The following is a 57,671-nucleotide window of genomic DNA, read 5'->3' as shown; positions in this document are numbered from 1 at the left end:
GGCTGCCCGCCGCATTTCGCAGAGTACGACCAAGACCATTCCCGTAGAAAATGTTGTCGCCCAGAACCAAAGCGCAGGGTTCGCCGCCGATGAAATCCTCGCCCAGGATGAATGCCTGGGCAAGACCATCCGGGCTGGGCTGGATCTTGTAGGAGAGACTGATGCCAAACCGGCTCCCATCACCCAGTAGGCGCTGGAAATTGCCGATATCCATGGGCGTTGAGATGATCAGTATCTCATTGATACCTGCCATCATGAGCACGCTCAGGGGGTAATAGATCATAGGCTTGTCGTACACCGGAAGCAGCTGCTTGGAAGTGACGGTGGTCAGCGGGTACAGACGCGTGCCCGAACCGCCGGCAAGAATGATGCCTCTCATCGCGTGACGCCTCTCTTATGATTCATACATCCGTGTCAAACTCAAGATAGCTTACTGCCGACCGCCAACAGGAATCGATGAGTGGCAAAATCTCTGCGGTTCCCACGCATAGCGGACGGGCCGGAAGCGAGCCGCTCAGCGGGAGTCGATGATGGACTGGACGTAATCCTCCAGGGCACCCTCCCAATCACCGGGATGGAAGCCGACGGCCCTGATTTTATCCAGGGAGAGGGCACTGTTGGTCGGACGCGGGGAAATAGGGCCGGTGGCTCCCGCGTAGTAGTCCTCGGTCGACACCGGTTTCACCTTGTCGCCGTTGCCATTGGTCTGCTCGAAGACGCGACTCGCAATCTCAGCCCAGGAGGTGATGGACCCCGAACCGGTCAGGTTGTAGGTACCGTATGGTGCCTGCGAATCCAGAAGGTGGAAGATGGCTGCGGCCATGTCTTCGGTGAAGGTCAGCCTGCCAACCTGGTCGTCCACGACGGTAACCGAGTCGAGACCGTCATCCGGGTCAGCCACTCGGTCGGAAAGCCCCATCATGGTCTTGACGAAATTATGCCCCTGACCAATCACCCAGCTGGACCGGAGAATGTAATGGCGGGGTATATTCGAGACCGCGATGTCGCCGGCGGCCTTGGTCTGACCGTACACTCCGAGGGGTGCGAAGGGCTCGGACTCAGCGTGCTCCTTCTGCTGCCCATCGAAAACGTAATCACTGGAGACATGCACCAAGGTCATGTTGTGTTCTTCCGCGACCCTGGCCAGCATTGCCGGCCCCACGGCGTTGGACTTCCATGCATCCTGCCGCCCCTGGTCCGTCTCGGCCATATCGACCGCGGTATAGGCACCGGCATTGATGATGGTCCCGTACAGACTCCAGTCGAACTGGTCGTAGGCCTCAGGATCGGAGAAATCGAAGTCCTCGATGTTCGTGAATTCGAACCCTTGGAGATCGTGGTCCTGCACGTACTGGCGGATGGCCTGCCCAAGCTGTCCGCTGGCACCGGTCACCATGGTCCGGCGCGGGGCCATAGGCTTGGCCTGGGCCAGCATGGGATGGTTCGTATCCGCTTCACTCAGTTCGCACTGATCAAGCGGTATGGGCCACTCGATGCCAAGCTGGGGGTCGGCGAGGTTGACGAAGGTATAGGTCTTCTTCTGCTCCAGGGACCAGTGGGCATTGACCAGATAGGTGTAGACCGTGTTGTCGGCCAGAGCCTGGAAGCTGTTGCCCACTCCCCTGGGCACATAGATTGCCTTGGAGGGGTCCAGCCGGGTGGTGAACACCTGTCCGAATCCTTCGCCTGGGCGGAGGTCAACCCAGGCACCGAAAATCTCACCGCTCCCGATGGAAATGAACTTGTCCCAGGGCTCGGCATGGATACCACGGGTAACGCCACGGCTGGCATTGAAGCTGATGTTGTTTTGCACCGGGTGGAAATCAGGCAGGCCGAGTTCCGTCATCTTGGCCCGTTGCCAGTTCTCCTTGAACCAGCCTCGGTTGTCACCGTGCACCGGCAGGTCAAAGACCAAGAGCCCGGGAATGTTGGTCTTGCTGACTTTCAGCTCTTTTTCAAAATCGAAAGACATGGTTACTACTCAGTCACTTTCTAGCGGAATCGGGAATCGCTCCTCAGAGAGGAATCAGTCACACACCGATCGACGCAGAAGGCAACCCCCACCCCCGACCGGTAGCGGACCTCGTCACTGTCCGTTACGTCGATACTTCTCTTCGGTGGCGGCTTTGGCGGGCTCCCACCAAGCCCGGTTGTTCCTGTACCAGTCTATGGTCTGCTCCAGGCCGCTTTCGAAATCGGTATGCGCAGGCTCCCATCCAAGCTCGGTACGGAGTTTGGTGGCATCGATTGCATAGCGACGGTCGTGACCGGGGCGATCCTTGACCTTGTCGAAGGCATCCTCAGGTTGACCCATGACTTTGAGGATGTCGCGCAGGACGTTGATGTTGTTGCGTTCCCCGTCCGCCCCAATCAGGTAGGTCTCACCCAGGCGCCCCTTGGTCAGGATGGTCCAGACCGCACTGGAGTGGTCTTCGGTGTGAATCCAGTCCCTGACATTGAGACCGTCGCCGTAGAGCTTGGGACGAATTCCATCCAGGATGTTGGTGATCTGGCGGGGAATGAACTTCTCCACGTGCTGGTAAGGACCGTAGTTGTTGCTGCAGTTGGAGATGGTCATGCGGACCCCGAAGGTCCGGTACCAGGCGCGGACCAGAAGGTCCGACGAGGCCTTGGTGGACGAATAGGGGCTTGAGGGATGGTATGGCGTTTCTTCGGTGAACCTTGCAGGATCATCAAGCGCCAGGTCGCCGTATACCTCATCAGTGCTCACGTGATGGTAACGGACATCGTACTTCCTGGCGACTTCAAGGAGTCTGAAAGTGCCCACCACGTTGGTCTCGACAAATGGCGCTGGGTCCTTGATTGAGTTGTCGTTGTGGGACTCGGCGGCATAATGCACGATGGCATCGTGACCTGGCACGATTTTATCAAGCAGATCCGCATCGCAGATGTTGCCGTGGACGAACTCGACCCTGTCCTCCGGCAGCCCCTCGATATTCTTCCGGTTGCCGGCATAGGTGAGCGCGTCCAACACGGTGACGTGCACATCAGGGTGATGGTCAACCACATAGTGCACGAAGTTGGAGCCGATGAAGCCACATCCGCCGGTCACAAGAATGTTCCTGGGTGAAAAGAAATCTGCCATGCGGACCATTATACGATACCGGTGCCTCCATTTTTATGTGTGCTAATGTACCCCTGTTGTATTCAGCTACGAGCCTCTATGACCACTAAGCAAAGGGGGCCTGCGTGAAATTGCAAGCCAAACGATTGAACAGTCACAGCACCTATGCAGTACTGCTCTTCCTTGTCATCTCCATTCTCGAAGGCACGGTCTTCCTGACCAACGTCGGAGCCCTGACTCTGCCGGATGGCGATATGCACGCAAACGCCTCATATGCCATGGCAACCGGACAGATCTTGAACCTGCCTGAGCGCAGTACGGACAAATTCGGGAACCCGGTAAAGAGCCAGCATATTTCCGGAGACTCCCGATACCTGCATAACAAGGCCATGCACAACGCCCTGGTGATGGACATCATCGGCGACCCCATGGCCACCGACCCCCATATGGCGAATCAGCGTCTTGCCGACCATCTGCCATCAACACGGGTAACCCTCCCGGACAAGTCATTCCCCTCGCGAACGAACCAGTACTTCCCCCTGGTCTATCTGCCCCAGGGGATAGGCGTTTGGGTTGGCCTGCACACCGGACTCGGACCCTACAACGTCTGGCAATGCGGAAGAATAGCGAATTTCATCTTCTACCTGTTCCTATTCGGCCTATCCATCGTGATGATTCCCAGGGGCAAGTACCTCATGGCTGTACTGGGGTCCCTGTATCCGACCATATTCATGGCGACCAGCCTTATGTCGGATGCCATGTTCATCAGTGTCTGCGCGTGCTTCATCGCTTACTTCTTCTCCCTTTCAACCCGCGATAGACCAGTAACCCGTGTTCAGATGGGTATCCTGATAGGGCTCACCGTCTGCCTCTTCCTCTTCAAGACGGTGTACGTGGCATTGGCTCTCCTGGTATGGGCCCTGCCGGGGTCGCTGCTGACGACGAAACGCAAGGCTACATTCACGGGATTGTCCGCTCTCATCACTCTCCCGATTTACGGCCTGTGGAGTTCGATCTATCAGAATGTACCGGCAATCGTCAGTATCTCCGACAACACCCACTTCATGTTCAGGCACCCTCTGAAGGTCATATTCACCATTTCCTGGAACCTCATGGAGTTCCCGAAGACCCTGATGAGAATCGGTTCTGCCGTCCTCGTCCCGACACTCTTCGTACTGGCGGCCTGGCTCATCCTGTTTATGTCCAGCAGGCCTGCACCGGTTGACCAGAGTTCCCCGACCGCCTCCGTGCGCCGGTACCGGTACATCTGGGTCTCTATGGTCGCTTTCTTCTGTGTGGCCTTCCTGGCATATCTCTTCCCCTATCTCACCTGGAACGATATGACGGTCATGAAGAACGCCCAAGCGATACAAGGATTCCAGGGCAGGTATCTCACCCCGATCCTGCCCCTCCTGACCTGCATATGCTTCTTCCCGCCCGAGAGGACGGCGGATGCCTTGCCCCCTCACAACGCGGCCGATACCATTGTTGGAGCTTCCGAAGCAGAGAGTTCTTCTCCAACGCGATAGCTATAATCCTTGACGTTGCTGATGCCCGTCTCTGTTGTCCAGCACCGGCAGGTACCGATTAACCACTGACTTACCGATCGGCAGGTATTCAAACATGGGAAAGCAGACAATGCAGGCTTTGAAGAAAAGCAGGGGGGCCATGCTCTTCTTCCTTGCGTTTGCCCTGTTACAAGGCAGTTTCTTCATCACTACGGTTGGGGCGCTGTCGTTCCCCGATCCGAACATCCATGCCTACGCCTCGTACTCAGCCGCCACTGGACAGATTCTCAACAAACCCGATCGTCAGATTGATGCGTACGGGAATTCAGTCAAAATCCAGCAGCTTCATGGCGACCCCCGCTTTCTGAGCCTTCAAGGATGCCAGAACGCGCTGGTAGTGACCCTTCTCAATCAGACCTCGGACTATGACCCAAAGCTCGAGGAGCAAAAAGCCGTTGACGGCCTGGCCCCGGGCGAAGAAGTCACCGTAGCCTCCCTTAAGGGCACAAACCGGGCTAACCAGTATTTCCCTGCAGTGTTCCTCCCCCAGGCAATAGGTATCTGGATAGGTCTTCACACCCATCAATCCCCCTACCAGACCTGGCAACTGGGACGAATAAGCAATCTGGTGGTTTACATCCTCCTGTTCTGTCTGGCCATCGCCATCATCCCCAGGGGGAAGATGTTCCTGGCTGTCATAGGTGCATTGCCGCATGGCATGTTCATCGCATCAAGCCTTATGGCGGATGCTCTTTTCATCAGCCTCTGCGCGGTGTTCATCGCCCTTTTCATGGCTATCACCACCCGCAACAAACCGGCATCGAGAGGGGAGATGGTGGCCTTATCAGTACTGACAGTGCTCTTGTTCATGTGCAAAACCGTCTATGCCAGTCTTGCGGTCCTCATTCTCGTCCTGCCCAGACGGATTCTCTCAACGAAGCGTAAGACCCTGTGTCTAGGTTCCTCCGCCCTTGCAATCCTGGCGATCTACGGCACCTGGTCTTCCTTGTACTCAACGGTTTGGGCAGAGGCATCCGTCTCCGAAAACCTGAGATTCGTGCTTCGCCACCCCCTCAAAATGTGCATGGCAGTTGCATGGAACTTCTTCATAAGGGGACCGCTGCATCTACTTAAACTTGGGGCTCCTTCAGTCCTCCTGGTAATCATACTGGGACTGGCATGGGGTGTACTCTTCCACAACTCTCACCCGACCCGACGGAAGGTCACATCGGCACGTGGGTTCATCAGCCTGTACCGTTACCAGATCGCCTCGGCTCTGGCCTTCCTGCTCCTCATCTACCTGGCCTATGCGTCCATGATGCTCACCTGGAACAACCTGCCGCAGATGAGAATCGGCGACCCCATCCAAGGAATCCAGGCAAGGTATTTTGAGCCTTTCCTGCCTCTCCTGGTCTGCACTGTCTTCCACCCTTCCGATGAAGACATAACGGATACGGAAGACCGTTCGACGGAATCGCACAAGGTTGGTTCAGCAACAAGGGGAATCGAAGAGCACGGGCCCGAAGAGAAAGCCCTCAAGCGCGAAACGGTCTGAATTCCCGATCGCTACGGCCTAATTGACTTCGCCATGGTCGGTAATCACCGACCATGTGGAGCATCGGAAGTCGTATTCCTTGCGCCTCAGTCGGCGGGTTGAATACCCTTGCGCTGAATGAAGCGGTTCTTGAAAATCCACTTCAGGTGACCAAAACCGGTCTTCAGATAGGACTGCTTCGTCTCTCCGAACCTGATACCCTGCCGTATCCTGACTTCACCGAAACGGGGACCCAGGTACTTATGGGCATTGAGCTTGATCTGAGGGGACAGGTTCCAATCGCCCTCCGTCAGATGAAGGGAGGGAACCACGTCACGCTCGAACACCCACATCCCTGATAGGGAATCGTGGATGACCTTGGCGTAGAGAAGGAACATTTCGAAGTTGAGAATCTTCACCCCGAGCTGGAGTTTCAAAGGAATGTTCTTGTCGGGATACCTGGAGCAGGAGGCGAAGCTGAGGCCACGCTCCTTCATGACACCCATGATGCGAGGGAGGTCCTCAATCGGGTACGTGCCATCGGAGTCCGCACACACGATGATCGAACTCTTGGCCTTGTTGATTCCAGTCATGTGGGCGAACCCATAACCGATTCCCGAGGCGACCCTGTCATCGACAAGCATCTCGAAGCGAGGGTTCGACCGCTCAATCTCACGGCCGACCTCTACGGTGTCATCACTCGACTTGTTGCTGACGCAGATTATCTCATCATAGAAATCCGGAATGTCGGCGACCATCTGAGCCAGATGCTTTGCCTCATTGCGGCACGGCATGACCAGAGAAACAGTCGAACCGCTCAACATGACTTGGTACTCCTTCGAATCGTATCTTCGTCTCATCGGGCAACCAGCCAACAGCAGTGCAGGAACGAAGGCGTGGCCAGGTCCCTCACATCATAGCCCACTCCCCTCACGGGAGAGGGTTCATCCCGGCCTCCTATGTGCCGCAAAGCCAACGGGTCAGCGTGTCAGCCGATGTTCCATTTCTGGTTGGCCTGCTCTCGGAATGTATAGGTGATGACAGGGGTACCCGGGTTGAGACCGCCACTGTGGATGTCGATAGCCTTATTGTTGAACATGCTGCGGATGGCATACCCGCCCTGGTACTTCTGCAGGTACCACACCTGATTGTACCCGCTCGTTTGGGTGTACTGAACGATATTGCCGCCGTCTCCCGGGAAACCGTACTGGAGGTCTAGATACATCTTGGAGTGCACAACCCTGATTTTGTATCTTCCATTGCCGGCATCGATGAACTCGAAACCCTGATTGGGGCCTCCGTTGTACGGCCATGTCTGCAGACGGGTATCACGAACCATGCTGCCGGCAGGCACATCAAGGCTGCTCCCATTCGCGTATGAACTGGTGATGGTTCTTTTACCACCGGGGATGGCTGCTGCCTGCATCAGTCTGAAGGCCTGGTTCTGACCACCGTTATACTGCCAAATCTCCATCTTGGTACCCAGTGCCATATTGCCGCTGGTCACGTCGAGGGCCACACTTCTACCGTCCCCGAGTGCGGAGATGATGAAGACATATCCCTCTGGTGACCGATAGAAGTACCAGCGCTGATTGGGTCCCCTATTGGTCGAGTACTGAATGACTGGGTTCCCATTACGGGTAGAGCCTGTACTGACGTCCAGGGCCTTGCCGGAGTTCTTCGACGTGATGATATATGACCCGTCGCCGTGCGGCTTTAGGTGGTACAGCTGGTTCCAAGCGTTGGTAGGTGACCATGTTACCAACTGAGTCTCGTCCTGGTGGCTGCCGGCCGGTACGTCCAGATACCGGTCGGGAAGGGCCGAGCCGATGAAATAGTCACCTTCGGTTATGTCCGTGATTCTGTCGGCTGGGGAGAGCTTGGCCACGTCTCCCCCTACGCTCACCGGATTCCTGTTCCCGCAAGCGTTCAGATCCACGCTGTTGCCGATACCGTTGATTCTGCCGTTATCCGCATACTGCCAGCAACGCTGATTGGCAGAGAAGTTGAAGCCTGTGCGAGCACCATAACTGGCCACCCAGTGGGTCCTGGAGCGGATGGTGCCGCTGTTCAGAGCCGTGTTCAGGTAGTAGGTATAGGAGTAGATCGAGAGATTGTTATACCCCGCGGACTGCAAGCGGTTGTACCAGGAGTTGACGATGCTGTCGTACACGGCGGGTGACGTCGGAGGGGCATGGCCGGTCCAGGCCCACTTCTCCAGGTCATAGTAGACAGGGTAGGTCAAATCTCCGGGCTGCACACCCGCACGACGAAGAAGATCCACCGTGCCGTCTCCCTCGGCCCAGCCGGTATTGCCGTCATAAGCGTAGGAGTAGAGGTAAAGACCGAAGGGGATACCAAGACGTTTGCACTCATTGATGTTGTATAAGGCCGTACTGTCGAAGCCGTTTCCCCATCCGTATCCGATACGGATGATGGCGCCTTCCACACCAGCGGCACGGGCCGTCGCCCAGTCGATTCGCCCCTGCCATTGAGAGACGTCGATGACGCCCTTCGCCTGCTGAGCGAACAGGGTGCCATCTGCCTCGAAGAAGGCCTGGGAGCCGTTGTGTGTTCCCCAGTGGGCCCCATATGCGTTGTTGCCCAGCGAGGCGGTTTTCGCAACAGCTTCCGACCTCCCCTGCGGGCGGTAAACACCACTTCTCGCTACGGAGGAGTACCTATCGCCGACCTGCCGTTGAGCGGCCGGATTTACCGACCCTGCCCGGTCGGACTCGTCCAGCTGCTCCTTGACTTCACTGACGGGAACCGGAATGAAGCTCTTTCCTCCGGTCTTGGCCAGGGGATCTGCCGGATGGTCCGGAGTACCAACGACCGAGGTATCGGTCACCGGCTGGCCGGTAGTGATATCCCTGGCCTCGCCCTGGTCGGTGACGGCCACACTCTTGGATACCATCGTGGCCTCTTCGGGAATGGAATCATGGATGGTGTCAGGAAGCATATCGCGCGGTACGGCACCCGTCTCCCCTGTCGCCGTGGAGTAAGTCTGGTTGCCCGGCTGGCTCGTCAGCCCGGCCGCATGGGCCCGATTCACACCCGCGAACGGCATCAGGGCCAGGAGAGCTGTAACGGTTCCCGCCGCACAGGCTCTGCCCAGGTGCCTTTTCCACTGCAATCCCATATCCGACACCAGTCACACGCTCCTTGCATGGCGACCACTCGAACCCCAAGAAGGAAGGTACCTCCTGCCTCCTGTTGCTGGGAGTCCTTGTCAATCACAACTCGTAGGATAATCAGATTACCTGTATCTTTCTGACGGACACGCACACCCCAGGGAAGAGAACAGAAGATTCGCAAACAGCAAGGTCATACCGGCTTCCGAGTTCTGACGAGCCTGCCCACATCATGCGGGAATAGGGCAGCACGGCCAAAGACGGCGGTGCGAACATGCACAGGCAGAAGCAGGAGACGACTTGGGTCACCGGCAGGCGAACCGGTAGAGCGCCCAGTGCTCCCCGTCGCCGGCAGGAGCGCCAAAGTCCTCCACCTTCTGCAAGGCACCCGAACTTGACATACCCGTCAATGAGGTTCTGATCATGGAAGGGGTCATACTGGGCCCTGTAGGTGAACATGTGCAGGTCGGGTGCCTGAGGCCCCATGGTCAGGAAGTACTTCGGAGCCGCGACGGCGCCACCGGGGCCATGCTGGGTGAAGCTGGGATCCACCGGACAGACCGTGGTCAGGAGCCTATCGGCATCACCTGAGGCAAAGGCATGTTCAACCTCCCCGAATACCTTGCCGTTTTTGGTGTCCATAGGATTGTAGACAGGGTAAAGCATGTTGAGCCCATACAGGGTCATCCCATACATGGAGCCGTTCAGGGGGTCGGAGACAATCACCGCATCATCCTGACCGGCCCGGTTCCTGACAGTGGTCAGCGCCTCGAACTTGGCCCTCGTCAGCTGCGAGTGCGGATCCTCCCTGTCCAGGACTGTGTTGGCCTCAGCCAGCAGAGCCAGATCATCGCGTCGAGGATTGTATATATTCCCCGCCACGACCAGGACCAGAGAGAGTGCAGTAACCGTCAGGACCCGGAAGGCACCATTCACGGCCGGCGCAGACAGCCAGTCCGTGGTCACATCCGTCGAACCTGTCAGGACCTTCTTGCCGCACTTCCACACCGCCGGCTGGGGATTCAAGAGGCAGCGCGCCCCGAAAACAAGGAGGGGGATTATCGCCAGGGGCAGCATGGCCAGGGGTCTGGTTTCACCTCGGTACCAGGCTGCGGTCAGGATATTGGCAAGGGGGCCGGAAACCGCCGCACTGCAGACGTAAATCAACCCGATCAGCAGGAAGGAGAGGACCAGGGACAGCCCTTCGCGGAAACGCCTGCCACTCAGCAGGAGTGAGGCGGCCAGGGCCAGCACGATGCATACCGCCATGAGCAGACCAGCGAACCCGGACAGGTTCCCGGTAAAGAGGACGCCTATGGCATCGGGCAGACTTCTGGTCGGCTGGAAGGTATGGAACCACGTGGACGGATGCAGGTAGTCCTTTCCATGGTCCCGACGCATCACGTAGACGGCAAAGAGGGCTGCTGCCAGGCAGCCGAATCCGGCCGCCCCTGCAATCAGCTTCCAGGAAAGGCGGAAGAGGATGAAAAAGACCATGAGCACCAGGTAGGTGAAGGCAATCCGCGGATGGGCAAGGAGTACAAGGACCGCCAGAGCCAGGTTGACCGGCACCCAGAAGACCAGCCCCCTGCCTGGGGTATCCGGCTTCCTCCGGTCAGCAATTGCATCCATCAACCTCAGCCCGGAGTATAGGGAGAACGGCAATAGGGCCGTTGCCAACCCGTAGGCGAAGAGAGGGCCCGCGTCGAACAACCAGAAGGGGAAGGCAGCCGACGTTACCGAAAGCACCGGCACCAGGAGGCACATCCCCGCAACCTGCAACCTCGGCATATCACCGAAGAAGTAGGAGCACCAAAGCAGCATTCCCGCAGGGAAGAGCAGGCCCGAGGCAAAAATCCAGACCAGGTTGAGCCCGGTGAAGATGTTGACCGTGCAACCGAAGAAACCGGCCACCTTGATCAGGCAGTAAACCATAAGATGGAAGAGCGGCGGGTAGAAGGAGTCATTGGGATTCAGCTCGAAAGCGACTGGGAGCCCATTTCGAAGAAGTTTGCGAATGAAGTAATAGTGGGATGGGGCGTCAATGGCCTGGATGGGCATATTCCACATCTCCCAGGTCTTGGGGAACCAGGCGACGACCAGTCCGAACGCCATGGCCACCCCGGCCACCGAGGCAAGAGGAACCAGCCAGGCAGACTTCAAGAAGCGCGGCCCGGCCGCATGGGGATGGGCAGTACCCGATGGGACATCCGGCTCTACAGGTCCGACCATGTCCACCGAGTCGACTGTCTGAGACGTCATATCCATCCTCCCGTAGGGCAGCAACTGCATATGAGACTACACGTAGGGCGGTCCCGTCCATCCCCATCCGGATAAGATCACGTCTGCGATTACCGGAGATACGATTACCTGAGAACACCAATTACGTCCGAAAGGTGCATGAGCATGTCGAAGTCCATTGCCGTGATCTCCCTGATTGGCGACTGGCTCCTCTTTTCCTTCCCGCTCTATCAGGGACTTATGGAACTCAAGGAGTTCAAGGCACTCTTGGAGGAATTCAAGCAGGTCAGCAAACGATGGAGCCCAATCTCACCATGGTGGTGGCTGATTCCGCCCCTCAAGGTCCACAAGGAACGAACACGTGGCAACAACATCCTCCGAGAGGCGGCTGATACCAAGCGCGAGCGCCGCCAGGTCGTCAACTTCCTGGACAAGGCCACGGCCTGGTACTTCGTGGCTCTGGCCGGCTGGCTGAAGATGATTGCCTCCTTATACGAGCTCCTGGAGCAGTATGAGGTCGAGAGCGTCTGGATCCTGGTCGGACTGGTGTCCATCCTGACGGCTGGCGGCATCTTCAATGCCCATTACCGAATCGACTCCAGGCGCGTGGTCAAGAAAGAAACGGAGCTCGACTCCGGCATCGAGCGGGTTGAGGAATAAGGGCCGCTCGGCGCTCCTGACACACGTAAACGGACGTAAAACCCTACGCGAGGACCGGACTGACCTGAATCAGAGCAGCCTGAGCGAAGTTCAGCTGCAAATCTTCGCCCTGCTTTCCGACGGCCTGGTCCGGCTGATCCGCAGGATCGGTCACCACCCGCAGCGTGACCGGCTCTTCCTCTTGTTTGCGGACCACCTGAAGCAGGGTCCCATGGCCGATTCCGTGCTTGCTCAGGTACCTCAGCATCGTCGAGTCCTCATCGCTGACACGGTGCACACGGATGGTGTTCCCCTCCTCCACTTGCGAGAGGGGCTGCGTCTCGGGGATGACCGGGATGGTCCCGGTTTCAGAAGGTATGGCATCACCATGCGGGTCCAGCGTGGGGTGGTCGAGATACTGATCGATTTTCTCTATCATCTTGTCGGAAACGGCATGTTCCAGGGCATCCGCTTCCTCATGCACCTCGTCCCAGCTGTAATCCAGCACCTCAACCAGGAAGGTCTCCAAGAGTCGGTGGCGGCGGACCATCGTAACGGCAGAGCGTACCCCGGCAGGGGTGAGCCCCACCTTCCCATACGGCTTGTGCTCCACCAGACCGGCATCAACCAGCCTGCTCAGGGCACCGGAAACGGTGGACAGCTTCATCCCCGTCCGTTCGGCCACCGCCGAAGGTTGGACCGGACCCTCGTCCCACTCCTGCAGGTCCCAGATGACCTTCAGGTAGTCCTGGGCATTGGCCGAAAGCTGCGTGACATCCATGTTGCACAGTTTATAGCATGGCGATTCACACCCTCTTCGCCCCGGCGGCAGGATATGGCCGCTCCATCTATGCAGATGGCATGACCGGCCGGGCGAGATGTTGGCAGGGTCACAGGACAATCTTCCATAGGGGATGGAAATATCGGCAGGGCATCATTAGACTTCGAAGGGTCGAAGTTTTACCGAGGGCCGTCAGGCAGACCAGATTCCCAGGAAGGTGCCATGCTGAAATCAGAGGCAAGACAAGCAGTAGAGTCCGTACCCCGGGGCGGCGCCGACCAGGCCAATCCGGCCAGCAATGAACCGGGCCGGGGACACTCGATCATCGAGACCGCCAACGGTCGTTCCCTGGAGGAAATCAACGCCACGGTGGCAGTGCCCAAGTCCACCACCTCCTTCTGGAAGAACCTTGCGGCCTTCTCCGGTCCAGGTGCCCTGGTGGCCGTAGGCTACATGGACCCCGGCAACTGGATCACCTCCATCGGCGGCGGGGCCCAGTACGGCTACCTCCTCATGAGCGTCATCCTCATATCCAGCCTGATTGCCATGATGCTCCAGTACATGTCAGCCAAGCTGGGCATCGTGACCGGTCTGGATCTGGCCCAGGCCACCCGCCTGCATACCGGCCGCAAACTCAGCTTCGTCCTCTGGATCTGCACCGAGCTTGCCGTCATGGCCACCGACATCGCCGAAGTGATCGGCGGGGCCATTGCCCTCAAACTCCTCTTCGGTATCCCCCTGGTGCTGGGCGTGGCCCTGACCGTTCTGGATGTTCTGATACTGCTCCTCCTGACCAAGATCGGATTCCGCCGAATCGAGGCCATCGTGGCCACGCTGATCCTGGTCATCATGGTTGTCTTCGTCTACGAGGTAGTCCTGGCGCGACCCGACCTGCCTGCCATGTTCGAAGGATTCGTGCCCACCCCGGAGATTCTGGGCAAGGGGCAGCTCACCATGGCACTGGGCATCGTTGGTGCCACGGTCATGCCCCACAACCTCTACCTCCACTCCTCCATTGTCCAGACCCGCGACTTCGACAGGGAGGACGAGAACCAAGTCTCCAACGCGGTCCGATTCGCCACCTGGGACTCCAACATCCAGCTCACGGGCGCCTTCATCGTCAACTGCCTCCTCCTGGTACTGGGTGCCGCCATGTTCTTCGGCCACGGTGAGGGACTGGACACGTTCACCGCCCTGTACAACGCACTGGGCGACAAGACCATCGCCGGACCTGTGGCGTCAGGACTTCTCTCCACCCTCTTCGCCGTGGCCCTGCTGGCCTCCGGACAGAACTCGACCATCACCGGCACCCTGACCGGACAGATCGTCATGGAAGGCTTCATCCGCATGAGGATCCCACTCTGGTTGCGCCGCCTTGTGACCCGTGTCGTCTCCATTATCCCCGTCCTTATCTGTACCATCGCCTTCGGCGGCAAGGAATCCGCCCTGGACAGCCTCCTGGTTTACTCCCAGGTCTTCCTCTGCGTGGCCCTGCCCATATCCATGGTCCCCCTGGTCTGGTTCACCTCCTCCAGGAAAATCATGGGGAAGCATGCAAACCCCCGGTGGATGGCCTTCCTCGCCTGGATTATCGTGGCAATCCTGACCGGACTGAATCTCCAGCTGGTCATCCAGGATGTGGGCGAGCTGATTCAGATGCTCTGATTTGCGGGCCGGTGATTCCACACGCCAAGGCCTGCCAAATCCGGCACCTATGTTATAGTTTCTAGTTGTGTCGTTACGACAGGTTCATACGAACTGGTCGCAGCAGACATCTGGAGGATTCGCCTAGTGGTCTATGGCGCACGCTTGGAAAGCGTGTTGGGTTCACGCCCTCACGAGTTCGAATCTCGTATCCTCCGCCAACAAGGGTTTTGAACAATCGTTCAAAGCCCTTTTATCATATCTGATAACGACAATATTCCGTGCTTCTGTACGACCTCACCCGTTTTCGCCTGCCCCGCTTGGTTCCTTTGGAAGCTGTTGAATGTACCGAGTCGAATGGTGGGATAGGTGGCGCAATTTCGGCGGTAGCAAACTCACCACTAACGGGTCTGGCAGGACATGCCAGACAAGGATGCGCAGGTGGGCCAAGTGGCGAGGGCGGCGGCATTAAAAGGCGAGTATGGGGTTGCCCAGTGCCGTTCTCGAGCAGGCCAATCCGACGCCACCTCTTCCACTATTACGATCACCTTTGAATGATGTTTTGATTGATCAGTTTTAACAGTTCCTTTTCGCAGTTACGCATGTAACCCAAACTCTTCTTAAGACCGGAAAGCTCTTTCCTGGCTTCTTTCCTGTCGGCCTTATCTAAGTCCTTATCTTCAGAACGCATAGAGAGTACATCCTGCTGAATTTCCATCCGTTCAATCTGATCAAGCAAATCTTGTCGCATCCGATCAACCGTCTCTCGCTTCATATCAGCTCGAGCAAAATCGGATTGGCAAAATGTGAGGAGCTTCGAACACTCGTCGAGAGCAAACACACCTTTGGGATCAGTGAGAAGCGAAGCAACAGCAGTTACACCACTACCGCCAGCCAAACCCAACACTGCGCCACCACCAGCGATTAAGGCTGTGCCGCCTGCCATACCGAAACCTCCAGCAGCCAATGCACCACCGCCAACCGCAGCAAGGCTCGCACTGGTAAGAGCAGCACCAGATAGGCCCGCGACAGCCGATCCGGCGATAACCGGCGCTATGACTGGCGCTAATGTAAACGCCGCACCTCCCGTAGCAACCGCAACCGCAGCAGTTCCCGCAACACCAACGATTTTCCTGGTTCGGCTACCATCCAATAAGCCAGCATTCTTGTTTAGCGCCTTAGCGGTCTGCTGCACAGGGGATTTATCCAAATCGCCGCTTACATCACTCCATAGTTCTTCAAGAATCCTTGAATCAAATTTGAGGCGCCTGGTCCTCTTGTCCGAGGAGTCTGACGTTCCATCAGAATTCCCTGATTCCGTTTCAGCGCGATATGAGGCATACGGGACAAACCGTGCAAGTTCGATCAGAACCAGCGCTTTCCACGTGGTTCCGTCTCGCGCAACAAGTTCTTCGATTCTCTGCTTCACTTGCCCTCGATTTAGAAAATCGCAGTCCGCGGGCAGGTTTTCAGACCATCTGCCAAGCCATTCTTCTTTTTTACCTCGGTCTGTTGCCTTACTTCGATCTATGTCCTCATAAAGAGCCAGCCGTTCTATCGAAAACAGAACAGACAGGTGCTCCGGCTTCAATGAGAGCATTTCCATCGTTATCCGATCGGTCAGGTCATCGTCTTGCCGCCGCATCCCGTGATTCGCTCTTCGCTCCCGCACCACTTTGACATCCACACCTATAACAAAAACCAGACGAGTCACACCTACGTAGTTGACTCTCAGCAAGAACTCCTTGCCGGCAAGTACCTTGCCTCCCTTAAACCCAACCAAAGCAGCCCGAATAGCGGCATCCGCTAGATCCACCGCGGTAAAGGTAGCTGAGGCAATGGATACCATGCGAACGACTCTGGAGTTATTGAATGGGAGAATCCTACCCATGTCCAGCTGCGTCAAGTCGGTCAAAGAACGGACCTCATTGTTTTTCATCTCCAGATAAAGATGACGAAGAAAATAGCAGCATCGCGTCAGGCATTCATTCAGTAGCACTGGGAGCGTTTGGTTCCCCAGTTCATGCACAACACCGATTTCAGTTCGGAGGTTGAATCTACGAGGCACTTTACGACCTTCACCATCAACCTGCGCAAATAAGGTCCCATTGAACATCTTGGAAATGAATTTGCGTGTCCCCATGCCAGAATCCATGGCATTTTTAAACACGGGCAAGGCAGACAATTCCTTGATAATAGAGAGCAAAGGGCCAGGTATCCCCGTGCCCTGACCGGAATTCGAACTTGATCCCGCCATGTCTGACGCCATGTGCAGGAACCATTGCGCCGTGCCTAAGAACAGCTTTTCGCCGAGACTATCACCGATCAGCCCCTCCTCAAACCATTGCTCTTCCACCGGGACCGCTATGAAATCTCCGTACTGATCGGTGCCATATACCTTTCCGGTAACTTGCGTAAGTATCGAAAATACCAATCCCCCAAGGGAGAAGTGGTGAGAAAAGTCCCTGAGATGATGTTGCAAACCACCCCCAAATTCGGCCGTGTACTTATCCCCAACAAACGGATATTTCTCTTCTAGGAAATGAATCGCATCGCGCAGGGACTCTCCTCTAAAACCAGAATGCTGCCCTGCCACCCAAACCACGAATTCATTGACTTTCTTCAAACCCCACTTGTTCGCCCCGTCCAAAGAGAACTTGCCAACAAAAATCGAATCACATAAACCAGCAACCACTCCACAAGCTGCAGCTATCTTGTAATCAAGCTGCGCATCATCTTGTACATGGTCACTTGCAGCATCTTCTTCAATGGATTCCACATGGATTCCATCACCGAAATCTTCGGTCGCCTTGGCGGTGCTGATTCCAGCCTCTATACCTTTGTCCTTGGCAAGCTCCAGTGAATACTCAGCAGAGACCAAATCGCTACCGTGCCGTGGCGAAAGTTCCAACTCTCTTGTCATCCGCCCCTCCCCCTCCACAATATGCTCAGAAACAAAGCACTGTATCCAGAATAAAACAGCAACTGGAACGCATGCAAATAGCCGACCAGCGCCCCAGATGCGGCAGAACTCGATGGATGGAGGCGAACAAGGGCAATCAGCTAAAGACCGCCGTATGAGAGAGCTCACAGAAACCACCAGAGTCGAAAAGCACAGGCAGTAGCTACTCCGTTAAGCCCGCAAGCAATATGAACCTACAAGGAAGGTATTCAGTTACTATGACAGGCTCACCAACTTCGTGGCTTGCCGCTTCACATCGCCGAGCCACGATACGGGCGAGATCCCTATCTGGCCTCCGAAGTACGCGACTTGAGGAAGAACGAGGCACCTAGGCCGACTACTGCCACGATCGCCAGGAAGACGAAGGCCCACCGGTAGCCCTGCTCGAAAGCCTGAGCTGACATGGCCCCGCCGTGGCGTCCCCGCTCTACACCGATGGTAACAATCATCATGGCGGCGGCCGTGCCCAGCGATCCGCCGACCTGTCGGACAGTTGAGGCGGCAGCATTACCATGGGCTGCGAGGTCCGGAGGCAGAGCGTTGATGCCCTCAGTAAAAGTAGTCATCATGACCAGCGCGACACCTGCCAGGCGCAGAGCATAGCAACAGGCAATCACGATGAGGCTGGTAGCGGTTCCGAACCATATCATCGGTAGGGTGCCAACCAGCAACACCATGTACCCCAAAAGAGAGATTCTCCTCGCCCCAATCCTTTGATAAATCATCCCCGAAAGGGGGTTGAATATGCCCATGACGATGGCCCCCGGCAGCATGACCAGGCCCGAGGTAAGCGCGCTGGACCCACGCGTGTTCTGCAAATAAAGGGGAAGAACCAGCTCCACCCCGACCATGGCAATGTTGCTCAGAGTGCTCAGCAAGCTGGTCAGGTTGAAAGTGGCGTTCGTGAAGACCCGCAAATTCACCAGCGGGTACTCCAGATGCAGCTGGCGCCAGCAGAACACGACCACGACCAAGAGGCCGATCAAGAACAGTCCCAGATCAGGCACCGATGCTCCGCCCTTGTCTCCAATGGAGGAGAGGGCATAAAGAAGAAGCCCGAAACCCAGGCAGGAATATATTACGGAAGCCACGTCCAAGCGGGTTTTCACCCTGTCGTTGACCGTGTAGACCAGGAAGAACGACACCACCAGGATAGCGGCACTCATAATGGCAAGCAGGACGAACAGAGCCTTCCAGGACCAGTGCTCCAAAACAAACCCAGAAAGCGTGGGGCCCACCGTAGGTCCCAAAGCCACAACCAGCCCCACCACACCCAGGGCCACACCACGTTTCTCTGGCGGGAAAAGCAGCAAGACCACGTTCTGGATGAAAGGCATCAGTGATCCAGCGGCAACGGCCTGAATGATCCTACCCGTCAATAGCAGAGCAAAATGTCCACCGGAAAAGGTGCAGACCAAAGAGCCCATTAGAAAAGTCGCCATCATCACAATGAAGGCATGCTTAGACTGAAAGTTCGAGAAAACCCAGGCTGATACGGGGATCATTAGTCCCACTACAAGGAGATAAGAGGTGCTCAGCCACTGAGCGGTGGATTGGGAAACACGGAAATCCGCCATAATGGTCGGAAGCGCGTTGTTGAGGAAGGTCTCCGCCATCAAGGCAATGAAGGCCCCAGCCAGGAGCGTGCCCATCATCACGGAGCGATTACCCTCAGATCCGCCTTTGCTACCAACCTTGCCCATATCACATCCTCCATCCCCAACGGGACTCAATCCGAATACCTCTCCAGCCTGATTCAGTGAGGCAGTTCAGGATTCCATGTTTCCGATGATTCGTTCCAGGTAGTTGATTAACTGTCTGCTTTCCTGATCGCTGAATCCGTTCAAGGCCAACTCTCCCGTAGCCTGCAGCGCATGACAGACCTCAGTTCGACGGGCATTCAAATCCGCCCGCGCTCGGTCCGTGAGGTCCAGAACCATCTGACGCCTGTCATCAATCTGCGGCTCTGCAGTTAGCCATCCTGCTTTGACCAGCCGCTTGACGATTCCCCGGACCGTGGGATGGCTCAATCGGAATCTGTCAGACACGGCCTTCTGAGTCACTTCCAGGCCATCATGCTCATACAGGTAATAGACAATGACGAACTGAGGGCCTGTCAACTCGGGGAAGATGCCCCGCACAGATTCATTCATTTGCTTTTCCAGCAAGGTATTGGCTATCTTGACCAGCCCCTCCGGCCGTTGCTCAGACAATTCCGGCTTCATCTTCCCGCCCTTCAAAAGTATAGCTTGCTACATTATTAGAGAAACCGATCTCGTTGTCAAGGCAAGGGCCTCCGCCAGGATAAACACTCACAAGCGCCTGCATATGCAGCCAACCGGTCGGAACCCTTCAGGAAAGAGACCGCGCCAATGCCGTCCAAGCAGCGGCGTTTCACCAACACCCAAGATATGCGAAGGGCTCGGAAGGAATCACGCCAGCGGAAAGAGGGTCTACTTGACTGAGGAAACTGCCCGACGTCACCGAGAAGACAGATGAACCAGTGAATATGCTCTCGAGGGTATGCACCACAGAATCTATCAAGGAATCAACATCCGGAATAATCACCGAACAGCAGGATACGGCAGGCCATCTTTTGTTTGTATTAACGGACCACTGCAGACATGCCGGAGTGGGGGAGAATAACCTTTTAAAAGAGCAAAGCAGGTCCATCAGCTAACACTTCGACAGCCTTTCCCAGTGCGATGAGAGACCAGCTACTTTAGGCGAATCGGACCGCGATACAACCCAACATTTATCTCTAAAATCAATGACCTCGGCAACAAGAGCCTGAGCCGCCACAAGGACCACTGACAACTCTGACCCGCTATCCGGAAAGGTGGAACCACCTGATTGCCTTGTACGGAAGCAGTATTTGTTCGGCACAATATCGCAACAAACGCTCTTTTCCACAGCCACAACCGTCCACATGCTCGGATTTCGAGACTTACGTGACCACCGTTCTACGCTAAGCAAACGCCGAGTTTGATCTTCATAGACAGCGCCTCGACCCGGTCACAGAACTTCAACCAGATAACTGCTCGGCGTTAGATGGAGCTCCGCTACTTCAGTTCCCGTGACTTTGTAATACCCAGGCTTCTTACTGTTGAGGCCGAATAGTCGTAAGAGCATAAACTGCTCTCCATCCGCTTTAGCCTGCTCAATTTCGTTAGAAGATATGAAAAACTGGGCGTGTTTGCTTATCTCTGCAGTAGCTTTCACTTCCACGTGAAGCTCGGCCTCGAGTGTACCGCCTGTCACTCGTATGTCGTAGCCAAGCGAATCGTCCTCCTCCGAGACCCGCTCCACCTTGCTTGAGGGATACCACTGCTGAAGCAGCTCAACCGCTGCAGCTTCTCCCCTGTTCCCTATTGCTATATTGCGCTTCTGGTTAAGCACATAGTCAGGTTTAAAAGGTCTATGATTGCCGCTTTGAACTTTCCGCGCGTGCTCTCGCGAACCAGGAAACTCAACCTCTTTGAAATCGCTTACAGAAGCCTTGGCCGGCAAGCTGTGCAATATAGTCGTCAGACTTTTGTCGGTTGTGCGCACTTCCTCAATTGCATCTTCATAAGCCCCGAGAGGGTCAGCTTCGGCACTTCCCTTAAAGATATCCACCATGCCGGCATAAAGCTTCAGCATGTTCTCCAGATCCGCCACCAGGTGGGCTTCATCAGGTAGCGAATCAGCCGGATAGTACATCCCAAAGATATGGCCTTGCTCGTACCCTCTTGGACGATCGCTATTACGCCCCGAAAGGGCTAAATCAATTGAAGCGCGAATATCGGCTGAAACAATCCCCTTACGCTCGAGCGCAGACCGAACCCGCTCGGACATTTTCTGAATATTCTCTCTGCCTATCGCGGCACCGCCTTGACGACTAAAGGGTTCCCACGCTTGGTTCAAAGATAAATAAACACCAGTCATATCAGTTTTAAATAGATATACAAGGTAGTACCCCCTCCCGGCTCTATTTGTGATTCGAGGATCGAATATGCCGAACCACGGAACTTGGGCCTTGCGCCCGATACCCGCTGATCCTTTAACCAGATAGTCGGCATATGACGAAGGAAGACCAGCAAGAATCATCTTGGGGAAGGTACCTCGTATTTCATCAGCAATATCACTTGTCAGACTCCCGGAGAGATACCGACTCAGCACCTCAGAAAGGGCATGCCTTATCCCCATCTCCATCTAATGCTCCTTCGCTCTCGCAGACCAATCGATGTGCGGCCCAGTGCACTTATCGTACAACTAGAGCAATATCCGATAAGCCCTAAGACAGGCTGAGCCGATAACCTTAGAAAGAACAGTGCCGCTAAAGCACAGCAATTCTGCAGGATTACGCTTCCCGCAGCTGGCGTATAGACGCAAACAAATGAGGTTCGCTTCCCATAAAGGTCAGAACGTCAATCGCACTTCCAAGCCTTTAAAGCAAAAGCGTTGCAATTAGTGCCAAAACTAGTCACACGCTGTCTGTGCACTCCCAGCGGAGAACCATGACGACCACCCTGAGATACATCATATAGATTCCACGACAAGGACAATGACTTTAGTCAATCCGGGCAGATTTACCATGGAAGACCAATGCCTGGTTCAATGCATCAAGGCGCACAAGCCCCAACCATCCCCACTGACGACACCCAAGTGGACAAGCCGAGTCATACTCGTTATACTCACACCATAACGTTATATAACGTTATGTGATGAACAAGGAGGTTATCATGCAGGATATTACCGATGTGTCCAAGCGTCTGGTCCAGCACAACAAGGGCAAAATCACCGAGGTCTATTTCGTGGCCTGCGGCGGTTCACTGGTCGATATGTATGTGTCGGACTATTTCATCCGCAGCGAGTCCACAACCATTACCAGCGGGTGGTACACAGCCAACGAATTCGTCCACGCCACCCCCAAGCGCCTCGGCAAGAACTCCGTCGTGATCGCTTGCTCCCACGGCGGCAATACACCCGAGACGGTCGAGGCCGCCAGGATTGCGAAAGCAGCCGGGGCGCAGACGGTCGGACTCACATACAACGACAAGGCCGACCTGCTCGCCGTTTCGGACTATAGCTTCCTCTACGAGTGGGGCGATGAAACCCGCGTCCACAACAACCCCATGGCAATCATGCTGGAACTGACTGTCGGCATGGTAAACGAATTGGAAGGTTACGATCACTACAACACCTTTATGGAAGGCATGAAGCTGATCGATACCATCGTGGCATCCGCGGAAAAGCAGGTCGAGCCCAGGGCCAAGGCCTTCGCCGACGCCTACAAGGACGAGGAGATGTTCTACGTGATGGCCTCCGGAGCATCCTACGGCCACGCATACGGGTTCTCGATTTGCTCCTTGATGGAGATGCAGTGGCTGGATGCAACGGCCGTGCACACCGGCGAGTTCTTCCACGGCCCACTGGAGATCACCGACGAAAACACCCCCTTCATCCTAGCGATGGGTCTTGGACGTACCCGCGAGCTGGACGAGCGAGTGCTGAAGTTCCTCAAGCGGTATGCCAAGAAGATCGAGGTCGTCGACGCAAAGGAACTCGGACTGGACATGATTGACGACTCGGTCAGCGAGTACTTCAATCCCGTGCTCTTCTACAGCGTGCTCAGCAAGTACCGCTATGCCCTGTCCAAGGTCCACAACCATGACCTGGACGTGCGGAGGTATATGGGCAAGGTGGAGTACTGATATGCCGGGCCATATTCCTCACGAGGACACAAAGGTCATCGGCCTGGGAGACCAGGTTGTTGACCAGTACGTCAACAAGAACGTCATGTATCCCGGTGGCAACGCCCTGAATTTCGCGGCATTCGCCAAGAAGCTGGGGTACGAGGCGGCATTCATGGGGGTATTCGGCGATGATCGTCAGGCCCGGCTGGTCGAATCCAGTATTGACGACCTGGGGATAGACCGCAGTCACAGCGTGGTACGCCACGGTGAGAACGGCTGTGCCAAGGTCAACATCATCGATGGCGACCGCGTTTTCATTGGAAGCAATGAAGGCGGCATCGCGGGACAGGAGCCCCTGCAACTGGACGAGGGCGATCTGGATTACCTGCGGGGGTTCGGCCTCATCCACATGGGAGTATGGGGAAACGCCAATCATCTGCTGCCCCAGGTCAGCAGACTGGGCATTCCGATCTCCTATGACTTCTCCGACGAGTTCGACAACGCCATGGTTGATGCCGCAATCGGGTACGTGCAGTATGGCTTCTTCTCGGTCAGTGGGATGGAAACCAATCAGGTGGAGGTGTTGCTCAAGCACCTCTTCACGGAGCCCAACAGGGCCCTGATCGCCACACGAGGTTCCCAGTCCACGGTGGTCTATGACGGCCAGAACTTCCATGAACTGGCACCCCATGTCGTGGAAGCCGTTGACACCATGGCGGCCGGAGACTCGTTCCTGACCGCCTTCCTGCTGAATCACGTTGTGCAAGGGCGCGGTTTGGACGAGAGCCTGGTCGCAGGCCAGGACTTTGCAGCAGAGGCGGTGCAGTTGAATGGCTCTTTCGGATATGGCGCACCCATCAGGTAGCCATATCACCATCCAGGTCCAGGCAGTTCGGATCGGGATGTAATCGGATATAGATATGAACCCGGGCAGCAAGGATCAACCGAACCTTGTAAGAGCGGTATGTCAGCCTCGATGAGGTAGCATACTGTGTTACATGACCGATAGGGAGAACCTGATGCTCAAGGGCGATACGCAGATACCGAAGTACGCTCAGATCAAGGCGCTCCTGCTCTCCGAAATTCGGTCCGGCCAATTGGCCCCCGGTGAGAAGATCCCTACTGAGCCCCAGTTGTGCGAACAATTCGGCGTATCCCGTATCACCGTTCGTCGTGCCATTGAGGAACTGGTGGACGATGGTTATCTTCTCAAGAAGCAGGGGAAGGGCACCTTCGTCAGAACCCACAAAATCGACCGGAGAGTCGAATACGTCATGGGATTTACAGAGAGCCTGACCAAGGCCGGCTACAAGCCATCAAGCAAGGTGCTCGAATGCCGTCTGATCCATGCCGAACAGTGGATTACCGAGCAACTTGGCGACCAGCCGTCCGAGGATGTGGTCTATCTGAAGCGGTTGCGGATGGCCGACAACCAACCGGTCATGGAAGAGAACAACTACTTCCCTGCCGATAGGTTCGCCTTCCTCATGCACGAGGATCTGTCAGGGTCCCTCTATGACCTGCTTGAGAGGAAGCACGGAATCCGGCCCATCAATCCCAAGACGACAAGGCTTGGTATGACCTTGGCCGATGCCCGGCTGGCCAAGGAGATGAAGGTGGTCATAGGCACTCCCTGCTTTGAGGTTCATACACTTATCTGCGATCAGGATGACCGACCGGTTCATGTTGGTCATCAGTTTTATCTTGGGGAGTTCTATACCTTCAGCCTCTAACAAGGTGGTCGGCTGAACCCGGAACGCGCATCCTCTTGCCATCTCATAAGGGCAAGTGCGCCCAAAGGACTCCCCAAGTCCTGACGATAAGGACAGACAATGAGGACTGTTGTAAGGTCCCGTCATATCTTTGACGGGATTTCCCCGCACCTCTTCAAGGGGTTTGTGGAGTTTGAAGGATCGACCATCACCAAGGTTGGTCGCGACTGGAATCACGAAGATCCTGGACCCGATTGCCAGGTGCTCGAATATGACGAGTGCCTGGTCATGCCGGGCCTTCACGACAACCATGTTTTCTTCTCCGGATGGATGGCGGCAAACGCCGGCCTGGATCTGTCATCCGCGGATTCCGAAGAGGAGGCCGCACTTCTCTTGGCCAAGGAGCACAGGGAGAATCCGACAAGACCCATATACGCCCATGGATGGAATCGGCAGCTATGGGGCCAAGACCCCGAGCGGGACAGTCTGGATGACATCAGCGACCAGACCCCGATAGTGGCCATCGACTCACTACGCAGCCGTTACTGGATGAATACAGCGGCGGTTCGGCGGTATGGATTCTTCGAGGACCAGCTTGGGGCAGAGGACCGGGCCCTGCTGATCAAAGAGATGACCGGTGACCGAGAGCTGGTTCGGGCTTCATGGAGACGATTCGAGCAATTGCTCCTCGAAAGAGGAGTGGTTTCCTGCAAGGACATCGTTTTCGACGACACAGGCGTACATGGCTGGCTGGCCGATAAGCGCCTGAAGGCCGATCTCTACATAGAGCCCGTAAGGGAGCAGGTAACCGGAGCAAGGCTGAAGCAGATCGCCACACAACCGCTGGGTTCCAAGACCAGGCTACGCGGAGTCAAGCTCATGGTCGACGGAGTCGTCGCTGACAGAACCGCGGATATTCACGGTCGCTATGCCTCCGGTGAGCCCACCCCACAAGTTGATTACCGAGAACTGGAACATCGCGTCGAAGACATCGCAGGCAGCGGGTTTTCCTGTTGCATGACCGCCGAGGGCGACAGGGCCATAGAGGAATCCGCTCGGATACTGTCCTCTGCGGCCGCGCCGGGATTGCACCACTCCATCAGCGACTTGGAGATGATCAATGATCGGGCAGCCGGCGTAATGGCCCAGGCAGGCATCACAGCCGAGTTATATCCGCAGATATTGGGCTTGAACCCATCCGCCCAGGATGCCTACATGCCAAACACCATTGCCGACGATGACGGCAGTGATTTCTTCCATTACAGCAGTCTGACGACGCCTGGGCTGAATCTGACATGCGGCACGGACTGCCCCCTCTTCCTGCCGAGCCTTCCCGAATCCATCCTGCGGGCCAGTCTGCGGGAATTCGACAAGGGAGGCGAGCAGTGGTTCCCCCAGTACGCCCTCCCGGCAATGGCTGTATTGTCCGCCTGGACCAATGATGGTCACTCCAACCGGAATGACCCTGATCCGGATTCACCCGATGCATCCCCGAGTCTGCGACCCGGACAGAGAGCCACCATGGCCATCTTCGACAGGGATCTGGTCCATGCCGACGCGCAGGGCCTGCGCGAGGCCCGGGTGGCAGCCACCTACGTCGATGGACAACCCGCCTACGAGGCCTGACCCGCATTACCCGTATACCCCAAGAAATGAGACAATCATGTCCACAACCAAGAAACGCAAGTCATTTACATTCCCCCATAGCTACGCCCTGCTGTTCTTCATGGTCATTCTGGCCGCAGCATCGACCTGGTTGATTCCGAGCGGCCAGTTCGATTCCAAAAAACAGATGGTGGACGGCACGGAGAGGACCGTCATCCTTCCCGGGACCTTCCATGAAATCGGCAAGATCAGCGACGGCCTGGACCACCGTCAGGGTCTGGCCGCCATCCTGGAAGCACCCGGCAACGGAATCATCCAGGCCGTGGAGGTCATCTCCTTCGTGCTCATCCTGGGAGGAGCCTTCGGCATCATCCTCAAAACCGGTGCCATCGACCGGGGTCTCAGGGCACTGGCCGACTCTTTGGGGGCCAAGGGCATCCTGGTCATCCCGATGATGATGCTCCTTGTCAGCCTCGGCGGCTCAACCTACGGCATGAGCGAGGAACTGATTCCCCTGTTCATCATCTTCATCACGTTCATGCTGACAATGGGGTTTGACTCCATGACGGCCATACTGACTCTTTTCCTGGCCAGCCAGGTCGGGTATATCGGTTCAACCATCAACCCCTTCAACGTGCTGATAGCCCAAGGCATCGGCGAAGTGCACGGGAATCCCCTGCTGATGTGGCGTATCGTCTGCTGGGCCATCTTCACCCTGATAGCCGTTGCCTTCACCATGCGGTACGCCTACCGGGTTCGCAAGACTCCCGAATCCTCAATCGTCTATGACAGCGACCAGCGTCTGCGCGCCCGACTGCTTTCCGGAAATGAGGGCGCGAACGGCAAGGACGAAACCGGCAAGACCGACACCTTCACCACTCGCGACAAGATCATCATCGGCATTTTTGTCCTCGGATTGGCCGTGATGGTATACGGCATCCTGGCCCTGGGCTGGTATATGACCGAAATCGGCGCCCTCTTCCTCGCCGTGGGCCTCATTATCGGGATTGTGGCGCGTTTCTCGCTCAATCAGATATGCGAGAGCTTCGTAAGCGGATGCGGGGACTTTGTCTATGCAGCGGTAATCATCGGTCTGGCCCGCAGCATCCTGGTCATTCTCCAGGACGGCATGATCATCGATACCATCCTGAACTGGCTGGTGGGACTGCTGGGCAATCTGCCCAAGGGTCTCTTCACCACCATTCTGCTTGCCGTCCAGTCGATACTGACCCTGTTCGTCCCCTCATCCTCCGGCTCCGCAGCCTTGACCATGCCTGTCATGGGTCCCCTGGCCGATCTGGTCCATATCAACCGTGACGTGATTGTGCTGAGCAACCAGTTCGGCAACGGCCTGATGAACATCATCAACCCGACCGGCGGCGTGCTTCTGGCCGGGCTGTCCGTGGCCGGGATCAGCTTCGGTAAGTGGCTGAAGGTCGGCGGGAAGATATTCGCCATTCTGTTCGTTGCGGCAGCCATCCTGCTTTGGGTGGCCACGCTCCTCTGACACCGGAGCCGGCCGCGCAGTACAGACCGGAAAACACCGGGCCGCACTCCTGCCTTTCGGGTGAATCGAATTGCAGGAGTGCGGCCCCGTTGTCATTCATGACGCTATCGGTCTATGCGCCAGGCTTTTCACCGGCTGTCCGTAACGGGCCTGTTCAATCCCCCCTGGCAGAGCAGGCCCGATTCGGGCTTTCCGCACGACGATTACTTGGCGTAAACGGAAATACGCTCACCGACATGCTTGCCGGATTCGGCCTCGTCCACCATGGCGATTGCATAGTCGGCATAGCTGATGAAGCTCTGACCCTCCGCATTGGTGGTCAGCTCCTCCCCGGCCAGCCCGTAGGAGCCGGTACGCTCACCCTCGGCTTGGAAGTCGGCGGCCGGGCTGACATAGGTCCAGCGCACATCGGAACGGGTGCGCAGGTGGGCCAAGGCCTTGCCATGGGCACTGGAGACCGGCTTGTGCGCATCGAGGAAGTCCGGGGTATCCTCAAGGGCCAAGGTGTGGTCCTTGTTGACGAAGAGGCTCCCGGCGCCACCGACCACAAGCAACCGGGTATCCGTTCCCGACAACAGGTCAGCCAGATGCTTGGCCGCATCGGCGATGTAATGCAGGGTATCCGGGGTCCAGGCTCCCGCCGCATCCACCACCACATCGAATCCGGCAAGGTCGGCCGCCGTCAGGTCGAACAGATCCTTGATGATGGCGTGCTGAGCATCGGTCTTGTTGTCGCTGCGCACCACCGCCGTCACTTCATGGCCGCGCTTCACTGCCTCTTCGACAATGAGCCGGCCCGCCTTACCATTTGCCGCAACTACTGCAATCTTCATCATGTGTCCTTTCGTTCAACTTTTTGGAGGTCACTCCGTTTTCCTTGTCGTGATGTACCCTATTACCATACGGATGAAGAAGATAGTAGGCATAAAGAAGTTCCATAGTTACCAAAAGGGAACGTTTGTGGAATTTCATGGTGTTCTGGAATGGAGATTCCTCTGATGCAGGATGAACTACCGGCGTGTCCCGTCGAAACGACACTGTTGCTGATTTCCGATAAGTGGAAGGTCCTGATATTGCGGGATCTGCTGGGCGGGACACTACGTTTTGGAGAGCTGCGCCGCTCCCTGGGCAGCGTCTCGCAGAAGGTGCTCACCGCAAATCTGCGCCAGATGGAGCGCGATGGCCTGGTACATCGCAAGGTATACCCGGAAGTTCCTCCGCGCGTGGAGTACTCCCTGACGGAAACAGGAAAAAGTCTCAGGCCGGTCATCGAAGCCATGCGCGATTGGGGTAGCAACTACCAGGCCGAACGCGCTGCCTGACACTCCCTCTCGACGGCATATAGGCTCAGCCAACCCCACTCCAACGGTTTCCCCTTACCGCGCACGTTACCCCCCCCCCCCCCCGCCCCTGCCGGAACTCCTGTATTCAGGCTCCCTGGTATTCTGCCTATCGGGAGTCCCCAATAGGATTCATGCCGGGAAGACTGGTCGGCGAAACAGACAACATACATCTCTCAGAAGGACCAACGACCGTATGTTTGCGCGCCAGACCAACCCACTCAAGCCTATTCGACACCTCGTCACCAAAACCTGGCTGCACCTATGCAACACCGCCCAGAACGACCGCAGCACCGCCTTGCTCATGGTATCGGCTGCCATCCTGGGACTTGTTGGGGCCAACTTACCGGCCACTCTCGATACCTATCAGGCGATTTCCACATGGGTTCCCCTGCATGCCCTGGACCACCTCATACCGGGTCTGGACCTGACCGTCAAAGAATGGGTGCAGGACGGCATGTTGACCCTGTTCTTTCTGGTCATCGGCCTGGACCTCCGGCAGGAGATGTCGACGGGAACACTGCGCAACCCACGCCAGGCCCTGACCCCGATGCTTGCGGCAATCGGAGGGGTGATCGCCCCCATTGGCATATACTGGGCCATCAACCACTCCGACCCCACAGGACTACGGGGCTGGGCCATACCGACTGCAACAGATGTGGCCTTCTCCCTGACGGCCCTGCGGATACTCGCCCCCGGCACCGGTGCAGGACGCCAGTCATTCCTCATGACCCTGGCCGTATTCGACGACATCATCGGCGTACTGCTGATTGCCGTAGGCTATTCACACCTTTCTCAGCCCTGGATGCTGCTTCCCGCCATGCTCTGTCTGGGCGGCTGGTATCTGCTTATGCGGATGAGGCGAGCCCTCCGCCCAATCGCCCTACTCGCCGCCCTGGGCGCCTGGTACGGGTTTCTTCGTGCAGGGATTCATCCGGTCCTGTCAGGCGTGGCTCTCGGGCTGCTCACCCCGGGCAGGCCTTCGCTTCAGGGCAAGGAATCGAGAGCGGAGAGCCTGAGCAGGAATCTCACCCCCCTATCCGCGCTGCTGGCACTGCCCTTGTTCGCCTTCTTATCCATGGGAATACCTCTGCGCGACTTCAGCCCCACCTGGTTGACGAGTCCCATTTTCCTGGGGATTACCATCGGGTTGGCATTAGGCAAACCATTGGGGATCATGTCCGTGGTTCTGGTCTGCTCGCGGCTGGGACTGAGGCTCCCCTCCGGAATCCGTACGGTTGACCTGGGCGCAGTGGCCCAGTTGTGCGGGATTGGGTTCACAATGTCCTTCCTGATCGCCGACCTTGCTTACTCCGGCACAAGTCACATCAGCATGGCCCTTGTGGCGGTCCTGGCCGGATCCGCACTCTCCTTCCTTCTGGCTGCCGTCACCATCGCCTTCACGAAAAGAGAGACCACCAGCCGCGGTTGAAGACTATGCTTGGGAAACCACGAGGAGTGACGGTCCAGGATCGGGGGCAGGTATGCGGCTGTGGCATCAGGACCTGATTGGGGCACTGCCTCGGCAACAGCTCCTGGGGCAGCATAGGGAAATCACCGCCCTCAGGGGGCTCGGCTGGGGCCGCAGGCATGCCACCGTGGATTACGTCTTCTCCCACTCGCCATACAAGCTCTATCAATTCCACATCCTGGTCATGGATGAGATGGCGACCAGGGGGCATCATCCGGATCCGGACTGGCGCGATCCCCTCTATCGCGGCAGGCACTGCGACCCCTATGAACATCTGGAGGCCATCCGACTCACCTCGCCAATCTATCCGGAGCACGATGAGGCCTATCTGGAGGAGTGCCTGGAAAACCTCATAGGCAAGGGCATCATCATCAGCCCGGACAACCTTCACGCAGCATAAGGCCGTCTCGACAACAGGCGGTCAGCCTTTTCTGCTGACCGGCCTGACCAGCAGGGTGACCAGAACCAGGACCAGCGCCAGGGGCAGGAGGGCGGGCCGGACACCGGTATGGTCGGCCAGGAAGCCGATGGCGGGCGGGATGATCCAGGAAACCCCGTAATAGGCGGTCGAGATGACCGAGGCCCGTTGGGCCGCCATGGACGGGTCCCGTGTAGCCAGGGTGGTGACGATGGGGACGCCCAGGGCCGCACCGATGCCCCAGATGCAGGTCCCCACGAGGGAGACCACCAGGACCGGCGAAAGGGAGTAGACCAGGATGCCCAGAGCCGAAACCACAAGGGTCAGATAGAGACTGACCGTGTTGCCCAGACGCTCGACAACCCAGGGACCCAGCATCCTGGAGACGATCATCGCGGCCGCAAAGACCGTTGGAGCCAGGTTGGCCATGGATTCCGGCGCGCTGAAGGAATCGACCAATCCGATGCTGCTCCAGTCATTGACGGCACCTTCGCTGGCCTCCAGGGCCACATTGATCAGTGCCAGCATCAGCACCAGGGAGTCCCCCCAGGCCGCCATCTGCTTGCGCATGGGGCTGCGGTCGTCGCCGGCGCAATCAGCACCTGAACCTTCGACGGGGCCGGTGTCATCGCCCTGGGGATCGGCCGGGCAAATAAAAAGACAGCAGGCCATCAGACCCAGGGTCACCAGAGCATTAGCCGCCAGGTGGACCTCGACCGGTATGCCCAGGTGGGAAATCAGAGAACCCAACCCCAAGGCCAGGAACATGCCGAGGCTGTAGGAGGCATGGAACCTGGCCATGACCGAGTGCTCGGCGTTGCGCTCAACGGCTCCGGCCTCGACGGTGTTGACCGTTCCCCAGAGACTGATTCCCGCCGAATTGAAGAGAAGTCCCAAGACCACGCCAGGCAGCGAGAGCCGCCAAATGGCAAACGAGGCCACCAGCATGCCCAGGCACCAGGTAGAAGCACCCAGAAGCATGGCACGACGCACACCCAGGCGGTTGGTCAGAACGCCGGAAACCACCATGCCCACCAGGGCGCCGCACCCGCCAAGGATGGTCATCAAAGCCAGGGAGGAGGGCTGCAACCCCAGTATCTCCTTGACCGAAGGCAGACGGGAGAACCAGGCAGAGGTTCCCGTCCCCATGAAGATGAAGAACCCGAAGGTGGCCAGACGTTCGCGCACATTGCGCCGACCGGTATTGACAGCCATCGAATCCTCTCTTTCCTCTTCTCCCCAGCGAGCCGTTTCCATCCTCACACCCTATGGGGACCACGGCGGGACCCGCACGAATCTATCCGTGCAGGCCCGACCATCTTTCTGTACACTTAGGACCGTCAGTTCGTTCTATCAAAGGAGAGTAGTATGACTGATCGTCTCAATGGCAAGGTTGCCATCATCACCGGCGGAACCGGCGGAATCGGACTGGGTGTGGCTGAGTGCTTCGTACGGGAGGGAGCCAAGGTGGCCCTGACCGACATCAAGGAGAGCGACGCATCCAGGGAATTCATGGACAAGTACCATGACCAGGTCATGTTCACCCCCCTGGACGTGACCGACGAAGACCAGTGGATCGAGGCCATCGACAAGGTCCAGGCCGAACTCGGCGAGCTGACCACCGTGGTCAACAATGCAGGCATCGGCGGCAGCGGTGCCACTCTGGATCAGGAGAAGTACGAGGACTGGAAGAAGGTCATCGACATCAATCTGAACGGCACCTTCCTAGGCACCAAGCACGGCATGCGGGTGATGAAGGGCCGCGGCGGCTCCATCATCAACATCTCCTCCATCGAGGGATTCGTGGGCCTGAGCGGGGCCGGTGCCTACAACGCCAGCAAGGGCGGCACCAGGATCCTGACCAAGTCGGCGGCCCTGGACTCGGCCAACAACGACTATAAGGTCCGAATCAACTCGGTCCACCCCGGCTTCATCAAGACACCGTTGATCAGCCAGGACCTTGAGGATCGTATGAGCAAGCTGACCCCCCTGGGGCACATCGGCGAACCCCGCGACATCGGCGAGATCTGCGTCTACCTGGCCGCGGATGAGTCCAAGTTCGCCCTGGGCTCCGAGTTCGTGGTCGACGGCGGATTCATCGCCCAGTGATTCGACCGCCCGGGGGCCGGATCGGCTCCCGGGCACCTAACCCGACCAGAGACGCCATCCTTGCAGAGGAGAGATGGCGTCTCTCTATCACAAGGTTCAAGTATGGCTGAAGGCGCAGGCACCTCGGACACCCGGGGGCACAAACTCCGACGATCGAAGAAGGTTGCCCTGTCTGTGGTCCTGCTGGTCCCGCTTGCCCTGGTCTCCGGGCTGGCCGCCTACAGACCCGTTTACAACCGCTACAGATCGAGCATCTCCAGGTGCATGGAATGGGGTAACGCCTGGAGAATCAGTGATGCCCACCTGAACAGGCTCCTGGATGCCATGGAAGCAGGTCAGGGCGGGGCCCAGCCACCGGCATCCACACAGAAGATCCTGGACAGGATACGGCTTCAGGAAGGCAGGGACCGCAAACAGGCCATGCAGACGGGCGCGTTCGGCCAGGACGGATGCACGGCCCGGCAGATGCCCAGCCACCGGCACAGGATGGCCGATACCCTGAGCGGTCTGACAGCTAAATCCGAGCGGGCCATCGTCGACCTGCACAAGCTGGATACCCGCCTGCCTCCCCGGGCGGACGACCTGGACCGGCTCAGGGCAATCATGCCCGGCATGGCCGAGTTCGCCGAGGACTCCAAGGCCCTGGTCGGCCGGAACAATGCCGACCGATTGACCCTGGTGGAGGACCTGAAGGTCGCGGAGAATCAGACGGACCCATACAGCGCCAGGACCTTGGAAGAGACCCTCTACAGAGATGCCGACCGCCTGGTTCAGGCCGGGAACAACCGCAAGGGCATCGACTGCGCCCGGCAGTCCTGCCTTGCCCTGACCTTCGACGATGGACCCGACACGAAGCTCACCAACCAGATACTTGATGACCTGATCGACAGCCAGTCACCCGCGACCTTCTTCCCCATAGCGCAAAAGGTCGGCCCTCGGACCACCAGGATCCTGGAGCGGATGACCCAAAAAGGGTACCCGGTCGGCAACCACACCTGGAGCCACCAGGACCTCCCCGACATCATGGCCAGGCATCAGGAAGAACTGCAGATTGCACAGTCCGGTCAGGTAATCCAGAATGCGGCCAAGCGGGCCGTCACGATGGTCAGACCTCCCCATGGCAGGGTGGACGAGGCCAGCAGGTCATACATCGGCAATCATCTCGGGGCGGCCATCGCCTCGTACAACGCGGACTCCTACGACTGGGCCCGTGGCGCCTCCCCCGGCTCGATCACAGGAAAGATCAAGGCCGAACTCCAGCCTGGCTCCATCGTCCTCATGCACGACATCCAGCCCCACACCGCACAGGCCCTGCCCGGTCTGCTGGATGACCTGCGCAGGAAGGGATACCGCCCGGTCACCATACCCGAGCTGACAGGGGAATACCCTCGCGCCGGGGCGGTCTATATCTCCCGCACCAACATCCTCAGACCCTGACAGACAGAACCTGCGACCACTTCGTATGTCAACCTGAGGCAATCCCAATTGTCGCGTGGTTTTCGACCGCGACATTTCCTCGCCCACCATCCCACTTTCCGCCCCGGAATTTGATAACGTAAGAAATGGAAGCACTGTTGCATCCAGGCGGGTCGTCAGAAATTGATGGCCAGCCACTTGTCATGGCACTGCACGGCCATGACATCTGCTTGACCCCGTGCAGGCGGACCAATCAGAAAGGTCAGTCATGGCAGAAGATACACTCATCGTCGTCGATACGTCCATGTTTGCAAAGGACGCTGCATCAAAGACGGCCAAGGCCAACGAGGTGGCCAAAAAGTTCGGGATCAGCGATGAGGCCTTGAAGCAAGTCGAGGACTACAAGGACCAGCTGAGCTATCACCAGGCATGGGACCTCCCCTTCCTGGGATATGTGGACGAGGATGGTTATGGTTACGCCTACGTGCCGGACGAAGCGGTGGCGGCCGACGGGTGGGATGCCCACAAGGCCTTCCTGGATCTGCCTGACGACGTGCAGACGGCCTTCGCCATCCGCATGCTCTTCACCCACCGCGACCTGGACCGCCACGGCGCCGAGATGTTCCTCCACCATGGCCGCGGCCTGACAGTGCGTTTCGAAGGCCCCACCTCAACCAGCTACTGATTCGCTGCCTCATACCGATGCCCCGGAAGACCAAACCTTCCGGGGCATCGCCGGTTCCCGGAAACTCAGCCCCGCCCCACGCTCCGGATAATCCCCGGGAACTCGGCAGGGTCGGAGGGTCAGGAGGCCAATCCGAAGAGGCCGGGAAGAACCACACCAATCACTGCACCGATGCAGGGGCCTACAAAGGGAACCCAGGCGTACCCCCAGTCCGCGTCCCGCTTGTCGGCCATGGGCAGGAGCGCATACGCCACCCGGGCGGAGAAGTCACGGGCGGGATTCAAGGCGGCACCGGAGATGCCACCTAGGGCCAGAACCAGAACCGTAATGACCAGGGCGACCCCGAGCGGGCCGACCTGGGTGGGCGTTCCGCCATTGACAAAGACCCAGGTGACCAGGACGGCCGTACCGACAATCTCGGATACGACATTCCAGAAATTCGACCTGATGCCCGGCTTGGTGCAGAAGACCGTGAGTTTCACATCAGGGTCGGTGTGCAGGTCGAAGTGCTTGCGGGTGGCCAGGTATCCGATACAGCATCCCACAAAGGCACCCAGGAACTGGGCCAGGATGAAGATACCGACATTGGCGGCCGTGACAGGTATGCCGCCCTTCCCCATGGGCATCCCGTTCAGGGTGGCGCCCGGATTGAACCAATGGTTGACCACCCTTGCCAGGGTGATCGAAGGGTTGAGGTGGCCTCCGGTCCGCCAGCCCACATAGACACCGACATAGACGGCAAGCCCCCAGCCCAGGGCCGCGTTGATCCAGTCGCTCCTGAAGGCGGCGCTCTTGGGCAGTGACCTGCTGGCCGAGACCATGCAGGCGATGGCCATCATGACGGCCGTTCCCAGAAACTCCGAACCGAACATCTCAATGCCGCTCATCATGCCTGACCTCATCGTTTCTCGTAATCGAACGCGCGGAGTGCAGCCACCCCCGTAACCCGGGCGGTCAACAACGACCAGCCCGGCAGGTACCGGTAAGGCACCCGTCAACCCTATGCGGCGCAACCGCCGGATAGCATCAGACCATTAAGCGTAGCCGGAACAGGGTACTCCTGCACAACCGGGGAGATACCGCCACCTTCCCGGCAGACCTACAGTCCGGGTCAGCCCAGGAGGGCAAGGAGGTCCTTGCGACTCAGACGGCCGATATCGGAGGCGCCGGTGACCGCTGCGGAATCGACGAACCGGGAGGCCAGATCGCTCTTGGTGTGTTGGAGACCAAGAATCCGCTCCTCAATCGTGTCCTTGGCCACAATCTGATACACATTGACGTCCTGAACCTGTCCAATCCGGTGGGCACGGTCGTTGGCCTGCTCCTGGGCGGCGGCGTTCCACCAGGGGTCGGCGTGAACCACCACACAGGCCCCGGTCAGATTGAGGCCCGTGTTGCCGGCCTTCAGGGAAATCAGGAAGACGGGGGTCTGATCCTGATTGAACCGATCGACCAATTCCAGGCGCTGCTTCTTGGAAGTGGCGCCGGTTATCATGTCGTACCCCACGCCCAGACCACGCAGGCGTTGGGCGATCAGGTCCAAATACGAGGTGAACTGGGAGAAGATCAGCATCTTCCGGCCAGCGTCCTGGCAGGAGAGGACCAGGTCCTCGATGGCATCGAGCTTGGCCGACTGACCATGCCGGTCGGTTTCGGACTGGGTCCCGCCCTCCGGCAGGGCTTCATAGACCAGTCTCGGATCACAACAGACCTGTCTCAACCTGGTCAGCTGGGCCAGAACCTGAATCTTCCCGGTCTCGTACTCCCGGTCCTTCTCGCGGTTCAGGGTGGAGCGGAGTTCCTGTTCGAGAGCGGCATAGAGCTTGCGTTGGCGCCCCTCCAAGGGGACGGTGATGACATTCTCGATCTTCTCCGGCAGGTCGGTCAGGACCTGGGACTTGAGCCGGCGAAGAATGAAAGGACCGACCAGGGCCTGGAGTCTGGCCTGGGCGTCCTGGTCACCACTCAGGATGGGCATCTCGAACCTGTCGCGGAAGTGGCTGTATGGCCCCAGGATTCCGGGCATGAGGAAGTCGAAGATACTCCAGAGTTCGGAGAGCCGGTTTTCCACGGGTGTTCCCGTCAGGGCAAATCGATGGCGAGAGTCCACGGTTCGCACGGCCCGGGAGGCCTTGGTGGCGTGGTTCTTGATGTACTGGGCCTCGTCCAGAACCAGGGTATCGAAGGAAGATCCCTGGTAGTCCTCGATGTCACGACGGAGCAGGTCATAGGAGGTGATCAGGAGGTCATAGGAGCCACTGCCTTCAAGCATGGAACGCCTGTCGGTCTTGCGCCCGGCCAGGACACCGACCTTCAATTCGGGCGCGAAGCGACTGGCTTCGGCAGCCCAGTTATAGACCAGGGAGGCAGGGCAGACAATCAAGGAGGGCAGGACCTCCTCGGAATCGCCGAGTGTCCGATCATGACGGGAGAGCAGGTAGGCGAGCATCTGCACGGTCTTGCCCAGACCCATCTCGTCGGCCAGAATGCCGCCGAACCCCCTGTCACTCACCGTATTAAGCCAGCGGAACCCCTCAATCTGGTAGGGCCTGAGCTGCCCGTGAAGGGTCTCCGGCACCCGGTAGGCCTGGGGGTCCACGGCTTTGAGCCCCTCCAGATAGGAACTGAAGTCCTGGTCCCGCTCGTCCTCCCCCACCTGGTCATCCAGATAGTAGGACTGGTAGGCAGGCACCGGCACCTGTCCGGCATCCAGAGTCGCAACAGGAATGCCCAGGTCCGAGGCCACGGCATCGACCTGGCCGGCATCCAGGGTGGTCAGATCCACAAAGGCCCCGCTACGCAACCGGTGGAATCGCCGACGTTTACGGTACTGGGCCAGCAACTCGGGCACCTCGTCCGGGTCGATCTCCTTGGCGATGGGAGATATTTCAACCAGACCCGACTTGAGTCTGACCCCCACCCTTATCTGGGTATGACTGGTTACGGTCAGGCCATCGAAGGCGGGGGTGGAGAAGACATGACCCATGCCGCGCAGAAGAGGCAATCCCTGGGTCAGGAAGGCATAGACGGCCTTTTCGTCAGACTCCGGAATCCTGGCCACGCCCTCCTGGGGAGCGGGGAAGTACTGACGGACCGCCTCCCTGGCCAGGCGCTCGCTGTCCAGGTCCCGCAAGGCATCGGCTGTTGTGGGAAGGTCTTGGAACACAGGGTACCGATGCTCCCCGTACCTGGCCTCCAAATCGCAGCTGATCCCCTCCTGGTCCCGGTCCAGATAGAACTCGATCTGGCATGGGGGACGGCGCAACTCCACGAGTTCAGGTGGGAGGCTGGCGGTCAGGGCAGGGCTGCGCAGCCCACCGCGACCCTGCCTGGGCTCGGCACCTGGCCCACCCAACTCGGGCAGTACGGTCCGGGTGAAGAGTTCAAGGTCGTCCCGACCCAGGTAGAGCCGGGAATCCTCCTGGCCCCCACATAGGGTCTCGATAAGCTCACGGTCCCTGATGAAGCCGGGGGAACACCTATGGAATAAGGGGGCGGCATCCTGAATCCCACCGGAAGCGACGGACCTGACCACCACGAACGAGGCGGCCTGGCCTGGAATGAACCGTTCCACCGATGCCTTGTGCTCAATCACATAACCGTCGGAACCGGCATCACCGGATCTGTCGGAGCTGATGCGGATTCCCAGGTCCGGGTCCCCGTCGACCACCCGAGCCGGCAAGGTCTGACGCAGGAAGCGTTCGGAAGGCGTGTAGTCCAGGGTCAGATCGGAATCCAGGTAGAGCTCGAGAAGCTGGGCCACCTCGTCGTCGGTAAGGGTCATCCGTCCGAGGGACGACCTGGACACGTGTCGGCCAAACGGGTCCTGCTGGGCGGCCAGGCTCCTGCGGATGGCTGCGGCCCGCTCAATCAGCCCAAGCAGGGAGAGCGAACGCTGGTCAAAGGTGTCCCGGGAATGCACAAAGGCCAGGCGCCGACCGTAAGAAACGAATTCGGTCTGGTCCACGGCCCGAAGAAGGGCGGGGATGTCCTTGACCAAGTAGGAGACACCCCTGGAGGCCATGCCGATATGGAGTCGAATTTCCCACCCGCCGGACAAATCGGACAGGTCGGGTCTGAGCCCCACCGACCCGATCGGCAGATGACGCTTTTGGTCAGTGGCGGGAATGGCCTGCCCCTCGGCACGAGTACCGACCTCCCGAAGGAGCTTGAGCTGCCTTTCCCGATAGGAGCGCCTGATGTTCCCGTCCTCCCGGAGCATATAGGCACCCAGGGCATGGGAGGTTCTGCGGGTGCCGGTCCTGCGAGCGCCCTGGACCGTCATAAGGTCGAATCGGTCCGGGTTCTCGTTGTAGGCCATTATCAACGCAATCACGTGCTTGCATACGGAACCCTGCCGACCAAAGGCCTGACAGGTGCAGGATGAGCCGATGACCTCGCCGGCGGATTGGTCAAGTCGGGTCTGCACCAGGTAGTCGTCGGTCAGGTCATACGTGGAACTGATCCTGGCCGAGAGGGTGAGGATATCGCCCTCCTCACGGACCTTCAAATCGGTCATGCGGTGGGCATCCAGAATCTCGTGGGCGCGGAAGTAGGCCCTCCCGCCCAGACGGCGCAAGGTGGAATCCGCTATGGTGTCCAGACTGCCGTATGTGGTTGAGTCGTCATCATCGCCTATGTCGAAGAACCCGGAATCGTTACCCCTGCCGGACCTTCCCCCGTAGACCGCCGCATGCCAATCCAAACCCAGGACCTCCTCTGCTGACCATCTTACTTAGGGGAGAGGGGCAAGACTTCTCGTCTCTCCAAGAGCCCACAGACAACGTTCCGAGTCTACCAAGCGAGACACACCGATGAATTGATAAGAAAACCTATATGATTCCTTGCCGCCGTATGATATGGTCTTTGGAAGTTTCATCACGAGGGGGACCGCCTTTTGTGCTGACTCGTCATTGGGGTGGCGAGTGCGGAGACCGATAATCTCCCAGCTGCAGGAGGCGGGATTATTGGGGAGTTCTCGCTATGCACAATAACAGCGTATCCAGGCACATCGCCAGGCCGATCATAGGCGCGCTTGCCGTCCTGGCCGCCATGGGGGTTGGCCTGATGGCAGGTTCCGACCCGGCTGACGCACAGTCGGCGGACCAGTCCGTACTGTCCCGGACAGGAGAAGACACAGGTCTTCAGACCCTGAACCCCGGCAAGGGTTCCACCTTGTCTCCCTCGGATACGCCTTCATCACCGCTCCCTACACCGTCTGCCTCACGGCCCGCTGAACCGGCACCATCGTCAACCACTTCCACCCCGCAATCCGATTCCGGACCGTCCCAGCTGGCGACCCCCAATCCACTGTCAGGCGAGGACTCAGACCAGGCGACCGCAAAATCCCGTGAACCGGCGGCCAGATCCGGTGACAGCCATACCGTTACATTCACCTCCGAGGCCGGCACCCAAGGCATGCCTGCCGCCCAGACGGTCGTCGACAGAAGGACCGCCACCCGGCCTCTCAGCGATCCCACCCGGCCTGGGTGGACCTTTGCCGGATGGTTCCAGGGCGACGTCGCCTACAACTTCACCCGGCCGGTAACGAAGGACACGGCTCTTACTGCCAAATGGGGCAAATGGTCCATCAGCCCGACCGAGGGACCCTGGAGGGGCGGCACCGACGTCCAGGTGAATTTGCCCACGGATCAGAATCGGTTTGCTCAGGTCGCATCAGGCCATTCGCACTCCCTGGCGGTGGGCAGCGACGGGAACGTATACGTATGGGGGTCCAACCGTCACTCCGAGTTCGGCATCGCTGACATACCCTACTCCATGGTCCCGCTAATGGTCCCCATGCCCGAGGGCGTGAAGTTCATTCAGGTATCTGCAGGCTATCAGTTTTCCATGGCCCTGGACAGTCAGGGTAGGGTATGGACTTGGGGTGACGCCGATTTTGGAAAACTGGGCCGGAGACCCGATGCCGCCAATCCCGCCAATAGACCCGGCATGGTCCCCATGCCGACAGGCGTGACGTTCACCTCCATCAGCGCCGGTCAAAAACATGCCGTGGCCCTGGATCAGAACGGCGAAGTTTGGACCTGGGGACCTTCATGGGGCAGCCTACTTGCACGCCCCAACAGTAGTTCCAACCCCGCAGATATACCCGGTAAGGCACAACTACCCGCAGGCACCGTGTTCACAGCCATCAGCGCGGGCAGAAACCACTCCATGGCCCTGGCAGCTGACGGGACCGTCTGGACCTGGGGAAACGGCGGGGACTGGCTCGGTCACACCGGCACATCACCCGCAGCGGTCAATACCAATCTGAAATTCACTGATATCAGCGCCGGCGGAGATCACTCCATGGCTTTGGATGCGGGCGGCACCCTCCAAACCTGGGGAAGCAATGATTACGGCCAGCTGGGACGCGCGCCCACAACAGACAACCCGTCCACCCAGCCAGGCCCCGTCCCCGACCTGACCGACATCAGCGTTATTCACGCAGGAAACCAATATTCCGCAGCCACCTCCGGCACCGGGAGCTGGGCCTGGGGACGCAATAATCAAGGACAGCTCGGCACAAACACCACCACCGACTCAGCCACACCAACACGCATGGTCGCTCCCGACGGGGCACCCGCCGGATTCAAGTACATCGGCTTCGCAGCCAATGGTTCAAACCAGAGCGATTTCCGGACCTTGGCAATCGGATCCGACGGCAACGCCTACGGTACAGGAAACGGAACCTCCGGAGAGCTCGGACAGAACACATCAAAAAACTCCCTCAAGACGGTGATGGTTTGGAGACCCACCAGCAGGGAGATCACTACCGTCATATTCGGCGACAGAAACAACGCAGCCGGAGTGTACCGCCGTGCTGACGGGTGGTACACCTCCACCCCCAGGCAAGGCATCGGCACCGTCGACCTCATCATCCGATCCACCATCGACGGCATCGCCCAACCCGACGAGACCGGCCACCAGTTCACGTACACCGGCACCGCCACCACCGTGACTTTCCAATCCGAACACGGAGCCCCCATACCCCAGCAGGAGGTGGCAGTCGGTGACGTGGCCCAACGTCCAAGTGATCCCTCCGAGGATGGGTGGACCTTTGACGGATGGTTCCAGGGCGACGTCGCCTACGACTTCATCACCCCCGTTACCGGCCCCACCACGCTGAAAGCCCGGTGGACATATGGGAACAGCCAGTGGTCAGCCCATCCCACTTCAGGCCCCCGGACAGGCGGCAATGATGTACGACTTGACCCACCAAGCCGTATCGCCTTCAGCCAAGTAGTAGCAGGTGGTTGGTTCTCATTGGGCTTGGGAAGCGACCAGAACATATACGCTTGGGGCGACAACACCCACGGCGAGCTGGGCGACGGCACCACGACATTACGTAACGTTCCGGTGAAGGTACCCATGCCTGAAGGCGTGAAATTCACTCAAGTATCCGCAGGCAGCAGTCATGCCATGGCCCTGGACAGCGAGGGCAGAGTTTGGACATGGGGAGACAATATTTACGGCCAGCTCGGCCGTGTACCGAACGATGCAAACCCAGCCAACAAACCTGGCATAATCTCCGTGCCGACAGGCGTATCGTTCATTGCCATCAGCGCCGGTTATGAATTTTCAGTGGCCCTGGACCAGGACGGAAACATCTGGACCTGGGGAAACAACGGCTGGAAACAGCTCGGACGGTACGCCGTCGAGGCAGAAGAAAGGAAAACTCCGGGAAAAGTGGTAATGACCCGTGGAGCCACCTTCGTTGCCATCAGCGCCGGCACCGGGCACACCACAGCACTGTCCGTCGACGGGACCGCCTGGACCTGGGGCTACCAAGACGCACGGTCCGGACGCATCGGAAGTACTGACTTTCACGACGGCACAGGCCCAGCTCCGGTCAACAGTGATTTGAAGTTCACAGCCGTCAGCTCAGGAGATGATTACTCCTTGGCCATTGCCACAGACGGCACCGTCCTGAGCTGGGGTCTCAACGAGTATGGCCAATTGGGTCGCACACCCGACAGCGCCCACCCCGCCGGCAGACCCGGGCGTATCGATAACCTGTCCGGGGTCACCGACATCAGCGCCTCGAACAATCGCTCTTCCTTCGCTATCACCCCCACAGGTACCTGGGCCTGGGGCCGCAACCATCAAGGGCAGCTGGGCATCCCCACCAACACCGGCAATGACAGTCCGGGCGTGCCTGTGCCCACCCGCATACCTGCGCCCAGGGATGCACCCGCCGGTTTCTCCTACCGCAGGACCGCAGCTTCCAACAGCAATAGTCACACGCTGATCATCGGTTCCGATGGCTCCACTTACAGTTTCGGCTACAACGGAGGCGGCCAGCTCGGACGCGGCCCCACCCAACAAGACAGCACTTACGAATCGGCCAGCGTTTGGTTTCCGTGGCCGTTGACCCTGTCCGGCGTCACCTTCGACGGAGTACCGGCCCAGGGCGTGGTGACACGGCAGACGGACGGTTCCTGGATTGCGCGTCCTCCTGCCCACTCGCCGGGACAGGTGGAGCTACGGGTGCCCTGGTCACGGCCAGGTCGAGACCAGGGTGTGGAAATCCTGCCCTATACATATCTGCCATTGAGACACCAGGTCAGGTTCGACCCAGGCAATGGAGACCCGGTTATCGTCCAGACCGTGGATGAGTGGGGACTGGCCATCCGGCCTGACACGAATCCGACCCGTGCCGGCTACCAGTTCGACGGATGGTTCCAGGGCGAAGCGGCCTACGATTTCACCCAGCCCATCTCAGAAGACACCACTGTGACGGCCAAGTGGAGCCGTCCCGGTTCCTGGTCACGGTCACCCGCATCCGGCCCCACCGGCGGCGGCACGGCCATAACCCTCACCGCCCCCTCCGGAGCATTAGGCGCACGCCTGGCCGGCATCAACGCAGGCGGCTCCCATTCCGTGTCCGTTTCCAGCGACGGACAGGTATACGCGTGGGGCGACAACACGCACGGCCAAATCGGCGACGGCACCCACACCGGACGCACCCTCCCCACCGGCACAGCCGCACCTGCAGATGTGCTCTTCACCCAGGCGACGGCAGGCAGGAACCACACGGCAGCCCTCGACACCACCGGACGAATCTGGACCTGGGGCGACAACTCAGAAGGACAGCTCGGACGCGGAACGGTCGGCGGAGATGATTCCACGCCCGGCCTTGCCGCCACTGGCGATACACGATTCACTCAGATCAATGCCGGCGACGACCACACCATCGCCCTGGACACGACCGGGCACGTCTGGACCTGGGGCAACGACACCTACGGCCAGCTCGGACGCGGAGCGGCCGGCAGCGCCACAGGCACACCCGCAATACGCCCAATGCCCGAGGGCACGCCGCCCGGGCTGGTCTACACCCAGATACAGGCCGGTGGCAATCACTCCCTCGCCATAGCCAACAACGGCACCCTGTATGCCTGGGGCGACGACACCTACGGCCAGCTGGGAGACAATAAGACCGGCACCGCCACGGCCACCCCCACCCCTGTACGCACCCCGACCGGTGCACCCCCAAGCTTCACCTGGTTGTATCTGGCCGCAGGCAAGAACCACACGCTTGCCATCGCAACCGACACCACCGCCAACACCACCGCCGTGTACGCATTCGGCTCCGGCCGGCACGGCCAAATCGGCAAATACCCTGCAGAGGCCGACAACCCCCTGCCTACCAAGTCCGATCTGCCCAACGGTGCCACTATCTTGAGAGTCTCCGCCGGGGGTCAGACCTCGCAGGCCATCATCTCCACTGGAGCTCTCTACACCTGGGGAAGCAATACGAACAGCCAGATCGGCGACGGCACCAATACCGACAGGACCGTGCCAGTCGCCATCACCACCCCGGGTCGGGCGAACTTCACATGGAAGCGGGCCGCCGTGGGAATGAGCCACACCCTTGGCATCGACTCGGCAGGTACCCTGCATACCTGGGGTGACAACACCCACGGCCAGCTCGGCGAAGGAACCGACACGCCCCGATCCACACCCGGAAAGACCACTTTCCCCACCTTGCAGGTCACCTCGACCGCATTCGGGGCTCGACCTGGCGGAAACCCCAGCCCACAAACCGACGATTCCTGGCAGGTCACTGCACCAGCGAGGAAGCACCGGCCCGGTCGGGTACCCCTGACTATCCGATGGAGTCTGAACGGCAAACCACAACCCGACACCGACCTGGACTACACCTATGCCCCGAGCCGGTACACCGTCACCTACGACACCGGCGGAGGGACACCCGTCCCTCCCGATGCCACAGTGGACGAGGATGGGATCACGGCACGGCCTGCCACCGACCCCACACGAGCGGACCATGTGTTCGACGGATGGTTTGACGGAGATACGGCTTACGACTTCACCCAGCCCATCGACCGGGACATGACCCTTACCGCCCACTGGCACCAGCCCGGCCACTGGACGCTGAGTCCGGACCACGGCATTGACTCCGGCGGCGAGACCGTCACCCTAACCCCTCCCGCACCAGGCGGCATGCGCCTGGCCCAGGTCAGCGCAGGAAGTCGAAACTCACTGGGCATCGGCTCAGACGGCAACGCCTACGCCTGGGGATCCAACGATAGTGGTCAGCTCGGCGACGGGACCCGCACCGACCGGTCCACCCCCGTAAGAGTCGCCACTCCGACCGGAGCAGGCAACGGATTCACCTGGACCCAGGTCCAGGCCGGTGAATCCATGGGCATCGGCCTGGGCTCTGATGGCAACGCCTACGCCTGGGGATCCAACACCAACGGCCTCGGCGACGGCACCAGCACCTCCTCCGCCCTGCCCGTCCGAGTCGCCACCCCAACCGGAACCGCACCCGAATTCCGGTACACGCAGGTCGCAGTCGGCGGTCAGCAGCTCATGGCACTCGGCTCTGATGGCAACGCCTACGCCTGGGGATCCAACACCAACGGCCTCGGCGACGGCACCAGCACCTCCTCCGCCCTGCCCGTCCGAGTCGCCACCCCAACCGGAACCGCACCCGAATTCCGGTACACCCGCATCAGCGCTGGAGACGGATTCGCCCTGGCACTCGGTAATGACGGGCAGGTATACAGTTGGGGTTCCAACTCCAACGGCAGGCTCGGTCAAGGCAGCGCAATCAGCGGAAACGGACTATTGCCCGGGCCTATTGCCACACCCGTAGGAGCCGACAAGGCCCCCGTCTTCACCCAGATCAGCGCAGGTGCCTATCATGCCCTGGCCTTGGACGAGGACGGACACGCCTGGGCCTGGGGCCGCAACAACAGCGGACAGACCACCCCTGCCTTGAGCGGAGACCAGACCGTACCCGTCCAGGTACCGCTCCCCCAGGGCGCACCCGAAGGGTTCGCCTACACCCAGCTGGCGGCAGGGGGAAGCCACAGCCTGGCCATCGGAACCAATCAGGTGGTCTACGGATGGGGCGACAACACCCACGGCCAGCTCGCCGACGGGCGCGCTTCACAGCAACCCGCACAGGCCAAGAACCCTGATACCCCCAATCAGGCACTCACCGCCCGCGCCATCAGCGCCGCAGGTGACCACAGCCTGGCCATCGGAACCAGCGGGACGGCCTATGGATTCGGGCAGAACACCAACCACCAGGGTGGCACAAGAGCCGGATCCGCCGACCTCACCGAAGCAACCCCCATCACCATTCCAGCCGACGGAGTACCCACCCGAATCTCCTTCGACGGGCAGGACAGCACCAACATCCGTCAACAACCCGACGGCACCTGGCAGATCACCACACCTGCCCATGAACCCGGATCGACCACCGCCCGCATCCAGTGGACCATCGCCGGGTACCCCCAACCCGACGACACCTCCAACACCTACACCTACCAGCACACTGCCAGGCTCCCAAACGCAGGCGGCATCGGCATCGTCCTCCTGCTGGTCGTAGGGTTGCTGACCATGGCGGCTGCCGCGGCAAGGCAACGACAGTTGAAGAGGCCCCGGGAGTAGACCAACCCGGAAGGGCATGCAATTAAGGGGCGGCAGGATGTCCTGCCGCCCCTTAATTGCAATCTGAGAGCCTGAAAGGAAGTTGGAACCACGTGTTGGGTCTTACGGACTATCTATGGACTTTCCGTCTTTTTTTGATTCTTTTTCGGGATTCGTATTATAAGGTGGAAGCAGTCCCTGATCACTTTGTGCGCACGGAGCCTGCAGCAGGGTGTAGGGGTAGTGAGATGAGGACTGATGACATACAGGTTGGGCGGTAAAGGGACAGGTTGTGGTTCCCTGTCTTCTGGGGACTTTACGTCCCGCGCCAAGACCTGTATAACGAATCTGCTGGTCATCGGTCTACTGGGCACACTCACGCTCCTGGGCGTGCCGCAGAGCGCCCAGGCAGACGAAGTCGGCGGCACGAAGACATCTGAGCAGACACAGACCTCGAGTCAGCCATCACCTGGACAGGCGCAACCGGACCAGTCAACACCGATCCAGACATCAGGACAGACCCCGAACCCACAACCTCGGCAGGAGCAGGGAAACCAGGTACAGAGCCAGGAAGCCCAGACGACCACGACCTCCGGAGACGGTGGATGCACCGTCGCGGCCGAACCCGATAAGTGGAACTGGACCATCACCAGCGAGGCCAACAAAACCGCCGAACTCGGCAAGTACATTCCCAACTGGGGGTGGATCCCGGCCGGAGGCGAGGTCCGGCTGCCCGGCACCTTCACCAAGAACGGGAACACCTATACGGTGACCTCCATCGGCGAACAAGCCTTGATATATCAACCCGGCAGCCTTGTCATCAACCATCTCTGCATGCCGGACACGGTGGAGACCATAAAGACCGAAGCCTTCTACAACACGAAGATCGCCGACATCCACCTGTCCTCAAATCTGAAGACCATCGGCGAACAGGCCTTCGCATACAGCGACATCCCCTCAATCACCATCCCCAGCAAGGTGGAAACCATCGGGAACTCGGCCTTCCTCAACAATGACACCCACGCCAACAGGCTCAACACCCTCGATCTCAGCCAGGCCACCTCCCTGACCAGCATCGGAACCTACGCCTTCTACGGGTCCGGTCTGACCTCGGTAGCCATCCCCGGCAAGGTAAAGACCATCGGCGACAACGCCTTTTCCCACAGCCCCAACAATTCATCCGCACTCTCCACCGTTGACTTCAGCCAGGCCACCTCCCTGACCAGCATCGGGAAGAGCGCCTTCTGGAACACCCACCTGACCTCGGTCGCGATACCCCCAAAGGTGGAGACCATCGGCGACAACGCCTTCGGCAGCATATCGAACCTGTCTCAGCTGGACATGAGCGGGGCGGACTCCCTGTCCAGCATCGGCACGGAAGCCTTCATATACGACAGGATCCAGAACAGCATCACCCTTCCGCCAAACCTGAAGACCATCGCCGACAGAGCCTTCTTCGGCAATCTCATCAGCAGGTTGGATCTACCGGCCACCTCGGCACTGCAGACCATCGGCAATTCCGCCTTCGCCTACAACCGCATCATGGGGGGCGCGAATTCCAAGGACCTCATATTCCCCGACAACCTGACCAACGTCGGCCAACTCGCCTTCGTGGGCAACCTGATCACTTCGGTGCATTCCACCAAACCCGTCAGCATCGGCGACCACGCCTTCGACTACAACAACATCTCCGAACTGCTTCTCCCCTCGGCCCGGTTGAGTGGCACCTCGCCGGCCAATACCGAGAACGCCACCATCTACTTCGCACCCAACAAGCCCAGCATCAGTCTTAGTGAGCTCTTCGGTGAAACCGATGTCGCCGGACAGAAGCTGGACCATATCGATATCAATCCCAACAACGTGTGGTCTTCCACCGGGGTCTCATACTCCCCGACCGACGGGAAATTCACCGTTCCACATGGCACAAGCAGCTTCCGCTTCGCCTGGGACATGGAGATGAACGGGCGGTCCGTCTTCAATGGCTACTACCAGGTATATCTGAACGCGGACAGAATCAGGGTCCGTGACTCCTACAGCTCCTATGGAGCCAGGTGGACGCCCTATGAGAACCTCATGTCGGCCACGGATGGGAACGGAAACCACCTGACCCTCGACGACCTCGATATCATCCTGACCAATCCCCAAGGCGTGGTGCAGTCCAATAGCAGCCCGGATCACAGCAACATGTCGCAGACGCTGAACGGGGAGGGTGCCTGGCACGTCCAATTCAGATACCCCAGGGGGAGCACCAGTGCTCTTTTAATCGGCGATGCCAACATCAACGTCACACACCATCTCACGGCGAAGCTCACCGGAAGCTCGTCCGTAGCAAGGACCGGGGAGATGCTGAAACCCGAAACCGGGAAGTACTCCGTGACCATCTACGATACCGATGGGACCACCGTTTACCCGGCCAACCTCTCCCTGACCTCAGGCGATCTGCAGGTACAGAAGGATGACGGTACCGTTCTGGGCGAGGGGGCCACTGCGGCGGGGACCTATCAGGTCAGACTGAGTGCACAGGGAAAGGCCCACATCGCCAGCCAGCTGGATGTGAACCACGTGGGTACCAAGTGGTTCGATGTCGATTACAGCACGAACGATGCTACCTTCATCATCGTGGCGTCCTCCTACCAACTGCCGCTGGCAGGGGGAAATCCAACCAAGGTCATCATCGGATCCCTGCTGGCGGGAGCCTCCCTTCTTGGAACCTCCATCTTCCTGACGAATCTCTTCCTGAAGCGCCATGGAGGGTGGAGGAATTACCTGGCCGGATAGGAACCGGTCAGAGGTCACGGAGTTCCTCCGTTCGTCGGCGACATGATTCATCGCCCTACCCGCGCGCTCTCAGGAAAAGCCCGGGACTTCAGCAGACATGCCGACTTACGAAAAGTCGTTTCACTCCCTAATATGACAACCTGTTTGCTTTGAGAAGGAGAGGAACATTGAAAGAAACGTCCAAGCCTGTAGCCCCGACACAATCGAGGGTCCAGGTCGACCACCCCTGGCCTGCCATCGCCGCCTTGATGATAGGCGCATTCGTGGGCATGTTGAGTGAGACCTCGCTCAACATCGCCCTGCCCAACCTGATGGAGAGCCTGCACATACCCGGTGCCACGGTCCAGTGGCTGGTCACCGGCTACATGCTGGTGATCGGCATCGTCCTGCCCTTCTCCAGCTTGATTTCCAAGTGGTTCACGACCCGGCAGACCGTAATCTTCGGGCTGGCCGCCTTCCTGGTGGGCTCTGTTATCTCCGCTTTGGCACCCAACTTCGGCATCCTCCTTGCCGGCAGGCTGATTCAGGGTATCGGCACGGGTCTGATATTGCCGCTCATGTTCACGGTGGCCATGCTGATCTTCCCCCCGGCCAAGCTGGGCACGGTCATGGGCATGTGCGCCCTGGTCATCATGTTCGCTCCGGCCATTGGCCCCACCCTGACCGGCCTGGTCCTGGGCAGCTTCTCCTGGCGCTGGGTCTTCTGGCTCTTCACCCCCTTCCTGGTCGTTGCCCTGATCTTCGCCATCTTCTTCCTGAAGAACGTGGGAACCATCACCAGGCAGAAGCCCGACTTCCTCTCCATTCTGGAATCGATCATCGGCTTCGGCGGCCTCGTGGCGGGTGTCAGCCTGGCCAGCGAGTACGGATGGAACTCCCCTGTCACCCTGACTGTGCTGGTTGTGGCCATCATCGCCCTGGTGCTCTATGTGCGCCGCCAGCTGGTCATGGAGAACCCCGTGCTGAACGTTCGCATCTTCTCCATCCCGGCCTTCCGCTATGGCGCAACCCTGGTCATGCTGGACTTCGCGGTCATCCTCTCGTCCATGTACATCCTGCCCCAGTTCCTCCAGCGCGGACTCCTCCTGCCGGTGGCCATGACCGGTATCCTGATGCTCCCCGGAGGGGTCATCAACGCCCTGGTCTCGGCGTTCGCAGGCAGGCTCTATGACGGATTCGGCGCCCGTATCCCCGTCAGAGTCGGTTTCATCGTGGCTCTGATCGGCGGCGTCATGCTGCTCTTCGCCACCCCGAACAGCCCGGCCCTCTTCGTGGTGGCGGCCCACGTCATCCTGATGATCGGCTGCCCCCTGGCCATGTCACCGGCTCAGACCTATGCCCTGAATTCCCTGACCGGCGCCCAGTCCGGCGACGGCAGCACCATCATCAACACCATGCAGCAGATCGTTGGTGCAGTGGCGACGGCTGTGGCGACTTCGCTCCTGGCCATTGGTGAATCCCACGCAAGTACCACCGACAAGGCCGCGGCCTTCACCAACGGGACCCACTATGGCATCTGGTTCACCATCGTCCTGATTGTCATCGCCCTGGTCATCTCGCTGAAGGTGCGTAGATTCTCTCACGCGGACGAGCAGGAGGCCTGACCCAGGTCCGACCTTCGTCCATCTTCCGGGCGCCCGGCCCCTGCGGGAAGCGATTCCCAACCAGGGGCGGGCGCCCGACTTTGTTCAGCAGACATTCAGCTTTCTCCATGATTGACTCCCTACTCTTGGCACCGTCTTTCGCTAGACTGGAATTCGGCGAATCGGTACCCCTGGCCGCCCTGACCTGAGGGACCGACCCGAACCCCGGGCGGTCGGCCCCGACCGCATCCGGGTGCTAATCAGGAAGGGTGCAATGTTCGTTCTCAAGAACGCCTGGCTCACCATCAGGCGGCATCTGGCCCGCAGCCTCGTCTTTTTCCTGGCCTGCTTGGCTGTGGCCGCCCTGACCCTGGTCGGAGCCACCGTGGTCAAGATCGACCGCACGGCCAGGACCAGCGGCTATGAGGCCCAGACGGCCGATGCGGTCATCACCCCCAAAAAAGGTTCCAAGGCCAAGCCCCTGGGCTGGGAGGAGTACTCCAAGTACGCACAGCAACTCCAGCCCACCCTGCAGTACAAGGCCTACTTCACCGAAACCTCGCGGGTGGACGTCGAGGGACTCACCACCAAGGGGACCTTCTCGGTCCTGGGAATTTCGAGCAAGGATGCCGAACCCAGCCTGCCCTACGGGACCTTCCGGATAATCGAAGGCAAGGGAATCGACTACACCTCCCAGGACAACTCCGGTGTGCAATCAATCCTGATATCCGAAAAGACCGCCAGGGCCAACAAGGCCAAGGTGGGCGACAAGGTGTCGCTGACCAACCCCTTCAAGACCGACCTGACCACCCAGGTGAAGGTGGGTGGAATCTACACCTACGGCAAGCGGTCCGTACCCGAGTCCGCATACGACACCATCTACACCGGTTACCCGGTCTTCGCCAATCTTGAGCTGGATACGGCCAGCGAACCCGGATCCGAAGGGCATGACCTGCATGTGGCCTTTGTGCTCTCCTCCCCCTCGGACTACCGAGAGTTCATCAAGGCCATGCGTAAAAACGGGCTCAAGGAGTCCAAATACGACATATCCTCACCCAGCCTGGACCGGTACGAGAAGCAGCTCCAGCCCGTGCACCAGGCCGCCGACCAGGCCAGGACCGGCATCATCCTTGTCTCGATACTGGGCGGGCTGATTCTTCTGGTCTCGCTGTTCCTGATGCTGAAATCACGTAGGAACGAAATCGGAATGGCCGTGACCATCGGCATCCACAAGGCACGCCTGGGATGGCAGTTCGCCCTGGAGACCCTCCTCCTCTCCATCCCCGGTCTGGGACTGGGCCTGGGGCTGGGAGCACTGGTCAGCAAGCCGCTGATCCAGGCAAGGTTCGACCTGGGCAAACTGGCCGTCGCAGCCGACATCAGCCTGGTCTGGCGGGTGGCACTGATCGGCATGGCCGTCTGTGCGGTCATGGCCCTGGTGGCCTCCCTGCGGGTGGCCGCATTCAAGACCTCACAGCTGTACACCAACGACCTGGAGGAGCGCGCATGAGCGACCAGAAGCAGGACCGTGACGACCAGGACGAGATGGACGAGGACATGCTCCGCGAAGAGTCGGATGCCGCTGAGGCTGCCGGGGCGCCCGAAGAGGACGTGGAGGAGATGACCTTTGATGTGGTCATCGAACAAAAGGCCCCTGACGGGGACGAGGATACGGACACGGCCGAAGACCCCCTCCTCGGGCAGATGGACGGGACCGTCCTGGTACCCGGCGGATACCCCGTACTCTCCCTGAGGCATGTGGAGTTCACCAGAAAGGTCAAGGGGCAGACCGAGCTGATCCTTGATGACGTGAACCTCGACTTCCAGATGCGCCGCCTCTACTCAGTCGTGACCAGGTCACCCGCCAAGCAGGCCGCCCTGATGGCCCTGATGACCGGGCTCCGCGCACCCACCGAAGGCAACGTGCTCTTCCGAGGCACCGACCTGCGGCAGCTGGAGGCCTCGGACTACCGCGGACACCAGATCGGGGTCATATTCGGCACCGACGCCCTAAGGGACGACCTGACCGCTGTGGAGAACCTGGTCTACACCATGGACGCCAGCGGAAGGACCTTCCTGGGCCCCAAGGACAACCTGGCCCGGCACATGCTCGACAGGGTCGGTTTCCCCGACAACCTTCAATCCAAGCCCGCCAAGGACCTCGACGGCCTGAACTACCGTCTGGCCTCCGTGGCCCGCGCCCTGTGCTGCGAGTGCGATGTGCTGATTGCTGACGAACCGACCGAAGGCCTGGAACCCGGAGACTGGGACACCATCCTGGCAACCTTGAAGAAGGTCTCGCGCCGAAACGACTGCTCTGTGGTCATCGTCACCTCCGACAGCACCGATACGGCCGAGGAGTGGACCTACGACGATCGATTCATCGTCGACTGATCCGGACAGGCTCCCACCCGGGCCCGATACCGCCGTGCGGTCAACCTGCCACATCGTTTCGCATGACGGGTGGATTGCCCGGACCATCCGTCAGGCCCTCCCCTCGGATACCGCCTGGGACCTGGTCCGGCATGATGGCCTGGCGCCGACGCGGGACCTGGGCGACAATGACGCCCTTTGGATAGACCCCGGGCTGCTGATTGCGCAGAACGCCTGGTTGGAATCCCTGGGGCGGCCCCCCATGACCCTGATGGCCCCGCCAGCCGACTGTCTGGGCGGACTGGGCGAGAGTCTGCTGGGGCGCAGGGTCATGGTGGCCTGCGCCGGCGAGGTTCGGCAGTGGCGGCACCCTCCCGCAGGCTTGGGGGACCGACCCTGGTCCCAGATTGCCGGCGGCAGGGTACCGGCATTCCGTGCCGCACGCCGGACTCTGTCTCAACTGCGCCAGGACCTGGCCGAGGCTCCCGATGATGCACGGATTCAAATCAGCCGGCATATTGATGACATCGACCAGGAGTGGCGGGTGGTGGTCCTGGGTGGTCGCGCCGTGGCCTCCAGTGGATATTGCCGCCATATCGGATCGGATGACCACGACATCATCACGGTCTTCGATGGGGCCTCCTTCGACCCGAACCTGCGTGCGCCGGCCGAGGAGACAGCCGTTCACGCGGCAGCACTCGGGGGCATGGACGCGGTCTGCATCGACCTGGCCTTCCCTGCGAGTTCCTCTCCGAACCGGGCGCCCGAGCTGATGCACCCGTTCGTGCTGGAGGTCAATCCCGCCTGGTGCTGCTCCCCCTATGACTACGGACAGGCGGGCATGGCCGGATTCCTTGCCGCCATCGCAGCCGGACGCAGACCCGGAGGCACGCACCTTGCGGGCGCAGCCCCCTATAACCCGGATTCCTGGATGGCCGACCAATTCCGCAATCGGTATCGGTCCTACTGGGGCAAGGCCTAAGTCTCAGACAATCTCCATGCCGTAGTGATCGGCGAGGGGTTTCAGGTCCGGCACCCCGTACTTGGCGACCAGGTCCTGCCAACGCTTCAGGTTGTCCGGCCCGTACTTGGCGGTGCGCCTGGCGGCCGTGGCCTCCGAGACGAATATGGGAGGCTGGCGTTTGCTGTGGAACTTGTCCGCGTACATGACCACCTCCTGCTCCAGGTTGACGGGTACGTAATCGTCAGGAGGAAGATTCAGATGTTCCTCCTCGACCTGCCGACGGGTCAGCCCGACCCCGGTATGGTTCCGGGCGAACTGGGCCACGGACTCGTCGACCCCCTCGTCGATGAGGAGCCTGTATCCCTCCAGGCCGTGCTGGATGTAGCGCTCACCCTGGAAGGTCAGGGGGCGGCCCTCGGCACCATCATCCTTGAGTATCAGGTAGGTGCCGATGTCATGCAGCAGGGCACCGACCTGCACCAGGTCGCGGTTGAGGAGACGGGGCGGGATGCTTCCCCCGCCATGTGCCGGGTCACGCTCGGGCGCATCCTGTGGCAGGGTGCACTGTTTGAGGAAAAGGGCATTGATCCGATCGGTGATTCCCACGGCGATGGTGGAGATTATCGAGCAGTGGGTGTGTATCAGATCGTAGGCGGCCTGCGAGGGGGCCACCTTGCGGTGCAGCGCCTCGGCCATTTCAACATTCGGAACCATAAGGACCATTCTAGGGAGGTCGGCCGGGAAATGTGACTTTACCGACTGTTGCCCTACATTCACGAACATATCCTTTCCCTTGGGGGAGCAAATACTAGACTGGTGAGCACATATTCATGAGGAGCACTATGGCCACTACACCCAACCGGCGCCCCGTGGAGGATACCGCCCACAGCGGCGGCAGTCCATCCATGCAGGAACCCTGGCATAATCCACTGCTGGATCCGCGCGATCTGCGCATGCCCCGTATCGCCGGTCCCAGCTCGCTGGTCATTTTCGGTGTGACGGGCGACCTGGCCAAGAAGAAACTGCTACCGGCCGTCTACGACCTGGCCAACAGGGGCCTCCTGCCCGCCAGCTTCGGACTGATCGGATTCGGTCGACGCGACTGGGACGACCAGGCCTTTGCCTCCTTCGCCGAGGAGAACGTACGAGCATACTGCCGGACCCCCTTCAATGAGTCCACATGGCGGCACCTGAGCCAGGGCATGCGGTTCGTCAAGGGGACCTTCGACGATTCGGAGGCCTTCCGGCACCTCTCGGCCACGGTTTCCGAACTCGACCGGGTGCGCGGTACACGCGGCAACCACGCCTTCTACATGTCGGTACCACCCAAGGCTTTCCCCATCGTGGCCCGCCAGCTGGCCGAATCCGGCCTCTCCCACTCCAAGGAGGGCGCCTGGCGCAGGGTCATCATAGAGAAACCCTTCGGCCGCGACCTGGCCTCGGCCAAGGAACTCGACCGGGTGGTCTCCGAGGTGTTCGAGCCCGATTCCGTATTCAGGATCGACCATTACCTGGGCAAGGAGACCGTGCAGAACCTGCTCGCCCTACGCTTCGCCAACATGATGTTCGAGCCGGTCTGGAACTCCAACTACGTATCTCATGTACAGATCACCATGGCCGAAGACATGGGCATCGGCGGCAGGGCCGGTTACTACGACGGTATCGGCGCCGCCCGTGACGTGATCCAGAACCACCTCCTGCAGCTCATGGCCCTGACCGCCATGGAGGAGCCGGTATCATTCGCGGCAGAAGACCTGACCGCCGAGAAGACCAAGGTGCTTTCGGCCATCCGCCTGCCCAAGGATCTGGCCGCCCATACCGCCCGAGGGCAGTACGCCGCCGGCTGGCAGGGGTCACAGCATGTGGCCGGCTACCTGGATGAGGAGGGAATCAGCCCCGATTCAACCACCGAGACCTATGCCGCCATCCGCCTGGATGTTGACACCCGACGCTGGGCGGGGGTCCCCTTCTACCTGCGTACGGGCAAGCGCCTGGGCAAGCGGGTGAGCGAAATCGCGGTGGTCTTCAAGCGCGCCCCCCACCTCCCCTTCGAGGCCACGGCGACCAGGGAGCTCGGCGCCAACGCCGTGGTGATACGCGTCCAGCCCGACGAGGGCGTCACCATGCGGTTCGGTGCCAAGACCCCAGGGTCGGCCATGGAGGTCAGGGATGTGAACATGGACTTTTCCTACGGTCGGTCCTTCACCGAGGCCTCCCCGGAGGCATACGAGCGACTGATTCTGGATGTACTCCTGGGAGACCCGCCCCTCTTCCCCACCACAGAGGAGGTCAACCTCTCCTGGAAGATCCTCGATCCGATTGAGGAATTCTGGGCCGGGCAGGGTCAACCGCAGCCATACCGGGCCGGTACCTGGGGTCCTGAAGAGGCCGACCGGATGCTCGCCCGAGATGGATACCATTGGAGGATGCCATGATTGTCAGGCTGAACAACACCACAACCTCCGCAATAGCGCGCGAGATTGATGAACTCCATGTGGAACGAGGCGAGGCCGCCCAGGGCAGAGTGCTGACCCTGGTCATCATCACCGATGGCCCCCATCTGGAAACCGCCCTGGAGACCATCAACTCAGCCAGTCGGG

General features: G+C 59.3%; 39 protein-coding genes and 1 tRNA gene (2 of these 40 only partly in view). 24 read left to right on the top strand and 16 right to left on the bottom strand.

Features of this window, described 5'->3' with window-relative positions:
• The 3 genes from rfbA to rfbB form a co-directional block, all read right to left on the bottom strand.
• Positions 1-379, bottom strand: partial view of a glucose-1-phosphate thymidylyltransferase RfbA gene (gene rfbA, locus bcor_RS01010; protein WP_033491363.1) — the start only. Its footprint begins 521 nt before the window's first position; the window shows 379 of its 900 coding nt (coding positions 1-379); the start codon lies at positions 377-379; the stop codon falls past the left edge of the window.
• Positions 380-514: 135 nt separating this feature from the next.
• The gene (locus bcor_RS01005; RefSeq protein WP_033491360.1) at positions 515-1,972 is read right to left on the bottom strand and encodes a sugar nucleotide-binding protein; all 1,458 of its coding nucleotides are present in this window, start codon (positions 1,970-1,972) and stop codon (positions 515-517) included.
• 114 nt (positions 1,973-2,086) lie between these two features.
• A complete protein-coding gene (gene rfbB / locus bcor_RS01000) occupies positions 2,087-3,106 on the bottom strand; it encodes a dTDP-glucose 4,6-dehydratase (RefSeq protein ID WP_033491429.1) in 1,020 nt (339 codons plus the stop codon).
• A gap of 104 nt (positions 3,107-3,210) precedes the next feature.
• Here rfbB and bcor_RS00995 point away from each other — a divergent pair, with 104 nt between their 5' ends.
• Together bcor_RS00995 and bcor_RS00990 are read left to right on the top strand one after the other, a co-directional pair.
• On the top strand, positions 3,211-4,614 hold the full coding sequence (locus bcor_RS00995; RefSeq protein ID WP_148303928.1) for a DUF2142 domain-containing protein: 1,404 nt from the start codon (positions 3,211-3,213) through the stop codon (positions 4,612-4,614).
• A 94-nt stretch (positions 4,615-4,708) separates the two neighbouring features.
• Positions 4,709-6,148, top strand: a complete 1,440-nt coding sequence (locus bcor_RS00990) for a DUF2142 domain-containing protein (RefSeq protein WP_081870298.1) — start codon at positions 4,709-4,711, stop codon at positions 6,146-6,148.
• A gap of 86 nt (positions 6,149-6,234) precedes the next feature.
• Here the strand turns inward: bcor_RS00990 and bcor_RS00985 are convergent, their stop codons facing one another.
• The 3 genes from bcor_RS00985 to bcor_RS00975 form a co-directional block, all read right to left on the bottom strand.
• Complete coding sequence (locus tag bcor_RS00985; RefSeq protein ID WP_033491357.1) at positions 6,235-6,951, bottom strand: glycosyltransferase family 2 protein; 717 nt, start codon at positions 6,949-6,951, stop codon at positions 6,235-6,237.
• 164 nt (positions 6,952-7,115) lie between these two features.
• The gene (locus tag bcor_RS00980; protein WP_052115184.1) at positions 7,116-9,269 is read right to left on the bottom strand and encodes an RICIN domain-containing protein; all 2,154 of its coding nucleotides are present in this window, start codon (positions 9,267-9,269) and stop codon (positions 7,116-7,118) included.
• 112 nt (positions 9,270-9,381) lie between these two features.
• On the bottom strand, positions 9,382-11,523 hold the full coding sequence (locus tag bcor_RS00975) for a DUF6541 family protein (RefSeq protein WP_148303927.1): 2,142 nt from the start codon (positions 11,521-11,523) through the stop codon (positions 9,382-9,384).
• A gap of 144 nt (positions 11,524-11,667) precedes the next feature.
• Between bcor_RS00975 and bcor_RS07170 the strand changes: the two genes are divergently transcribed.
• Entirely contained in the window at positions 11,668-12,162 is a 495-nt protein-coding gene (locus bcor_RS07170; protein WP_051875575.1) for a hypothetical protein, read from the top strand.
• Between the two features lie 43 nt (positions 12,163-12,205).
• Here bcor_RS07170 and bcor_RS00965 read toward each other — a convergent pair whose 3' ends face one another.
• Positions 12,206-12,922 (bottom strand): metal-dependent transcriptional regulator, encoded by a 717-nt coding sequence (locus tag bcor_RS00965; protein WP_033498185.1) that lies wholly within the window; start codon positions 12,920-12,922, stop codon positions 12,206-12,208.
• Positions 12,923-13,144: 222 nt separating this feature from the next.
• On the opposite strand from bcor_RS00965, the gene bcor_RS00960 reads away from it, so the two are divergent.
• Together bcor_RS00960 and bcor_RS00955 are read left to right on the top strand one after the other, a co-directional pair.
• A complete protein-coding gene (locus tag bcor_RS00960; RefSeq protein WP_081830733.1) occupies positions 13,145-14,587 on the top strand; it encodes an Nramp family divalent metal transporter in 1,443 nt (480 codons plus the stop codon).
• A gap of 112 nt (positions 14,588-14,699) precedes the next feature.
• Positions 14,700-14,787 (top strand) — tRNA-Ser (locus tag bcor_RS00955).
• A 323-nt stretch (positions 14,788-15,110) separates the two neighbouring features.
• Here bcor_RS00955 and bcor_RS00950 read toward each other — a convergent pair.
• From bcor_RS00950 to bcor_RS00935, 4 genes are all read right to left on the bottom strand, one after another.
• Positions 15,111-17,489 carry a hypothetical protein gene (locus tag bcor_RS00950; RefSeq protein ID WP_148303926.1) on the bottom strand — a complete coding sequence of 793 codons (2,379 nt, stop codon included), beginning with the start codon at positions 17,487-17,489 and terminating at the stop codon, positions 15,111-15,113.
• Between the two features lie 323 nt (positions 17,490-17,812).
• Entirely contained in the window at positions 17,813-19,231 is a 1,419-nt protein-coding gene (locus bcor_RS00945; protein ID WP_033498181.1) for a DHA2 family efflux MFS transporter permease subunit, read from the bottom strand.
• Between the two features lie 66 nt (positions 19,232-19,297).
• The gene (locus bcor_RS00940) at positions 19,298-19,681 is read right to left on the bottom strand and encodes a MarR family winged helix-turn-helix transcriptional regulator (RefSeq protein WP_158332614.1); all 384 of its coding nucleotides are present in this window, start codon (positions 19,679-19,681) and stop codon (positions 19,298-19,300) included.
• Positions 19,682-20,543: 862 nt separating this feature from the next.
• On the bottom strand, positions 20,544-21,722 hold the full coding sequence (locus bcor_RS00935) for an MrcB family domain-containing protein (protein ID WP_033498177.1): 1,179 nt from the start codon (positions 21,720-21,722) through the stop codon (positions 20,544-20,546).
• 530 nt (positions 21,723-22,252) lie between these two features.
• On the opposite strand from bcor_RS00935, the gene bcor_RS00930 reads away from it, so the two are divergent.
• The 5 genes from bcor_RS00930 (at position 22,253) to bcor_RS00910 (ending at position 28,030) form a co-directional block, all read left to right on the top strand.
• Complete coding sequence (locus bcor_RS00930; RefSeq protein ID WP_202961034.1) at positions 22,253-23,224, top strand: SIS domain-containing protein; 972 nt, start codon at positions 22,253-22,255, stop codon at positions 23,222-23,224.
• Position 23,225: 1 nt separating this feature from the next.
• A complete protein-coding gene (locus bcor_RS00925; protein ID WP_033498173.1) occupies positions 23,226-24,071 on the top strand; it encodes a PfkB family carbohydrate kinase in 846 nt (281 codons plus the stop codon).
• Between the two features lie 133 nt (positions 24,072-24,204).
• On the top strand, positions 24,205-24,939 hold the full coding sequence (locus tag bcor_RS00920) for a GntR family transcriptional regulator (RefSeq protein WP_202805348.1): 735 nt from the start codon (positions 24,205-24,207) through the stop codon (positions 24,937-24,939).
• Positions 24,940-25,038: 99 nt separating this feature from the next.
• The gene (locus tag bcor_RS00915; RefSeq protein WP_051875573.1) at positions 25,039-26,544 is read left to right on the top strand and encodes an amidohydrolase family protein; all 1,506 of its coding nucleotides are present in this window, start codon (positions 25,039-25,041) and stop codon (positions 26,542-26,544) included.
• Between the two features lie 37 nt (positions 26,545-26,581).
• Positions 26,582-28,030 carry a YfcC family protein gene (locus tag bcor_RS00910; RefSeq protein ID WP_033491346.1) on the top strand — a complete coding sequence of 483 codons (1,449 nt, stop codon included), beginning with the start codon at positions 26,582-26,584 and terminating at the stop codon, positions 28,028-28,030.
• A gap of 203 nt (positions 28,031-28,233) precedes the next feature.
• On the opposite strand, the gene bcor_RS00905 is transcribed toward bcor_RS00910, so the two are convergent.
• Entirely contained in the window at positions 28,234-28,863 is a 630-nt protein-coding gene (locus bcor_RS00905) for an NAD(P)-dependent oxidoreductase (RefSeq protein WP_033498239.1), read from the bottom strand.
• Between the two features lie 165 nt (positions 28,864-29,028).
• Here bcor_RS00905 and bcor_RS00900 point away from each other — a divergent pair, with 165 nt between their 5' ends.
• From bcor_RS00900 to bcor_RS00890, 3 genes are all read left to right on the top strand, one after another.
• Entirely contained in the window at positions 29,029-29,352 is a 324-nt protein-coding gene (locus bcor_RS00900; protein WP_033498171.1) for a winged helix-turn-helix transcriptional regulator, read from the top strand.
• A gap of 214 nt (positions 29,353-29,566) precedes the next feature.
• Positions 29,567-30,802 carry a Na+/H+ antiporter NhaA gene (locus bcor_RS00895; protein ID WP_051875572.1) on the top strand — a complete coding sequence of 412 codons (1,236 nt, stop codon included), beginning with the start codon at positions 29,567-29,569 and terminating at the stop codon, positions 30,800-30,802.
• A gap of 52 nt (positions 30,803-30,854) precedes the next feature.
• The gene (locus bcor_RS00890) at positions 30,855-31,241 is read left to right on the top strand and encodes a TIGR02328 family protein (protein ID WP_033498159.1); all 387 of its coding nucleotides are present in this window, start codon (positions 30,855-30,857) and stop codon (positions 31,239-31,241) included.
• 21 nt (positions 31,242-31,262) lie between these two features.
• Here bcor_RS00890 and bcor_RS00885 read toward each other — a convergent pair whose 3' ends face one another.
• A complete protein-coding gene (locus bcor_RS00885) occupies positions 31,263-32,474 on the bottom strand; it encodes an MFS transporter (protein WP_033498158.1) in 1,212 nt (403 codons plus the stop codon).
• Between the two features lie 153 nt (positions 32,475-32,627).
• On the opposite strand from bcor_RS00885, the gene bcor_RS00880 reads away from it, so the two are divergent.
• From bcor_RS00880 to bcor_RS00870, 3 genes are all read left to right on the top strand, one after another.
• The gene (locus bcor_RS00880; RefSeq protein WP_033491331.1) at positions 32,628-33,368 is read left to right on the top strand and encodes an SDR family oxidoreductase; all 741 of its coding nucleotides are present in this window, start codon (positions 32,628-32,630) and stop codon (positions 33,366-33,368) included.
• Positions 33,369-33,470: 102 nt separating this feature from the next.
• Positions 33,471-34,805: a polysaccharide deacetylase family protein gene (locus bcor_RS07165; RefSeq protein ID WP_051875571.1), complete on the top strand. Its 1,335-nt coding sequence runs from the start codon at positions 33,471-33,473 to the stop codon at positions 34,803-34,805.
• 247 nt (positions 34,806-35,052) lie between these two features.
• Positions 35,053-35,469 carry a hypothetical protein gene (locus tag bcor_RS00870; RefSeq protein WP_033498156.1) on the top strand — a complete coding sequence of 139 codons (417 nt, stop codon included), beginning with the start codon at positions 35,053-35,055 and terminating at the stop codon, positions 35,467-35,469.
• A gap of 119 nt (positions 35,470-35,588) precedes the next feature.
• Here the strand turns inward: bcor_RS00870 and bcor_RS00865 are convergent, their stop codons facing one another.
• Together bcor_RS00865 and bcor_RS00860 are read right to left on the bottom strand one after the other, a co-directional pair.
• On the bottom strand, positions 35,589-36,359 hold the full coding sequence (locus bcor_RS00865; protein WP_081870296.1) for an MIP/aquaporin family protein: 771 nt from the start codon (positions 36,357-36,359) through the stop codon (positions 35,589-35,591).
• A 221-nt stretch (positions 36,360-36,580) separates the two neighbouring features.
• Positions 36,581-40,174, bottom strand: a complete 3,594-nt coding sequence (locus tag bcor_RS00860) for a DEAD/DEAH box helicase (RefSeq protein WP_033498152.1) — start codon at positions 40,172-40,174, stop codon at positions 36,581-36,583.
• A gap of 278 nt (positions 40,175-40,452) precedes the next feature.
• On the opposite strand from bcor_RS00860, the gene bcor_RS00855 reads away from it, so the two are divergent.
• From bcor_RS00855 to bcor_RS00830, 6 genes are all read left to right on the top strand, one after another.
• Positions 40,453-47,394 (top strand): RCC1 domain-containing protein, encoded by a 6,942-nt coding sequence (locus tag bcor_RS00855; protein WP_038459065.1) that lies wholly within the window; start codon positions 40,453-40,455, stop codon positions 47,392-47,394.
• A gap of 237 nt (positions 47,395-47,631) precedes the next feature.
• Entirely contained in the window at positions 47,632-50,151 is a 2,520-nt protein-coding gene (locus tag bcor_RS00850; protein WP_033498148.1) for a leucine-rich repeat protein, read from the top strand.
• Between the two features lie 167 nt (positions 50,152-50,318).
• The gene (locus bcor_RS00845; protein ID WP_033498146.1) at positions 50,319-51,755 is read left to right on the top strand and encodes a DHA2 family efflux MFS transporter permease subunit; all 1,437 of its coding nucleotides are present in this window, start codon (positions 50,319-50,321) and stop codon (positions 51,753-51,755) included.
• 253 nt (positions 51,756-52,008) lie between these two features.
• A complete protein-coding gene (locus bcor_RS00840) occupies positions 52,009-53,244 on the top strand; it encodes an FtsX-like permease family protein (RefSeq protein WP_033491319.1) in 1,236 nt (411 codons plus the stop codon).
• Complete coding sequence (locus bcor_RS07160) at positions 53,241-54,128, top strand: ATP-binding cassette domain-containing protein (protein ID WP_051875570.1); 888 nt, start codon at positions 53,241-53,243, stop codon at positions 54,126-54,128. Before bcor_RS00840 ends, bcor_RS07160 begins: the two co-directional genes overlap by 4 nt.
• A gap of 34 nt (positions 54,129-54,162) precedes the next feature.
• Entirely contained in the window at positions 54,163-55,089 is a 927-nt protein-coding gene (locus tag bcor_RS00830) for an ATP-grasp domain-containing protein (RefSeq protein ID WP_033498144.1), read from the top strand.
• 3 nt (positions 55,090-55,092) lie between these two features.
• On the opposite strand, the gene bcor_RS00825 is transcribed toward bcor_RS00830, so the two are convergent.
• Positions 55,093-55,794, bottom strand: coding sequence for an HD domain-containing protein (locus bcor_RS00825; protein ID WP_033498165.1), 702 nt, complete (start codon positions 55,792-55,794; stop codon positions 55,093-55,095).
• A gap of 182 nt (positions 55,795-55,976) precedes the next feature.
• Between bcor_RS00825 and zwf the strand changes: the two genes are divergently transcribed.
• Both zwf and bcor_RS00815 read left to right on the top strand, forming a co-directional pair.
• Positions 55,977-57,506 carry a glucose-6-phosphate dehydrogenase gene (zwf, locus tag bcor_RS00820; RefSeq protein ID WP_148303984.1) on the top strand — a complete coding sequence of 510 codons (1,530 nt, stop codon included), beginning with the start codon at positions 55,977-55,979 and terminating at the stop codon, positions 57,504-57,506.
• Positions 57,503-57,671, top strand: partial view of a glucose-6-phosphate dehydrogenase assembly protein OpcA gene (locus bcor_RS00815; protein ID WP_033498161.1) — the beginning only. The gene runs 863 nt beyond the window's last position; the window shows 169 of its 1,032 coding nt (coding positions 1-169); the start codon lies at positions 57,503-57,505; the stop codon falls past the right edge of the window. The genes zwf and bcor_RS00815 overlap by 4 nt, the downstream gene beginning before the upstream one ends.

The sequence above is a fragment of the Bifidobacterium coryneforme genome (assembly GCF_000737865.1).
GTDB lineage: Bacteria > Actinomycetota > Actinomycetes > Actinomycetales > Bifidobacteriaceae > Bombiscardovia > Bombiscardovia coryneformis.
The sequence above is the reverse complement of the archived record's forward strand: the minus strand, read 5'-3'. Positions and strand labels throughout refer to the sequence as shown.

Coding starts and splice junctions, on each gene's coding strand:
- bcor_RS00880 (WP_033491331.1), top strand. CDS start 32,628: ATGACTGATCGTCTCAATGGCAAGGTTGCCATCATCACCGGCGGAACC.
- bcor_RS00920 (WP_202805348.1), top strand. CDS start 24,205: ATGACCGATAGGGAGAACCTGATGCTCAAGGGCGATACGCAGATACCG.
- bcor_RS00850 (WP_033498148.1), top strand. CDS start 47,632: ATGACATACAGGTTGGGCGGTAAAGGGACAGGTTGTGGTTCCCTGTCT.
- bcor_RS07170 (WP_051875575.1), top strand. CDS start 11,668: ATGTCGAAGTCCATTGCCGTGATCTCCCTGATTGGCGACTGGCTCCTC.
- bcor_RS00980 (WP_052115184.1), bottom strand. CDS start 9,269: ATGGGATTGCAGTGGAAAAGGCACCTGGGCAGAGCCTGTGCGGCGGGA.
- bcor_RS00990 (WP_081870298.1), top strand. CDS start 4,709: ATGGGAAAGCAGACAATGCAGGCTTTGAAGAAAAGCAGGGGGGCCATG.
- bcor_RS00960 (WP_081830733.1), top strand. CDS start 13,145: ATGCTGAAATCAGAGGCAAGACAAGCAGTAGAGTCCGTACCCCGGGGC.
- bcor_RS00840 (WP_033491319.1), top strand. CDS start 52,009: ATGTTCGTTCTCAAGAACGCCTGGCTCACCATCAGGCGGCATCTGGCC.
- bcor_RS00975 (WP_148303927.1), bottom strand. CDS start 11,523: ATGACGTCTCAGACAGTCGACTCGGTGGACATGGTCGGACCTGTAGAG.
- bcor_RS00965 (WP_033498185.1), bottom strand. CDS start 12,922: ATGGATGTCACGCAGCTTTCGGCCAATGCCCAGGACTACCTGAAGGTC.
- bcor_RS00935 (WP_033498177.1), bottom strand. CDS start 21,722: ATGGAGATGGGGATAAGGCATGCCCTTTCTGAGGTGCTGAGTCGGTAT.
- bcor_RS07160 (WP_051875570.1), top strand. CDS start 53,241: ATGAGCGACCAGAAGCAGGACCGTGACGACCAGGACGAGATGGACGAG.
- bcor_RS00865 (WP_081870296.1), bottom strand. CDS start 36,359: ATGATGAGCGGCATTGAGATGTTCGGTTCGGAGTTTCTGGGAACGGCC.
- bcor_RS00855 (WP_038459065.1), top strand. CDS start 40,453: ATGCACAATAACAGCGTATCCAGGCACATCGCCAGGCCGATCATAGGC.
- bcor_RS00930 (WP_202961034.1), top strand. CDS start 22,253: ATGCAGGATATTACCGATGTGTCCAAGCGTCTGGTCCAGCACAACAAG.
- bcor_RS00900 (WP_033498171.1), top strand. CDS start 29,029: ATGCAGGATGAACTACCGGCGTGTCCCGTCGAAACGACACTGTTGCTG.
- bcor_RS00940 (WP_158332614.1), bottom strand. CDS start 19,681: ATGAATGAATCTGTGCGGGGCATCTTCCCCGAGTTGACAGGCCCTCAG.
- bcor_RS00905 (WP_033498239.1), bottom strand. CDS start 28,863: ATGAAGATTGCAGTAGTTGCGGCAAATGGTAAGGCGGGCCGGCTCATT.
- bcor_RS00910 (WP_033491346.1), top strand. CDS start 26,582: ATGTCCACAACCAAGAAACGCAAGTCATTTACATTCCCCCATAGCTAC.
- bcor_RS00895 (WP_051875572.1), top strand. CDS start 29,567: ATGTTTGCGCGCCAGACCAACCCACTCAAGCCTATTCGACACCTCGTC.
- bcor_RS00870 (WP_033498156.1), top strand. CDS start 35,053: ATGGCAGAAGATACACTCATCGTCGTCGATACGTCCATGTTTGCAAAG.
- bcor_RS00885 (WP_033498158.1), bottom strand. CDS start 32,474: ATGGCTGTCAATACCGGTCGGCGCAATGTGCGCGAACGTCTGGCCACC.
- bcor_RS07165 (WP_051875571.1), top strand. CDS start 33,471: ATGGCTGAAGGCGCAGGCACCTCGGACACCCGGGGGCACAAACTCCGA.
- bcor_RS00950 (WP_148303926.1), bottom strand. CDS start 17,489: ATGACAAGAGAGTTGGAACTTTCGCCACGGCACGGTAGCGATTTGGTC.
- rfbB (WP_033491429.1), bottom strand. CDS start 3,106: ATGGCAGATTTCTTTTCACCCAGGAACATTCTTGTGACCGGCGGATGT.
- bcor_RS00890 (WP_033498159.1), top strand. CDS start 30,855: ATGCGGCTGTGGCATCAGGACCTGATTGGGGCACTGCCTCGGCAACAG.
- bcor_RS00985 (WP_033491357.1), bottom strand. CDS start 6,951: ATGTTGAGCGGTTCGACTGTTTCTCTGGTCATGCCGTGCCGCAATGAG.
- zwf (WP_148303984.1), top strand. CDS start 55,977: ATGCAGGAACCCTGGCATAATCCACTGCTGGATCCGCGCGATCTGCGC.
- bcor_RS00945 (WP_033498181.1), bottom strand. CDS start 19,231: ATGGGCAAGGTTGGTAGCAAAGGCGGATCTGAGGGTAATCGCTCCGTG.
- bcor_RS01005 (WP_033491360.1), bottom strand. CDS start 1,972: ATGTCTTTCGATTTTGAAAAAGAGCTGAAAGTCAGCAAGACCAACATT.
- bcor_RS00925 (WP_033498173.1), top strand. CDS start 23,226: ATGCCGGGCCATATTCCTCACGAGGACACAAAGGTCATCGGCCTGGGA.
- bcor_RS00825 (WP_033498165.1), bottom strand. CDS start 55,794: ATGGTCCTTATGGTTCCGAATGTTGAAATGGCCGAGGCGCTGCACCGC.
- bcor_RS00915 (WP_051875573.1), top strand. CDS start 25,039: ATGAGGACTGTTGTAAGGTCCCGTCATATCTTTGACGGGATTTCCCCG.